Raw genomic sequence first — 56,101 nt, 5'->3', positions numbered from 1 at the left:
GACAAGCAGCAGCGGGAGTTCCTGCTGCGCCGCCAGCTCGAAGCCGTGCGCAAGGAACTGCGCGAGATCAACGGCGAACAGGAGGGTGAGGAGTCCGACGACTACCGCGCCCGGGTCGAGGCCGCCGACCTGCCGGAGAAGGTCCGCGAGGCCGCGCTCAAGGAGGTCGACAAGCTGGAGCGCTCCTCCGACCAGTCGCCCGAGGGCTCCTGGATCCGCACCTGGCTCGACACGGTCCTGGAGATGCCGTGGAGCGAGCGCACCGAGGACGCGTACGACATCCAGGGCGCCCAGGGCGTGCTCGACGCCGAGCACGCGGGCCTTCAGGACGTGAAGGAGCGCATCACGGAGTACCTGGCCGTGCGCAAGCGGCGCGGCGACCGGGGCCTCGGCGTCGTCGGCGGCCGGCGCGGCGGTGCCGTACTGGCCCTGGTCGGCCCGCCCGGCGTCGGCAAGACCTCGCTCGGCGAGTCCGTCGCCCACGCGATGGGCCGCAAGTTCGTCCGCGTCGCCCTCGGCGGCGTCCGCGACGAGGCCGAGATCCGCGGCCACCGCCGTACGTACGTCGGCGCGCTGCCCGGCCGGATCGTGCGGGCGATCAAGGAGGCGGGGTCGATGAACCCGGTCGTCCTGCTCGACGAGATCGACAAGGTGGGCTCGGACTTCCGGGGCGACCCGGCCGCCGCCCTCCTCGAAGTCCTCGACCCGGCGCAGAACCACACCTTCCGTGACCACTACCTGGAGGTCGAACTCGACCTGTCCGACGTGGTCTTCCTCGCCACCGCCAACGTCCTGGAGGCCATCCCCGAGGCCCTGCTCGACCGCATGGAGCTGGTCCGCCTCGACGGCTACACCGAGGACGAGAAGGTCGTCATCGCCCGTGACCACCTGCTCCCGCGCCAGCTGGAGCGGGCCGGACTGGACGCCGGCGAGGTCACCGTCGACGAGAGCGCGCTGCGCAAGCTGGCCGGCGAGTACACCCGTGAGGCGGGCGTGCGCACCCTGGAGCGGTCCATCGCGCGGCTGCTGCGCAAGGTGGCGGCCCAGCACGAGCTGGGCGAGCGGGAACTGCCGTTCACCGTCACCGACGCCGACCTGCGCGCTCTGATCGGCCGGCCGCACCACGTGCCCGAGTCCGCGCAGGACCCGGCCGAGCGGCGCACCTCGGTGCCGGGCGTGGCCACCGGCCTCGCGGTCACCGGCGCGGGCGGCGACGTCCTGTACGTCGAGGCGTCGCTGGCCGACCCGGAGACGGGCGCGGCGGGACTGACCCTCACCGGTCAGCTGGGCGACGTGATGAAGGAGTCGGCGCAGATCGCGCTGAGCTTCCTGCGCAGCCACGGGGCCGAGCTGGAACTGCCGGTCGGCGACCTCAAGGACCGGGGAGCCCACATCCACTTCCCGGCGGGCGCGGTCCCCAAGGACGGCCCGAGCGCCGGCGTCACCATGACCACGGCCCTCGCCTCGCTCCTGTCGGGCCGGCTGGTCCGCACCGACGTGGCGATGACCGGCGAGGTCTCGCTGACCGGGCGCGTGCTCCCGATCGGCGGCGTCAAGCAGAAGCTGCTCGCCGCGCACCGGGCGGGGATCACCACGGTGATCATCCCCAAGCGCAACGAGCCCGACCTGGACGACGTCCCGGCGGAGGTACTGGACCGGCTCGACGTCCACGCCGTGAACGACGTCCGCCAGGTCCTGGAACTGGCGCTGGCACCGGCGACGAACGGTGCTCAGCCGGAGGTTCCGGTCGCGGCGTGACGGACGCGGCCGGACGCATGAAGAGAGATGAAGGTGAGTAGGTGAAGGGGAAGGCCCGGACTCCGCGCGGAGTCCGGGCCTTCGCCGCGTCCGGATACGCCCGGGGGCCGTCAGCCGTTGGCCAGCGCGACCACCCGGTCGAGTGCACCGTTGAACCTGTCGTGGTCCCCCACGGTCGGCCCGGACGACGTGTACTGCCACATCGTGTGGAAGCCCCATCCGGCCGGCAGTGTGCCCACCGAGGACGCGTACCGGGCGATCCACAGCGGGTTGGCGGCGGCGAAGCCGGCGTAGTCGCCGGTGCACTGGGTCCACCAGTTGGTCGCCGTGTAGATCACCGCGTCGCGGCCGGTGCGGGCCTTGTACGTGTTCAGGAAGTCGCGGATCCAGGTGACCATCTGGCTCTGCGTCCTGCCGTAGCAGGTGGCTCCGTACGGGTTCCACTCGATGTCGAGCACGCCTGGCAGCGTCCTGCCGTCCCTGGACCAGCCGCCGCCGTGGTCGACGAAGTGGTCGGCCTGGGCGGCGCCGCTTGTCGTGTCCGGGGTGGCGAAGTGGTACGCGCCGCGGATCATGCCGACGTTGTACGAGCCGTTGTACTGCTGGGCGAAGTACGGGTTGGTGTAGTACGTCCCCTCGGTGGCCTTGGCGTAGGCCCACTTGACCCCGCTGCTCCACAGGGTCGGCCAGGGGACGTCGCCCTGGTGGCTGGAGACGTCCACCCCCTCCGTCTGGACCGCGCGGCTTTGGGCGGGGGTGCCGTGTACGCCGTCGTGGGCCGCGACGCCCATGCCCAGGTGGGCGGAGCCGCGCGGCGGCACGCTGGCGGCCGGCGACGCCTCGGCGGGAAGGGTGAACACGAGCGAGAACGCGGCGAGCAGGATCCCGGTGACGGCGAAGCGCCGTACGCGGGCCGATCCGGATCTGTGCACGAGCATGGCGTGCCCTCCGATGACTCGGTGGTGCCCGGTGGGGGATGCGCGAGCGGAGAGGACCCGTGGCCGGCGTGCGCCTGCCGGCAGGGGGTCCGGTGAAGACGCTACGCACGTAGAACGGAGGGTGGGAAGAGGGGCCGGAAGCCGCCGTTGGTCTAAGCCTGCGAAATACTTGCCGAGCTGCGGCGACGGCGGGCCGTGGCGGAAACTTTCAGGACCGGAAAATCGAGGCAGGGGCTGACGTGCACGAAGACGGGAACGGCGGCGGTCGCGGAGTCGAATCCCACCTGTCCGGCCATGGTGTGAACCAGCCGGGGTTCCTGGCGCTCGAACGGGAGTTGACGGTCCTGCTGCGCCGGGCCCGCGCCAACCAGGGCGAGATGGCCCGCGAGGTCCACCCCGACCTGGAGTCGTCCGCGTACGGCCTGCTGGTCCGGCTCGGCGAGTGCGGCGGGCAGCGCGCCACCGACCTCGCCGCCTTCATCGGCGTAGGCAAGGCGACGATGTCCCGCCAGCTGCGCGCCCTGGAGGAACTCGGCCTGGTCGCCCGCGAACCCGACCCCGCGGACGGCCGCGCCTGGCTGGTCACCCTCACGCCGGAGGGCCAGGAACGCGTCGGCCGGGTGCGCGAGGCCCGCCGCGCCCGCTACTCCCGCCGGCTCGCCGACTGGGACCCCCGCGAGGTCACGGAACTGGCCCGGCTCCTGCACGAGCTGAACCGGGGGATGGAGAAGTAAGGGGGCGGAGGCGCAGGGGGCGGGGAGCGGAGGACGGGGGAGTGGCGGACGGAGAGGCAGGGGCACGGAGGAGCAGGGAGCGCCGGGCGGTGTGCCCGGCTCACAGCTCCGCGTAGACCGCCGTCGCGTCGTCGTGCGTCTTGCTGCGGCCCAGGAACCTCCGGTCGCCCGCCGCGTCCGCGCGCTCCAACTCCCGTACGCGGTCCACCAGGGCCTGCGCACCCTGCTTGCGCACCAGCGCCAGGCAGTCCCCCCAGTCGCCCTCCCGGAACTTCTCCACCCACCGTGCGGCCCCGTCCGTCAGCGCCGCCAGCGTGCGCACCCCGTCGCGCGGCAGCACCCCGGTCACCGCGCGCTCCGCCACCGCCGGGTCCGCCGCGGCCGTGAAGAAGCCGCCCTCCTTGTTGCGGAGGTCGGCGTCGATCATCGCGTCCGTCGCGAGGGCCGAACGGGGCAGGCGGGCCAGCCGGTCGTCCAGGACGGCCGAGACCGTGCCGTCCACCGCCTCCACCAGCAGCGTCGAGTCGGACAGGACCAGGTACTCGACCGAGGCGGGGGACCAGCGGGCGAGGACGACGGTCGCCTGCGGCGTGCGCGGGTGAGAAAGGTCACAGGTTTCCGCGTGCACGGCCGAGGTACGCGCGATGGCGCGCGACAGGGCCTCGGAGAGGGGAACCTCGGGCAGGGAGACGGTCAGTTCGGCCAGTGCGCCGCCGAGGCGTGCCGTGTACCAGGGAACGGAATGCAGACAACCCGTCGCCGTCCGTGGCGGTGTCACGCCGTCGAGTACGACGAGCGACCCACCCTGTCCGGAGGCCGGTAGCCCGACGCTCGCGAAGTCCTCGTTGGGGTGCTCGGCGAGACCTGGTTCCGAGACGAGTTCCGTGCGCATCCGGCCAGTCTGCACGACCCGTTCAACGCGTCCGCGAACGGCTGCCGGCTTCTGCGTCAACAACCCGCCGACGCAGGTCAGAAGGCGGATACGGGGCAGAAGGCCATGCTCCGGCGGCACGTGGCGGCACATAGTGCCACCGCCCGTCGCGAACGTCCAACCGGCACGCCGCGCGACCACTTGGCACGAGCCAGGGGAACTTGCTCCCCAACTACCCTCCGGGGTTCACTCCTTCGGGTGGCGGGGTGGATTCATGCACGCTCACCACCCCCCGGCACTGCAAGGGTCGGGAACCGGTGGGGGCCTGCCCCGCTCACGCCGTCTCCCCGCCCGGCACGCCGCCGGCGCCCGGGAAACGGACCGGAGCTCGGCGGAGGGTGCGTGCGCCGACCGGCCAGTTGACGGAGCGCCACCCGGGCCCACGGGTATCACGAGTCAGGAATGCGAGCACCGGTGCAGAAGACGCGGCCTCGTCGCACAGGCAAGCAGACGGCCCCCACGGGGAGCGCGGAGCGGACCCCCGGCACCTCCACCCCTCCACCGCAGGAGGCTGCCGTGGGCAAGGGCCGTCCCACCCACGTACGCAACCGCCTGATCGTGGCCGTCGCGGTGGTGGCCGCCGCCGTCGCCGCGGCCGGCGCCCCGTCCGTGGTGACCGCCTCCGGGCAGCTGCACGACTCGCAGGACCTGGTCACGCTCGCCGAGCGCACCCAGGGCGCGCTGACCCTCGCCCACTCCCTCGCGGACGAGCGCGACGAGGTCACCCCCTACATCGCGGCCGGGCGCCCCGAGTCCAAGGCGCCCTCCGAGCAGCGCAGCGCCCGCGTCGACCGGCAGGTCGAGGAACTGCGGGCCGACACCGACACCCCCGCCGGGCTGCGCGAGGACCTGGACGCCGTGGCCGCCCTGCGCCGGGCCGCCCTCACCGGCAAGAGCACCGCCCTCGAAGCGCACGAGGCCTACTCCGAGGCGATCACCGAACTGCACGCCCTGGCCGAGGAGCTGGCCGAGCAGATGCCGCCCCGCGCGGGCGCCGGCGCGTACGCCCTCGCCGAACTGGACACCGCCGTCCAGCAGGCCGCCGCCACCCGGGGCCTGCTGCTCGCGGCGCTCGCGGTGCCGAGCAGCACCGGAAGCGTCATCGACCCGGTCACCGGCCTGCCCACCGAGACGACCACCTCCTCGGACGCCGACGCGGAACAGCGCGACGCGCTCTCCGCCGCCGCCCAGCAGGCCCGCGTACGCTCCGACGCGGGACTCGCCGACTTCCGCGAGGGCGCGCCCAAGGAGGCGCGGGACAGCTTCGACGCCACGGTCGCCGGACCGGACGTCAACTCCGCCGAGAAGTACCTCGCCGCCCTCACCGACGAACCCGCGCTCTCCGACGACGACCTCGCCACCAGCGCCAAGAAGCTGGACGCCGCGCTCTCCGCCCGCGTCGACGCGATGCGCGGCGCCGAGTCCGCCCTCTACGAGAAGCGCGTCACCTCCCTGGAGCAGCTGCGCGACAACGACGTCACCGCGCTGGAGATCCGGATCGCCGCCCTCGGCGCCCTGATCCTGCTCGCCCTGGGCATCGCCACCGCCCTGGCCCGCACCCTCACCCGCCCGCTGTCGGTACTGCGCCGCGGCTCGGCCCGGCTCGCGGAGGCCGAGGACCCGGCGAGCGAGGAGCCGGTGGCCTTCACCGGGCGCAACGACGAGTTCGCCCAGGTCGTCCGCTCCGTCAACGCCCTGCACACGCACGCCGCCACGCTCGCCGGGCGGGTCAACACCCTGGAGTCCGACCGCAAGCACCTCGTCGGCCAGCGGCAGAAGATGGCCGACGCCCGCGAAGAACTGCGCGCCGAACTCGCCGAGTCCGCAGCCCAGCTGGAGACGGTGCGCACGAGCATCGGTTCCACCTTCGTCAACCTCGCCCTGCGCACCCTCGGCCTGGTCGAACGGCAACTCGCCGTCATCGAGGGCCTGGAGGAGCGCGAGCAGGACCCGGACCGCCTCGCCACCCTGTTCAAGCTCGACCACTTCGCCACGGTCATGCGCCGGCACAGCGAGAACCTCCTGGTCCTCGCCGGCACCGAGCACATCCAGCACAGCACCTCACCGGTGCCGCTGGTCGACGTCGTGCGGGCCGCCGTCAGCGAGATCGAGCGGTACGAGCGGGTGCGCATCGCCGCGCTGCCGCCGCACGCGCACGTGGCCGGGTTCGCCGCCGACGACCTGTCCCACCTGCTCGCCGAGCTGATGGAGAACGCCACCTCCTTCTCGCCGCCGGACCTGCCCGTCGAGATCTCCGGCTGGCTCCTGGAGAACGGCGAGGTGATGCTCTCCGTCCAGGACGAGGGCATCGGCATGGCCACCGAACGCCTCCAGCGGCTCAACGCCCGCCTCACCGAGTTCGACCCGGACGCGCCGTACGACCAGGAGGGCGAGGACGGTCTCGGGCTCGGCCTCTACGTCGTCGCCCGGCTCGCCCACCGGCACGGGGCACGCGTGCGGCTGCGGGAGCAGAAGCAGGGCGGTGTCGCCGTCGTCGTCGTCCTCCCGAGCCCGCTGCTCGCCGAGGCCCCGCCGGCCGCGCTGGCCCCCACCGTGCCGCCCGCCGACGGCACCGGCGCCTTCTCCCTGCCGGGCGCGGACGCGGAAGCCAACTCCAACGTCCTCCAGGGGCGTGCGGAGAAGGCGGAAGAGGCGGGGAAGGCGGACGTCGCGGGGAAGACCGCGCAGCCGAGTGCCGACCCGCTGGTGGCCTCGGCCGAGGAGGCGGTACGGCAGGCAGAGGCAGAGGCAGAGGCAGAGGCAGAGGCAGGGGCAGAGGCAGGGGCAGGGGCGGAGCCGGCCGACGCGGACGGAGAGGCCGCCGGGCCCGCCGAGCCCGCTGCGGACGAGGAACCGCGCCCCGAACCGGAGGCAGCCCCGGCCCCCGACACCGCCCCGGACGAGGCGTCGCCCGACACGCCCGAGGCCGGGCAGGCGCAGCACACGGAGCCGGAGACGGATGCCGACGCGGCGGAGCCGGTCGCGGGCGCCCGTGACCTCCCTGACGACACCACGATGGCGCTCCTGCTGCCCCCGGCGGCGGACGAGGAGAGCACACAGGAACAGGAACAGGAACCGGAACCGGAACCGAAGCCCGCCGAGGCGCGGATCCCCGCCCCCCGCTCCGCCGATCCGTACGCCATCGGCCCCGACGCCCACGACCGCACCCCGGACGAAGGCGCGGACCATGGCGGGGACGTCGGTGACGCCGGGGACACCGAGACCACCGACGGCACCGAACCCGTCACCGACAAGGGGCTGCCCAAGCGGACCCCGAGGCTCACCACGCCCGAGCCGGACCAGCGGCCGCGCACGGCGGGCTCCGTCGACGCCGACGCGCTCCGCCGGCGTCTGGGCGGGTTCCGCCGCGGGGCCGAGGCCGGCCGCCGCGACGTCGAGGCGGAGATCGCCGACGGCGCCGGGCGGAAGGGGACGCCGGCGACCGCGGCGGACACCGAAGAATCCACGGGGGGCACTGTCGAGGAGGCAAGCAGTTGACCGCTCCCAGTACCGTCGGACTGAGTATGGAAGCCCGCAACCTGCACTGGCTGCTGACCAACCTCGTCGAGGAGGTGCCGGGCATCGAGTCGGTCGCGGTGGTCTCCTCCGACGGGCTCCTGCTCCTCTCCTCCGACCCCGGTCGCAACGAGGAGGCCCGGCAGGTCCGGGACACACCCCGCAAGAGTCCGCGCGGCTCCGCCGCCGACCTCGCCACCGTCGTCTCCGGCGTCGGCAGCCTGACCGTCGGTGCCGCCCGGCTGATGGACCACGGCGCCGTGAAGCACACGATGGTCACCATGGACGAGGGCAGCCTCTTCGTGATGTCGATCAGCGACGGTTCGCTGCTCGGCGTGCACGGCGCCGCGGACTGCGACATGAGCGTCGTCGCGTACCATATGGCGCTCTTCGTCGGTCGCGCCGGTCACGTCCTGACCCCCGAACTCCGCAGCGAGCTGCGGCAGTCGCTGGAGCCCGACCCGTCCGAGTCGCCCGAGCCGGCGGGGAGCGCCCGATGAGCAGCAGTCCCGGGAAGGCCGGGAGGAACGGCCGGGGCAACCTCCCCGTGCGCGGCGCCGACCGCAAACCCGCCCGCGTACGCCCCTACTCGCTCACCGGCGGCCGGACCCGCTTCGGCCACGTCCTGCTCGTCGAGACGTTCGTCGGCGCCACCGCGGGCACCGCGGCGCTCGAAGCCGCCGAAGAACGCAAGGAACTGACGAATGGTTCACTCACCTCCCGCGTGATGCCGGAGATGCGGGCCATCGTCGAACTGTGCCGCCGCATGCGTACGGTGGCCGAGATCGCCGCGCTGCTGAAGATGCCGCTCGGCGTGGTCCGGGTGCTCCTCAGCGACCTGGCGGACCAGGGAAAGATCCGTGTGTACGGCACCGGGACCGGCCATGGCACGGGCCGCCCGGACCGCGCTCTGCTCGAAAGGGTGCTCAGTGGGCTCCGTCGTCTCTGACGCCGCCGCGTTCGGCGTCCCCCCGCTCGTCGACACCGACGGGCCCGTGCAGCCCTGGCAGACGGATCCCACCCGCGCGCCGGTCGCCACGAAGATCGTCGTCGCGGGCGGATTCGGTGTCGGCAAGACCACGCTGGTCACCGCCGTCTCGGAGATCACGCCCCTGCAGACCGAGGCGCTGATGACCGAGGCGAGCGAGGAGACCGACGACCTCGCCGCCACCCCGGGCAAGCTCACCACCACCGTGGCCATGGACTTCGGCCGCCTCACGCTCGACGACGACCTGGTGCTGTACCTGTTCGGCACCCCGGGGCAGCAGCGGTTCTGGTTCATGTGGGACGACCTGGTGCGCGGCGCGATCGGCGCCGTCGTACTGGCCGACACCCGGCGCCTGAAGGACTGCTGGCCGGCGCTGGACTACTTCGAGAGCTGCGGGCTGCCGTACGTCGTCGCGGTCAACCACTTCGACGGCAGCGAGCTGTTCGAGGCGGAGGACGTGCGGGAGGCTCTGACGATCCCGGCGCACATACCTGTCATGATCATGGACGCGCGCCGCCGGATCTCGGCCATCGAGACCCTGTTGTCCCTCGTGGGCCACGCGCTCGACGAAACACCCGAGTAGAGGAACCCCGAGTACCCGAGTAGGAGACGGAAACCGCATGCGGAAGATACTCGTCGTCGGAGCCGGCCAGTCCGGTCTCCAGCTCGCCCTCGGCCTGCAGTCGCACGGCTACGAGGTCACCCTGATGTCCAACCGGACCGCCGACGAGATCCGCACCGGCCGGGTCATGTCGACGCAGTGCATGTTCCACACCGCACTCCAGCACGAGCGTGATCTCCAGCTGAACTTCTGGGAGTCCCAGGCCCCGAAGATCGAGGGGCTCGGTGTCTCGGTGGCGGCCCCCGGCTCCTTCGACCCGGGCCCCACGCAGCGCGCCATCGACTGGCTGGGCCGCTTCGACGGCTTCGCGCAGTCGGTCGACCAGCGGGTGAAGATGGCAGGCTGGATGGAGACCTTCGCACAGCGCGGCGGCCAGCTGGTCATCCACGGTGCGGCCGTCGGCGACCTGGACTACTTCTCCCGCGCCTACGACCTCGTCCTCGTCTCGGCGGGCAAGGGCGAGCTGGTCCGGATGTTCGGCCGCGACGCCTCGCGCTCTCCGTACAGCGAGCCGCAGCGCGCCCTCGCCGTCGCCTACGTCCACGGGATGGGACCGCGCCCGGAGCACCCCGACACGGAGGCCGTGCGCTGCAACCTGGTGCCCGGTGTCGGCGAGCTGTTCGTCATGCCGACGTTCACCACCTCGGGCCGCGCCGACATCCTGTTCCTGGAGGGCATACCCGGCGGCCCGCTCGACGTCTTCAAGGACGTCAAGGACCCGGCGGAACACCTCTCCCTGACCCTGGAACTCATGGAGAAGTTCGTCCCCTGGGAGTACGCGCGGGCCACCAAGGTCGAACTGACCGACGCCGGCGGCACCCTGGCCGGCCGCTACGCCCCCACCGTCCGCAACCCGGTCGGCCGCCTCCCCGGCGGCGGACTCGTCCTCGGCGTGGCCGACGTGGTCGTCGCCAACGACCCGATCACCGGCCAGGGCTCCAACTCCGCCTCCAAGTGCGCCGCCTCCTACCTCGCGTCCATCGTGGAGCGCGGGGAGCAGGAGTTCGACGAGGCCTGGATGCAGCAGACCTTCGACCGCTACTGGGAGACGGCACAGCACGTCACCAAGTGGACGAACACCATGCTCGCCCCGCCGCCGGAGCACATCCTCAACCTGTTCGGCGCGGCGACGGAGCTGCAGCCCGTCGCCGACCGCGTCGCCAACGGCTTCAACGACCCGTCCGACTTCGAGAACTTCTTCTACGACCCGGCGAAGACCGAGGGCTACCTGATGGAGGTCTCGGGCGCGGCAGGAGCGTAAGCGGCGGCGTACCCCGTGTCCGGCCCCTGCGCCGCCCCCTCCGGAAGCCTCGGCGGGGTGTACCGCCGTACCGGCTCCCCGCCGGGGTCGGGGCGTACGGCGCCCAGGACCGGGTTGGCCGCGATCGGCGACACCTTGACGTCGGCGCCGGGGCGCGGCGCCTGGACGACCAGTCCGTCGCCGAGGTACATCGCCACATGGGTGGCCTCGGGGAAGTACACGACCAGGTCGCCGGGGCGGAGTTCGCCGAGCGGCACGTGCTCCAGGCGCGCCCACTGCTCCTGGCTGGTCCGCGGGATCGGCGTCCCGGCCCGCTCCCAGGCCACGGAGGTCAGCCCCGAGCAGTCGTACGACGCCGGGCCCTCGGCGCCCCACTCGTACGGCTTGCCGAGCTGTTCCACCGCGAAGCGCACCGCCCCCTCGCCCTCCGCGGACGGCTTGCCGTCGTCGCCGAGTGCGCCGGAGTCGAGGAACCGGTCCTGTGCCTCGTCGATGCCGTCCTGCTCGAACTCCGCCAGCGCCGCCAGTTCCGCGGGGGTGAGGGCGGCGAGCAGTTCCTCGACGGCGCCGAGGCGTTCGCGCACGCCGTCCCGTTCCCGCTCGCGGCGCTCGGCGAGGGCGCGCTGCGACACCAGTGCCCTGCGGGCGCGCTCGGACAGCTCGGCGGCCTTCTTCGCGTCGCCGGCAAGGCGGCCGACCGTCTCGGCCCGTTCGCGGGACAGCCGGCCGATCACGTGCCCCTGGTCGAGCGCGTGCTGCGGGTCGCGGGCCAGGAGCAGGCGCAGGTAGGGGGAGAGGTTGCTGCTGTTCTGGTACTGCTGCCGGGCCAGCCGTCCCGCCGCGCCGCGGCTGTCGCGCAGGGTGCCGCGGCTGCGGGCCAGTTCGGCGTCCAGCCGCCGCACCTCGGCGCGCTGCGCCGCCAGCCGTTCCTCGGTGGCGTTGTAGGTCTCGGTGGCCTCCTCCGCCTCCCGGTACAGCCGCTGAAGGTCCGTCAGCAGCCCGGAAATGGACCGTTCACCGCCGCCGGCCTCCACCCCGGTCCCGGCCGTCCCTGTCCCGGCCTCGCCGGCCCCAGCCTCGCCGGGCTCGGCCGCCCCGGTCCCGGTCGCGGTCCCTGTTCCGGTCGCGCCGGGCTCGGGTTCGGCCGCGGCGGACACGGGCGCGAGGACGATCCCGGCCGCCACCGCCGCCGTGCACACCAGACGCAGAAGCCTTCCTGACATGCCGTCACCTCCGTCGCGGGGCGGCTCGTCCGCTCCGCACCGCGAGCATGTGGCGCTCTCTCCGGTCCCGCGCGCCGAGTGTGCGCGGTTCGGCGCAACGGGGTCACCCGTCGGCGTCGTCCGGTTTGCCACCCGGCGTGGCGTCTGGATCGGCGGGCCTCGCGGGGTCCGGCCTCGACCAGGGCCACTTCCGGCCGGCGCCCTTCCCGCCCGCCGGGTCCCAGGCGTACTTCCAGCGGGCGAACCCGATCCCGTGCCCGGCGTTCCGGGGCACGCGCCGGTACACCAGCACGGTGGGCGGTCCGCCGTCCGGGGCCGGTACGGGGATGCGGTACGTCTTCGGCGGGTGCCCGGTCATGCCGACCAGGACGGGCAGCACCCGCCCGTCCATGGGGCCGCCCTCGAAGGGGGTGTCTTCGCTCTTCACGGCACCAGTGTCCGCGATCGGCGCAGGGTGTCAGAGGTCCGCCGCCAGCTCCTCGACCAGCGCCGCGGTCTGCGGATCGCGCCGCGCGGTGACCGTCAGCACGGCGAGGAACTGCTCCACCAGCCAGTCCCGCAGCTCGTCGACGGGCGGCTGCTTGGCCTCGTCGAGCCAGATCAGCGAGGACGCCTCCACCGCCGTGATCCACATCCGGACGGTCATCCGCAGCCGGGGGCCCGCCTCGGCCACGTCCAGGTGGCGCATGATGTGGTCGGCGGCGGCCCGGCGCACCCCGTCCACGATGCCCGTGGTCTGCGAGGTCTCGACCACGCTGCCGCCGCGCAGCAGGGCGCTGAAGCCGGTGTCGTGCTGGTCGACGAAGGCGAGGTAGCGGTCCAGGGCACGGGCCAGCCTCGCCAGCAGCGGACCCTCGCGGGGCTCGTCGAAGCAGAGCCGCAGTTCGTCGGCGGCCGACCTGAGCGCGGCCTCGTACAGCTGCTGCTTGCCACCGGGGAAGTAGCGGTACACCAGGGGCCGCGAGACCCCGGCCCGCTCCGCCACGTCGTCGAGGGAGACCTCCTCCGGCTGCCGGTGCGCGAAGAGGGAGAGGGCCGCGTCGAGCAACTGGACGCGGCGCTCCTCGACGCTGAGGCGGCGGTAGGCGGGGGTGGAGGCCTGCGGGGTCATGAGTCGCAGCGTAACCCGCACCCCTGCGCGCCCACCCACGCCGGCGGGCCGGACCGGCCGGGCTACGCCAGCAGCCCCGACGACCTCCACAGCTGCCGTCCGACGCCGCGCAGCACACCGATGTCGTCGAGGAAGTCGGTGAGGCGCTTCGCGCCGGTCTGCATGATCTCCTTGCGGTGGCCGCTGGCCTTGACCTGCGCCAGGGCCTCGCGCTTGTCGAGGCCGATGTTCGTGTACACCTCCGGGTTGACGAAGGCGACGGAGAAGACACGGGCGAACTCGCCGGAGGTGATCCGGGTGAACTCCTGCGACCACTTCGGGGCCGTCACCATCTGGCGGCGCAGCTCCTCACGGGCGTAGCGCACGTGGCGGGCCTCCTCCACGACGTGGATGCGCGTGACGCCCCGGATCAGCGGCTGGACCCGCTCGTCGGGGAAGGTCAGCCGCTGCATCCAGTCCAGGACCTCCTCGCCGAGCAGGGTGGCGGTGAAGGAGCCGGGCGTGGTGGAGATGGTCTTGAACAGGCGGCCGAGGTGCTGGTGGACGGGGCTCACCGGGTACCACGGGGTCTCGCCGCGCGATATCAGCCGGGCGAACATCTTGGAGTGCCGGCACTCGTCCTCGATCTCGGTCAGCGCGTAGCGCACGTGCGCGCTCGTCGCCGACTTGTCGTAGATGTGCCGCACCAGCAGCTGCATGAGGATCAGCTCGAACCAGATGCCGAGCGAGGCGAGCGCGGCGGCCTCGTGCTGGGAGAGCACGATGCGCTGCTCCTCGCTCATCCGCTTCCACATCGGCGTGTCGTACAGCGACACCAGCTCCGGCGGCCAGAACCACTTGCCGTCCTCGAACGGCGCGTCCCAGTCCAGCTCCTTGTCCGGGTCGAAGGAGTGCTTGGCGGAGGACACGAGCAGCCGTTCGGCCACCTGCTCCCGGTCCTTGAGCAGGCCGAGCGCGTCGCGCAGGCCATCGAGCGCGTCGGCTTCCGTCAGGGTCGTCATGGCTGTACCCACCTCGTCGAACGGTTCGTGTTACCCGCGGTTACTCAAGCTGCTCCGTCTTATGAGACTGCCTGTCAGCAAGCTCGTCAATCCCCTGGACGGAACTTGTTGACCGCGAGTAAAGATGGACGAGGTCAACGCCCTGGCGGAGACGTCACCCGATGAGAGGGCGGCGCGCCGTACGCCCCGGAGGTGTGCAGGGTGTCGGCGAGACTCCGGCCCATGACAGCGACTTCCGAGCGTGACTACGGGTTGGACGACGACTACGAGTGGGCTCGTCCACCGGACGGCGGCTGGATCTCCGACGACCTCGACGAGCACCCCAACCTGCCTCGGCGCACCGAACTGCTGTACGCGAGTCTTGTCTTCGCGAGCGCGCAGACGGTGTACCACTCGCTCACCGCCGGCCTGTTGGAGCGGGCGTTGGCCGAGCAGGCACCGCACGCGTTCGACGTCCACCGCTCCTTCTCCCTGACGCTCGACAGGCGGAACCGGCTGGAGCCCGATGGTGGCCTGGGCCGGTGCCGACCTGGGGCCGAAAGGGACCCGCCTCCTGCCCGACGATGTGTGCCTGGTCGCCGAGGTGGTCGCCGAGGACTCGGCGGAACGGGACCGCGACGCCAAGCCCCGCAAGTACGCGGCCGCGGGCATCGTGCACCTCTGGCGGGTCGAGGAGGAGGACGCGCTTCCCGTCGTCCACACCTACGCACTCGACCCGGCGACCCGGACCTATGCGCCCACCGGCATCTTCCACGACCGCCTCAAGCTGACCGTGCCCTTCCCGGTCGACATCGACCTCTCGACCCTCGAACCCCGCCGCTGAGGCTCTCCCCGGCTCACCCTCCGAGCACCGCCTCCATCACCCCCCGGGCGATCGGTGCCGCCAGGCCGCCGCCGCTGATGCCCTCCCGGTCGGCCGCCGAGCCCTCGACGACCACCGCGACCGCGACCTTCGGCTCCAGGTCGCCGTCGCCCCGCGCCCAGGAGACGAACCAGGCGTACGGCGTGCCCGAGTTGCCGACGCCGTGCTGGGCGGTGCCGGTCTTGCCGCCGACGGTGGCGCCCGGGATCGCGGCCTCCGCGCCGGTGCCCTTCTCCACCACGCCGGTCATCAGCTCCTTCAGCAGCGCCGCCGTCGAGGGGCGCATCACCTCGTGGGAGGAGCGCGAACCGGCCGCCGCCACCAGGCTGCCGCCCGCCCGCAGCGTCCGCTCCACCAGGTACGGGGAGCGCGCCTGGCCGCCGTTCGCCACCGCCGCCGCCACGGTCGCCATCTGCAGCGGGGTCGCCCGCGTGTTGTACTGCCCGATCGACGCCAGCCCGAGCTGCGCCCGGTCCACCGCGGTGTCGAAGGTGCTCCGCGCGACGGGGAAGGGGACGCGCAGCCCGTCGTCGTTGAAGCCGAACGCCTCCGCCATGGCCGTCATGTCCGCCACGCCCACGTCCGCGCCGAGCTTGGCGAACACCGTGTTGCAGGACCACTCGAACGCCTCCCGCAGCGAGGCGTTCCGGCAGCCGTCGGCCTCGTTGGTGAGCTTCGTGCGCGTGCCGGGCAGGGTGTACGGGTCCGGGGACCGGGTGGGCGCGTCCAGGTCGCGGACCAGGCCCGCGTCCAGCGCCGCCGCCGCGGTGACGACCTTGAAGGTGGAGCCCGGCGGATAGGTCCGGCTCACCGCCCGGTTGAGCATCGGCCGGTCCGGGTCGTCGTTCAGCCGTTTCCAGGTGCGGGTCGAGGCGGCGCTGTTGCCGGACAGCAGCTGGGGGTCGTAGGAGGGGGTGGAGGCGAGGGCGAGGACACGGCCCGTGGCCGGCTCGATCGCGGCCACCGCGCCCTTGCGCCCGCCGAGCCCCTCGAACGCCGCCCGCTGCGCGGCACCGTCGATCGTCGTCACGACGTCGCCGCCCGGGTTGTGCGCCCCCGTCACGTCGTTCCACAGCGGCAGCGGCGCCAGCACCGGATCGGCGCCGGACAGCAGGCCGTCCTCGGCGTGCTCCAGGAGCGTCGTCCCGTACGCCTGCGAGGCGAAGCCCGTGACGGGGGCGTACATCGGCCCGTTCGCATAGGTCCGTTCGAAGCGCAGGTGCTCGCCGGTGTCCCGGGAGCCGGTCACCGCCTCGCCGCCGACCAGGATGTCGCCGCGCGGCTGCTGGTAGCGGGCGATGTCGGGGCGGCGGTTGGCCGGGTTGCCGTCGTACTCCGCTTTCTGGACGATCTGCACGCGGGCCGCGTTGACCACCAGGGCGACCAGGAGCAGGGCGCAGAAGACGGCCGCGTGCCGGATGTGCCGGGTCACGCGGGCGTCCCGCGCCGGGCCGCGTGGCTGACCCGGATCAGCAGCGCCACGATCGCCCAGTTGGTGACGACCGAGGAGCCGCCCTGGGCGAGGAAGGGCATCGCCATCCCGGTCAGCGGGATCAGCCCGGTCACCCCGCCCGCGATGACGAACACCTGGAGCGCCACGATCGAGGACAGGCCGACCGCGAGCAGCCGGCCGAACGGGTCGCGGGCGGCCAGGCCCGCCCGGTAGCCCCGCTCCACCAGCAGCCCGTACAGCAGGAAGACGGCCGTCAGCCCGAGGAAGCCCAGCTCCTCCCCGGCCGTCGCCAGGATGAAGTCCGACTTGACGGCGAAACCGACCAGCACGGAGTGCCCGAGGCCGAGGCCCGTGCCGGTGACCCCGCCCGCCGCGAAGGCGAACAGGGACTGGGCCAGCTGCCCCGGGCCGTCGCCCGCCTCGATGGACGCGAAGGGGTGCAGCCAGTCCTCCACCCGGCTGTGCACGTGCGGCTCAAGCCAGCCCACGGCCACCGCGCCCAGCGAGGCCAGCACCAGGCCGACGGCGATCCAGCCGGTGCGGCCGGTGGCGACGTAGAGCAGGACCACGAACAGGCCGAAGAAGAGGAGCGAGGTGCCGAGGTCCCGCTCCAGGACCAGCACGCCGACGCTCACCAGCCACACCGCCACGATCGGCCCGAGGACCCGGCCGGTGGGCAGCTGGAGCCGCCACACCCGGCGGCCCGCGTACGCCAGCGCGCTGCGGTTGGCGGCCAGGTACGCGGCGAAGAACACCGCGAGCAGCACCTTCGCGAACTCCCCGGGCTGGATGGAGAAGCCCTCGATCCGGATCCAGATGCGGGCGCCGTTCACCGCCGGGAAGAAGATCGGCACGGTCAGCAGGGCGAGCGCGGCGGCGACGCAGACGTAGGCGTAGCGCTGCAGGACCCGGTGGTCGCGCAGGAGCAGGACGACCACGATGAACAGACCCACGCCCAGCGTCGACCACACCAGCTGGGTCGGGGCCGCCCGGTCGCCCGGCGCCTCCAGGTCGAGCCGGTAGATCAGCACCAGGCCGAGGCCGTTGAGCAGCACGCCGATCGGCAGCAGCAGCGGATCGGCGTAGGGGGCGCGCAGCCGCACCGCCAGATGGGCGAGGAGCGCGAGCACGCCGAGCCCGGCGCCGTAACCGGCGGCGCCGGGCGGGAGGGCGTCGTGCTGGGCCAGGCCGACGTTGCAGTAGCCGAAGACCGACAGCAGGACGGCCATGAGGATGAGCGCGAGTTCGACGCCCCGGCGCCGGGGGAGCCGGGCGGCGGGAGCGGGCGTGTCCGCGTGTGCCACGGTGAGTCCCGGTCCGGGTCCGGTTCCGGCCTTGGTCATGTCCGGAACTTACCCACTTGGGATGAACTGTGCGTCGTCCGGATCAGCACCAGCGCGGCGCGGGGCCGACGTTGTCGATGTAGCGGGCCGCGCCCCAGGCCCAGGTGCCGTCCGTGAGGAGGTACCACAGCGGGTTGCCCTTCACCGTGTCACCGGGCGTCTTGCAGTAGATGGAGACGACCTCGCCCCGGCGGGCGTACCGGATGACGTCCGAGCCGCGGGCCGGCGAGGTGCGCAGGGCCAGCCGCTCCGCCGTGACGACACCCCGGTAACGGCCCTGCTCCTGGCGGCCGTCACCGCCGTGCGCGCCGTCGGTGCCGGTGCCGGTGCCGGTGATGGTGCCGGTGACGGCCGGTGCGGGGCCCGGGGCGCCGCCCCGGCCGTCGTGCGCGGCGGCCGGGGCGGCGGCGCCGGCGGTGGCGAGCGCGCCGGCCGCGAGGACGGCGGCGAGGCCGCGGACCAGGGACGAGCGCGAGACCGGTGCGGACAGCTGGGGCATGGGAGTACCTCCCGGGGAGCGAACGTGGGAAACCTGTGCCGAGGTGGCTGATCGCCGCATGAGGTGACCAAGCGCCACACTAGGAGCGCCCGGCGCGGACCGCCGCCCACGCTGGGCCATCGGAGAACGGGCCCGCCGACCAGAGCCCCGCCCCAGGGACTCAGGGCTGCCGGGGCAGCGTCAGCGTCGCCAGCGCCCCGCCGTCCGGCGGGTCGGCGAACTCCAGCCGCGCGCCGAGCACCTCCGCCTGCCCCAGCGCGATCGTCAGCCCGAGCCCATGCCCCTTGGCCCCGCTCTCGGTACGGAACCGCTGCGGCCCGTGCGCCAGCAGATAGCCCGGATAGCCGTCCCCGTGGTCCCGTACGGTGATCACCGGCCCGTCCACGGTCAGCACCACCGGCGCCCGTCCGTGCCGGTGGGCGTTCGCGACCAGGTTGCCCAGCACCCGCTCAAGGCGCCGCCGGTCGGTCTCCACCCGGGCGTCCCGCACGACGTCGACCCGCGTACCGGTGCCCGAGCCCCGGACCACCCGCCGGGCCAGCTCGCCCAGCGGCTCCGCGTCCAGCTCCAGCCGCTCCCGCCCGCTGTCGAGCCGGGAGATCTCCAGCAGGTCCTCGGTGAGCGTGCGCAGCGCCGCCACCCGGTCCCGCACCAGCTCCGTCGGGCGGCCCGGCGGCAGCAGCTCGGCCGCCGCGTGCAGGCCGGTGAGCGGGGTGCGCAGCTCGTGCGCCACGTCCGCGGTGAACCGCTGCTCCGCGAGCAGCTTGCCCTGCAGCGACGACGCCATCGAGTCCAGCGCCGAGGCGACCGACGCCACCTCGTCCTGCGGGCGCGTCGGATGCTGCGCGCGCGGATCACCGACCCGGGCGTCGAGGTCGCCCGCGCTGATCCGCCGCGCCACCCGCGCCGTCGCGTGCAGCCGCCGCGTCACCCGCGTCACGGCGAACGCGCCGACCAGCAGCGTCGCCCCGATCGCCAGCCCCGACGACCACACGATCGCGCCGTCCAGGCCCTCGATGGTGCGCTCGCCCTGGGTGCGGTCGACGCGCACCGCCAGCGCCCGTCCGCCGTCCGCGGGGCCCGCCGCCCACATCGTGGGGCGCCCCTCGTAGTCGGCGGCCATCGTGCCGCGCCGGCCCGACACGGCCAGCTCGCGCAGGCGCCCGGGCAGTCCCGGCGGATCGACGTCGGCGCCGCGCCGCAGCGGGTCCCCGGCCTCGTACGACGCCGTCGCCTCGGCCAGCCGGGCCAGTGCCGTGTCACGGGCCTCGCCCACGGTCTGGTCGGTCACCGACACGTGCACCAGGACGCCGAGCAGCGCGGCGAGCGCACAGCACATCACCGCGATGAACACGGCCGCCCGCACCGCGAGCGGACCGGCCCACCGGGGGAGGGCGAGCCTCACGGGGCATCCCCCGACGGCGAGGATGCCGACGGTGACGGTGACGGTGAGGCCGACGGCGACGGGCGCCCGGTGTGCCCGTCGCCATCGCCGTCCCCGTCCCCGCCGCCGTCGGCGCGCAGCATCTCGTCGCTGGTCAGCAGCATCGCCCGCTGGTCGGCGTCCCAGGTCCACTGGAGCCGGTACTCGTACCCCGCGACCTCCGAGGGCGAGCGGACGACCACCGCCCGCCCCGCCAGCTCCACCGCGCTCACGGCGTCGTCGTACGACATCACCCGCACGAGCCGGTCCTTCTCGACGGTGTAGACGCGCACCGCGGTCAGTCTGCCGGGCAGCAGCCGGAAGCCCAGCGTCATCTCGGGCCGCCCGTCACCGGTGAGGTCGCGGTAGTACGGCCGCAGCACCGGGCACCCGTCGCGCGCCGTGTCCTCGGTGTCCTCCGTGTCCTCGGTGTCCCCGGTGTCCTCCGGGTCGTCCGTTCCGCAGTCCGCCATCCGTGCGGACGTCTCGTGGTACCGGGCTCCCGTGCCCGCGTAGTCGTCCGGGTGCGCGGCGATCTCGGCCCGCACCGCGGCCACCGGGTCCACACCGCGGATGTCGCCGCCGGGCACGGCGACGCCCTCCACCCGGGCGTGCTCCACCTCGCCGATGTCGTACGCCGGGCTCGACGCCGGCGGCAGGCCGGGCCAGAGCCGGGCAGGGCTGCGCGCGGCCGCCGTGGCGCCCGCGTCACGCAGTCCGCCCGTGTCACCGCAGCCGGCCAGCGCACCGGCCGCCGCGGTCACCAGGAGCAGCGCGGCGAAGGCGGTAACGCGGGCGGGACGCCCACGGCGGCTCGGGAGCACTGCACTCCTGGGGCTCGGTGGTCCGGGCGGAACTACTTCTCCTCGTACGGAAGGCCATTTTGCGCGGGCCCCGGCGCGCAGGGCTACTCGGCCAGGTCCTCAAGGAGCCGCGCGGTGGGCAGACCGGCCCGCAGGTAGGCCACGAACAACTCGTTGTGCAGCGCCCACGGCGAGCGCCGGGCCCGGATCAGCCGGACCGCCTCGTCGGCGTCGGCGCCCCGGCGCATCAGCGTGTGCGCGACGACCAGGCCGGACCGGTTGTACCCGTGGTAGCAGCGGGCGAGTACCGTGCGGCCCGCGTCCAGTGCCTCGCCCGCGGCCTGCGCGAGCCGGATCACCCCGGCGAGCTGCGTACCGTCCAACGGGCCGTCGGGAACCGGCCACACATGGTGCTCGACCCCCTCGTCCGGCCCGTACCCGGGAAGCCGCAGCAGCGTCTGCACCAGATCGAACTCGTCGCCCACCACGGCGAACTCCGGCCGACCCCCCCCGGCCGCCGGAACTCGTGCCCGCCCATCCACAGCCCCGGCACGATCTCGTCCCACGGGCGGCTCGGGGCAGGCACTTCCGGAACTATTCCACGGCGCAACGGAGCCTCCCCAGTCCTGCCTGCCCAGGGTGTGTCCAACTCCTCCCAAAGGTAACCGCGTTCTTGCCCCCGCAGCACCCCGCCTGGTCCCATGGAAGGGGGGGGTGAGGGGCATGGACGGACTGCGCGTCGTGCCGAGCCGGCGCCACGGCCGGGAACGGATCTACGTCTGTCTCCCGGACGGCGGGAACGTCGCCTGGTACGACCGGGAGGCGGCCCGCGTCAACCTGCTGAGCGACGACCGCCGCGACGAGGTCCTGCAGGCCCTCGGCCCCTTCGTCACCGGCCCGGTCACCGTCGGCCCGCCCCCGGTCCCGACCCCGGCCGAGCTGGCCCGCCTCTCCCTCCACCCGGACGACGACCTGGCCCCCAACCGGCCCGGCGAGACGCTCCTCGTCGCCCTGGACCGCGAGCCCGGACCGGCACACCGGCTGCGCCCCGACCCGCGCCGGCGTGCGCTGGCCGCCGAACAGACGGTGGGGGACGCCCTCGACCGGTTCGACGGAGCCGGCTGGCACACCCTGCACTCCGTGCCGCTGCCCGGCGGCGACCGCGTCCACCACCTGCTGATCGGCCCCGGCGGCCTCTTCGCCCTCCACGTACTGCCCGCCCGCGGGCAGCGGGTGCGCGTCGCCGACCCCGGGGTCGCGCTGGGCCGCCGTACCCCGCGCCCCCTGCTGCGCCGGGTCCGCGCCGACGCCGACCGGGCCTCCTACGCCCTGACGGCCGAGGTCCGCGCCGTCCTCGTCCTGGTCCGACCGGCCCGCGTGTCCCTCGACGCCCCGCCCCGCTCCGTGCGCGTACTCACCGACCGGGAGCTGCCCGACCTGGCCCGGCTCGGCGGCACCCTCAAACCGGCCGACGTCGAGGCCCTGCACGCGACGGCCCGCGACCGCGCCACCTGGGCCCGCCTCTGACCCCGGCCCGGCGTCACGGCAGCGCCGCCGCCCGGCGCCGTTCGAGCAGCGGCGCCAGCAGGTCGCCGTAGTCCTGCACGCGGGGTCCGACGTCCCCGGCCCGGAACACGAACTGCTCCGCCCGCCGGCACCCGGCCACCTCGTCCCAGGTCACCGGGGTGGACACTGCCGGGACGGCGCGGGCCCGCACGGTGTAGGGGGCGGCCGTGGTCTTGCGGGCCGCGTTCTGGCTCCAGTCCACGAACACCTTCCCGGGCCGCAGACTGCGCGTCATCCGGTGCACGACCAGCTTCGGCAGCTCCCGCTCCGCCTCCACGGCCAGCGCCTTCGCGTAGTCGGACACCTGCTCCGAGGGCGCTCCCCGCACCCCCGCCAGGAGATGCAGGCCCTTGGCCCCGGACGTCTTGGCGTACGCCTCGACCCCGTCCGCCGCCAGCCGCTCCCGCAGCCACAGCGCGACCTCGCAGCACTGGACGACGGTCGCGGGCGGGCCGGGGTCCAGGTCGAACACCAGGCGGTCGGCCTCGCCGGGGTCGTCCGCGGTCCACTGGTGCGTGTGGAACTCGGTCACCAGGTTCGCCGCCCACATCAGGCTCGCCAGGTCCTGCACCAGCACCATCCGGGCCGGGCCCTCCGAGCGGGGCACCTCGGCCGTGGTGACCCAGTCGGGCGTACCCGGCGGCACGTTCTTGGCGAAGAAGACCTGGCCGTCGGGGCCGTCCGGATACCGCAGGAAGGAGACCGCACGGTCCCGCAGATGCGGCAGCAGCACCTGCGCGGTCGTCGCGTAGTAGTGCAGCAGCTCGGCCTTGGTGAAGCCGGTCGCCGGATACAGCACCTTCTCCAGATTGCTGAGGGCCACCCGCCGCCCCTCCACCTCAGTGATAGGCGCCATACCATGAGAGTCTCACGAAACACGGACAAAACGCCCAGGATCCCGGAAAGGTGCTGCACGTGCGATCCATCTGGAACGGCGCCATCTCCTTCGGCCTGGTAAGCATCCCGATCAAGCTGGTGAACGCCACCGAGAGCCACGCGGTCTCCTTCCGCCAGATCCACACGGAGGACGGCGGCCGGATCCGCTACCGCAAGGTGTGCGAGCTGGAGGACCGCGAGGTCACCCAGGCCGAGATCGGCAAGGCCTACGAGGACGCCGACGGCTCGATGGTCCCGATCACCGACGAGGACCTGTCCCACCTGCCGATCCCGACGGCACGGACGATCGAGATCGTGGCCTTCGTGCCCGAGGAGCGCATCGACCCGCTCCAGATGGGCGCCGCGTACTACCTCGCGGCCAGTGGCGCCCCCGCCGCCAAGCCGTACACGCTGCTGCGCGAGGCGCTCAAGCGCAGCAACCGGGTCGCCATCGCCAAGTTCGCGCTGCGCGGCCGGGAACGGCTCGGCATGCTCCGGGTGGTGGGCGACGCCATCGCGATGCACGGCCTGCTGTGGCCGGACGAGGTGCGCGCCCCTGAGGGCGTCGCCCCCGACGCCGGAGTCACCGTGCGCGACCAGGAGCTGGACCTCGCCGACGCCCTCATGGACACGCTCGGCGAGATCGACCTGGCCGACCTGCACGACGAGTACCGGGAGGCGCTCGAAGAGGTCATCGCCGCCAAGTCCGCCGGTGAGACGCCCCCGGAGGCCCGCGAGGAGGCCGCGCCCGGGAAGGTCCTCGACCTGATGGCCGCGCTGGAGAGCAGCGTACGGGCGGCCCGGGAGTCCCGGGGCGGTGAGGAGGACGCGCCCGCGGAGGAGGCCGAGGTGCGGTCCCTGCGGGAGCGCGGGACGCCGTCCCGGCAGACGCCCAAGGAGACCGGCGGCAAGAAGTCGACGTCGGCCGCGGCGAAGAAGACGGCGGCGAAGAAGACGGCAGGGCGGACGGCGGCAGGGAAGACGGCAGGGAAGAAGGCGGGGGAGAAAGCGGGGGAGAAAGCGGCGGCCAAGGAGCCCGCGAAGAAGACCGCGGGCAGGGGTACGGCGACGAAGAGCACGACGAAGAGCACGACGGCGAAGGGCGCGGCGACCACGAAGACGGCGACCAGGAGCGCCGCGGCCAGGAGCACGGCCAAGAAGGCGCCGTCCCGCAAGCGCAGCGCCTGACGTGGCGCCGTCCCGGCCCGGTGTGTGCTCAGTCCCCCGTCCAGGGGGAGGCGGACATGCGGGGTACGGCCGACGGCCCGGGTTCGAAGACGGCCGGGGTCGCCGTGCCGGGCTCCTCGGGCGCGAGCGAGGCCAGGGTCGGCACCGGCGGGCTCTCCTCCAGGCGCTGCCCGATCGTGGCGGCCGGTTCGCCGCCCGGGGCGACCTCCTCGGCGGACAGCTGCGACCACGCGGTCAGCGCGAGCGCGAGGGCGGCGGCCGCGCCGAGCACCCGGCCGGCCCGCCGGAGCCGGGCGCGGCCGTCCAACTCGCGCCAGGCCGGACCCGGCCAGGGGTCCTCCGCCCGCCACATCTCGCCGACGGCGCCCGCCGGTTCGGCCGGTGGCCGTGGCGGCCGCGGCGGCTGTGCGGGCTGCCAGCCCGGTCTCCGTTCCCGTGCGGACGGTTCCCTGGGCGCGGAGGCGCGGATGGCGCCTTCGCTGTCCTCCAGGAACATCCGCCAGACGTGGTCCGGCACCGGCGGCGTACCGCCCGGCCCACCCGGTTCGTCCGGTGTGCCGCCGCTGCCCGGTCCGGAAGCGGTCATGGTCCCGCTCTTCTCTCTCGTTCGGTCCCGGACGGTCCGGGTGGCGGGCCGGATCACGGCACGGTGTGAAAAAGCATCGCCGGGCCGCCCCTCACCCCTCGCTCCCGCCAACCCGTTAGACGCACAGGAGCGTCGGCGCGTTCCCTGAACCCGCGGGCCGGACCCCGCGACCTCAGGGCGCCGCCGGGGACGGAGTGGGCGTCGGGGCGGCGGTGTCGACGTTCAGGTCGGGGCGGCCCTTGAGCACCAGCACCTGCTCGCCGGGCTGCGGCGGGGGCGGGGTGACCTTCTCCTTCGGCAGTTTCGCCGGGCCGGTCTGCTTGAAGGTGACCTGGTCGTACTCGACCAACCCGGTCTTCTCCAGCACGGTGATGTGGTCCAGGACGGTGTCGTTGGCGAGGTCGGCCAGCTGCCGCACGAGGGTGTTCTTGGTGGAGGCCCGGATCTTGGCGATGGCCGGGAAGATCTGCCCGTGGGTCACCCGCATGATGTTGACGGCCGAGGAGTCGAACTCCTTGCCGCTCTTGGCGTTCACCGTCGTCACGAAGCCCTCCTGCTGCGGCGAGGCCCGGTTCGGCAGGGTGATGCCCAGCTCGGGGGAGATCTCGCGGCACATCGCGTCCAACCCGGCGTGCCCGACGATCAGATGCTCGCCGGCCGTCTTCATCTCCTTGGTGGTGCCGCGCTCCAGCACGCTCTCGCCCAGCGGGTACTCCCACAGCCCGGCGGCGCGGACCTTGACCACGAAGTCCCGGTCGGCCTCCGTGAGCGGCCCGTACTTGGTGCTCGCCACGATCCGGTTCTGGTTGCCGTCGGGCTTGTCCAGACCGAGCACGGCCGGGAAGGCCAGCGCGGTGAGGGTCAGGGTCATCGCACCGAACAGGACGACGACTCCGACCCTGCTGCGGGACAGGCGCATGGTGCCTCCAGGGGCGACGGCGAAAGGCTCGCGACTCGGCTTCGTACGCGCGCTCGTCACGCGTGCGCGTACGCGTTCGCCCGGAGGTACGGAAACGGCGGGCGGATCTATCACCGCCGGGGACGGGAACTTGCGAACGGGCCGGACCGGACCGCCGTCGGAGCGGGAACCTGCGCACGGGGACCGGACTTGACCGAACCCGAACCCGAACCCGAACCGAACCAGATCAGACCGGACCGGACCGGACCGCCCGCAGGTTCCGCGTTCAGCCGATGACGGCGCCGTACACGCGCTCGACCGTGATGGTGAGCAGCACCCGGCGGTCGGCGACCATCGTCGCGCGGTACTCGTCCCAGTCCGGGTGCTCACCGGCGGCGGCCCGGTAGTACTCCACCAGCGCCTCCACCTCCGGCCCGTGCGGGTCGGTGCCGGGACCGGTGAGGGTGGGCGGTGCCCTCGGCGGTGGCCCAGGACCTGCCGTCCGGGGCGGTCACCTCCAGCGCGGCCCGCGGATCCCGGCGCAGGTTGGCGGTCTTGGCCAGCCCCTCGCGGGTCGAGACGCGGAGGACGCCGGACTCCGGGTCGTAGGCCGGTGTCACCGGGGAGAGCTGCGGGCGGCCGTCCGCCTTGATCGTCGCCAGGACGCCGAGGCGGCTCTCCGCCAGCAGGACCCCGGGGTCGAAACTCGATGTGGTGGTCATGGTCCGATCATCACCCGCCGTGCCGGGGGCTGTCCCGCGAACCGTCCGCCGAACGCCGCCGCTGCCCGGCTCAGGGGACGGACGGCCCGCCCAGGTAGTCGCCGTCCGCGTCGTAGGGCCAGGCGTTGGCCACGCACCCCTTGAGCCCCTTGATCTGCTGCATCATCGCCGGAGCGGGCCGGCCGTCGCCGGGGCAGGTCTCGTGGCCGTGCCCGATGCGGTGGCCGATCTCGTGGTTGACGATCAGGGCGCGGTACTCGTGGATCGGCCCGTCGAACTCGGGCGAACCCAGCACCCAGCGCTTGAGGTTCACCACGACGTCCGTGCCGACGCTGCAGTTCACCTCGCCCCGGGTGAGCAGCCCCGCGGCACCGCATATCTCGTCGACGGTGCCCGGCGTGGCGATCTTCACCACGAAGTCGTACGAGCCGCCGCTCACCAGCCGGAAGGAGTTCGCCCCGTCCCGGGTCCAGCCGCGCCGGTCGGCGAGCACGTCGGCTATCTCGGCCGCGGCGGCGCTCGGCCGCACGTCGAGGCCCTCCTCGACCAGCACCTTGTACCGGCGCACGCGGCTGCCGCTGCCCACGGTCGTGCCGTCGGCCCGGGCGGTGACGAAGGTGCCGGGGCCGGTCGCCGGAATGGCGACGGCGGAGGCCGAGGGGGACGCGGACGGGGAAGAGGACGGAGAGGACCGCGCGGACGGCGACGCGGAAGGGGAGGGGGTGCCGCCCGCCGAGGGCCCGGCGGCGTCCAGGGCGTCGGCGACGTCGGCCACCTGGTCGTCCGTCGCCGGCGGCCGGGTCTCGTGCCAGTACGCGACCGCGGCGCCCGCGGTGAGCACGACGGCTCCGAGGGCGAGGCAGGCCAGGAGTGCGCGGGCGGGCCCGCGGCGGCGTCCGGGGCCGGGTCTGCGTCTGCTCCGGCTGCCGCGGTGGCTGCGCCCGGAACCGTCGGGCGCGCCGCTCCGGCCGGTCCGGCGGGCGGGGGATCGGCCCACGTGTCCGTCCTCTCTGCTGGTCTGCGGGGCGCGCACGGCGGGCTGCCGTGTGCTGGTGGCCCCACAGGATCCAAGAGGACGGACGTGCGAATTGGTTCACAGCGCCTCACGTGTCCCTTGTCACGCGCGTATTCGGTCCCCGCGTACAACCCTTCCGCCGTCCGGAACGTCTGCGTCGGGGCCGCCCGGCCGGAACCGGACGGCCCCGACGCGCGGTGGGGACGGCGTGCCGTCAGCCGGCGGAGGCCCGCTCCCAGCGGTAGAAGCAACGCGCCATCGCGTCCTTCGGACCGCGCCAGGTCGCCGGATCGTACGCCGACACGTACGGCTCCAGACGCTCGCTGACCCCGCGGAACTCCGGGTGCCCGGCCAGCTTCCCGATGGCGGGGGCCGGGTCCTCGTCGCTCTCGATGAGGTGCAGGTACACGCCGTCACCGAACTCGAAGAGGCTGCGCCGGTTGACGCCGACCAGGTGCGGCAGCTCGCCGCGGTCGGACTCCGCGAACACCTTCGCGATGTCCGGTGCCGCGCCGGGTGCCATCCGGGCGACGATCAGTGTGTGGTGCATGGGGTGATGCCCTTCGCCGGTGTCGGTCGGTGTCGGTCGGTGTGGGTCGGTGTCGGTCGGTCTCAGTCGGCGAGCACCGACGCGGTGCGCCGCTCGCCCGCCGCCTGCTCGATCCGGTCCCGGATCAGGGCCATCTGCGTGCGCGAGTTGCGGTTGATGTTGTCCGTCATCCAGGCGTCGTCCACGGGCGCGTCCGGCTTCATCGCGAAGTCCTGCGTCCAGCGCATGACGGTGCCCCCGGCGGCCTCCGAGTACTCCCAGACGATGTTCATGTACTGGAAGGGACCGGTCTCGACCCGCTGGGCGCGCACCGTGCGGGTCACCGGGTCGGCGACGCGCTCGGAGACCCAGCTCCACACCTTGCCGTCGGCGTCCGGGTGCATGGTGAGCCGGAAGGTGACCTTGTCGCCGTCACGCTCCATCACCTCGACGGAGGCGTACTCGCTGAACAGCCCCGGCCACTTCTCGATGTCGTTGGTCATGTCCCAGACCAGCTCCATCGGCGCGGCGATGGTGATCTCGTTGTCGGTGTGCCCTGCCATCTCACACTCCTGTCTTGAGGGCGCCGTTGACCAGCGCGAGGAAGTCCGCGGGTGTCGTGCAGCGCTCGGCCTGCTCCGGCAGACCCAGGCCGTACCGCTTCTCCAGCTCGGCCACGATGCCGAGCAGGCCGAGCGAGTCCAGGCCGAAGGTGTCGAAGCCGTCGCCGGACTGCTGCCTGAGGGTGACCGGGTCGACGTGGACGCCGGCCGTGCGCTTCATCAGCGCCGACAGGTCCTCGACGGTCACCTGGTGGTCCAGTTGGTCGGTCATGGGGTTGTCCTCCTTCACTTGACGGCGGGCGTCCGCGCACGGCGCCCGCCCGTTCCTCGGTTCACGACGGCGAGGTGCCGCCCTGCCGCAGGACGAGCGCCGAGTTCGAGCCCATGAGCCCGCGGCCCAGCACGAGCGCCGTACGCGGCTCGGCGGGACGGGCCCGCCCGGTCACCACGTCCAGGTCGTGGCACACCTCGGACACGTGCGGAGTGGGCGGTATCAGCCCGTGCTCCATGGCGAGCACGGCGGTCGCCACGTCCAGCACCGGCGCGGCGCAGTAGGCCCGCCCGGTACCGGTCTTGGGCGCGGTGACCGGCACCCGCCGGGCGTGCGCCCCGAGCGCGTCGGCCAGCGCCAGGGCCTCGGCCCGGTCGGCCTCCGGGACCCCCAGGGCGTCCGCGAAGACCACGTCGACCTCCTCGGGCCGGCAGCCCGCCTCGGCCAGCGCGCCCGCGATCGCGCGGGCCAGCCCCTCGCGGGACTCGGCCCAGCGGCCGGGCCCGGTGAAGGTCGCCGCGTGCCCGGCCACCGTCGCCCGCACGTCCGCACCGCGTTCCAGGGCCGCCCGCTCCTCCTCGACGACCAGCACGGCACCGCCCTCGGCCGGCGCGAACCCGCAGGCCGTTTCGGTGAACGGGCGGTAGGCGCGGTCGGGTTCACCGGCCCGGCTCAGCTCGGGGTAACCCAGCTGGCAGACGATCGAGTACGGGGCGAGCGGTGCCTCCGTCGCCCCGCAGACCACGGTGTCCGTGCCGCCCCGCACGGCCAGCGCGGCGTGCGCCAGGGCGTCCAGGCCGCCCGCCTCGTCGGCGGCCACCACCCCGCAGGGACCCTTGAAGTCGTTGCGGATGGAGACCTGGCCGGTGCTGGCCGCGTAGAACCAGGCGATCGACTGGTACGGGCCGACGTACCGCGACCCCTGGCCCCACAGGTTCTGCAGCTCCCGCTGCCCGAACTCGCCGCCGCCCGAACCGGCCGCCGTGACCACGCCGACCGAGTACGGCGACGTGACGTCCGCCCGCCCGAACCGGGCGTCGGCCAGCGCGAACTCGGCCGCGGACAGCGCGAAGTGGGTGAACCGGTCGGTCTGGACGAGATAGCGCTCCTCGACCGTCTCGGCCGCGTCGAAGCCGCGTACCTCGCCCGCCACCCTCAGCGGCATGCCCTCGCAGCCCTCCCGGGTCACGGGCCCGAGGCTGCTGGCGCCGTCGGCGGTCGCCTTCCAGTGCGCCTCGACCCCGACGCCGTGCGGGGAGACCACGCCGAGCCCGGTGACGACCGCGCGCCGGTCCGCGCCGGCCGTCCCCTGCCGTCCGCCGGTCCGCTGCCGTGCGCTCATCGTGCCGCTCCTTCCGAACCGGAACCGCTCAGCACGACCGCCGACTGGAAGCCGCCGAAGCCGCTGCCCACCGAAAGCACGTGCCGCAGCGTCCGCTCCCGTGCCTCCCGCGGCACGTAGTCGAGGTCGCACTCGGGGTCGGGGGTCGTGTAGTTGGCCGTCGGCGGCACCACCTGGTGGGCCATCGCCAGTACACAGGCGGCCAGTTCGATCGAGCCGATCGCGCCGAGCGAGTGGCCGACCATGGACTTGATGGAGCTCATCGGCGTCGCGTAGGCGTGCTCGCCCAGCGAGCGCTTGACGGCCGCGGTCTCGTGCCGGTCGTTCTGCTGGGTGCCGGAGCCGTGCGCGTTGACGTAGTCGATCGCGGAGCCGTCCAGCCGGGCCATGTCCAGCGCCGTGTCGATGGCCCGCGCCATCTCCAGGCCCTCCTTGGTGAGCCCGGTCATGTGGTACGCGTTGCCGAAGGTCGCGTAGCCGGAGATCTCGCAGTACACGTCCGCGCCGCGGGCCCGGGCGTGCTCCAGGTCCTCCAGGACCAGCACCGCCGCGCCCTCGCCCATGACGAAGCCGTTGCGGTCGGCGTCGAAGGGCCGGGAGGCGTGCGCCGGGTCGTCGTTGTTCGGCGAGGTCGCCTTGATGGCGTCGAAGCAGGCCATGGTGATCGGCGAGATCGGCGAGTCCGCCGCGCCCGCCAGGCACACGTCGACACGGCCCTCGGCGACCGCGTGGTAGGCGTACCCCACCGCGTCGAGACCGGACGTGCAGCCGGTGGAGACCGTCTGCACCGGCCCGCGCACCCCGAACTCCTCGGCCACGGCGGAGGAGAGGGTGGCGGGGGTGAACGCCCGCTCCAGGTGCGGCTGGGACCGCCGGGCGTCGACGTCCCAGCGCGAGCCGCCCTCGCTGACCAGGACGTAGTCGTGCTCGAGACGGGTGGTGCCGCCGACCGCCGTGCCCAGCGTGGCACCGGCCCGCCACGGGTCCTCGCGGCCCAGGTCGAGGTGCGCGTCCCGGACCGCCTCCGCGGCGGCGACGAGCGCGAACTGCACGTACCGGTCGCTGCGCTGGGCGGTGGCGAGGCCGAGACCGTGCTCGGACGCCTCGAAGTCGCACTCGGCGGCGATCTGCGAGCGCAGCCCCGCCGGGTCGAACAGGGATATGCGGCGCGTCGCCGTACGGCCGTCGGACAGCAGGCCCCAGAACTGGGGCACGCCGATCCCGCCCGGGGCGACGACGCCTATGCCCGTGACGGCGACCCGTCGCCGGGTCATGACACCACCTCGGGCGCGGCGGCGGGCCGCTCGTGCCCGGCACCCCGCCCGGCACGGCCCGCGTGCGCCCCGCCGGGTGCCCCCTCGTGCGGCAGTGCGTTGCCCTGCGCGTCCTCCGTGTCGACGTGGCCCAGCTCGGGGCGCGGAGCCAGCGGACCCAGGTGGAAGACGAGCCGCGCCTCGACGTCGCCCGCGTTGCGGAAGCGGTGGCGCATGTCCTGCGGGATCAGCAGCCCCTGCCCGACGCCGAGCGCGTGCGGCACGCCGTCGAGGTCCACCTCCAGGGCGCCCTCGGTGACGTACACGAACTCCTCGGAGTACGGGTGGTAGTGCTCGGCGATGCGGTCGCCGGGCTGCACGATGGCCACGCCCATGAAGCCGCTGGTGGACCCGGCGGTGGTGGGCGTGAGGAGGGCGCGGAGGTCTCCGCCGCGACGGCGGTTCGGCGCGGGGGGAGGGCGGTGGATGGCGGCGGGCGGTGGTGAGGAGGGGGGCGCGCGGACCGGCGGGCACGCCGTCGGGCCCGGCCGGTCGCGGGCCGGTGGTCCGTACGCGGGGCCGCCCGGTGGGCCGTACGGCGGGCCGCGGGGCTCAGGAACCGGCCGAACTCCGGTCGGTCAGGGGCGTCATGCGCGCCGCGCCGAGCAGCCGGGACAGGGCGCCGGCTCCGGTCGGCGGACCGTCGATCCCGACGGCCGCGGTGTCGAGGAGCCGCTCGGCCCGGACGGCGCCGTCGCCGTCCAGCCCCAGCACGAGGGCGGGCGCGTCCTCGGGGTCCCCGTCCACGTCGACGAGGCGTACGACGAGGTCGTCGCGGTGGAAGACGGTGGCGGCCCGCACCGGACCGTCCGGCGTCCGCAGGGCCGACGCGTCCTGGCGGGCCAGCAGCCGCGCCAGCTCGGGTCCGGCGCCGGAGCGGACCGGGTAGAACAGCCCCAGCCGCCGCACGGGCCGGTCGGCGCGCTGGGCGCCGGGCGTGCGGTCGGCGGCGACGTGGTGGACGGCCGGCATGGCGGCCCGGGTGAAGAAGCGCCGGGCCGAGCGCGGATCGCGGAGGTCCCGCTCCTGCTCCACGTACGGGTCCAGTGCCTCCTCGACGGCCCGCACCCCCGGCTGCCGGGCGACGTGGCGCAGCGCGGTCTGCAGGTCGCCCCGCACCTCCACGGCGCGCACGACCCGGTTGCCGTGCAGGAAGAGCGAGGTGCGCAGCAGCCGCGTGGCTCCGTCCACCCGGGCGTCGGGCGCCGCGTACTCCGACAGCAGCCGGGCGACCTCGGGCTCGCTGCCGGGCCGTACGGTGAAGGTCAGGGCGTGCCGTACGACGTTGCCGCCGACGCGGGGCGCGGAGCGCGGCTCACCGGGCGCGGGCTGCTCGCCGTCGGTCTCCCGCAGCACGCTGTAGCGCAGGGAGCGGGTGTCGCGGACGCAGTCCTGCAGCGGCTCGACGGTGTCCAGGTGCTCGTCGCTGTTGACCCAGGCCAGGAAGGGCGCCGCGCTCTCCCACTCGCTGGTCAGCAGCCACTGGGTGGGGTTCTCCAGGGACTGGCACAGCTGGTCGCTGACGTGTCCCGGCACGGCGGCGACCCGGTCGCGGATGCGCTCGTAGGCGTCCAGGAACTCCTGCTGCATGCCGTCGTGGACGTCCAGCATCAGCACGACCCGCACCCGGGATCCGTCGAACGCGGATATCGACACGCCGCCCGCGTCGGTCGCCACGCCGGCCGGCGCCGGCGCCGCACGGGTGCCGGTCGCGTCCGTGGTCAGGGCATCCGCCGTCACGACGGGAGAGACCGTCATCCGGCCCACCTCTTCTCAGGGGAACTTCCTCGTGGACTGGGGCGATCGCCGCGGCGCGCGCCGGGCCGGCGCGGGTGCGACGGTCGCATTACGACGATCGTGGGCCGTGTCGGCGAGGTCCGCGAACCAGGAGGGTTAAGCGGGTGAAGCCTCGGCCCCGGCGGGCCCGGCGGGGCCGTACGGGGCATGCATGAGGGCCCCGGCGCACACCCGCCGAGGGATGGGAAAGCCACGTACAGCCACGTACAGCCACGTATGTCTGTCGCAACGGAGGACGAACAGCCATGAACGAAAGAGCCGACCGGTCCGGCGGGACGGCCCCCGGCGTCCACCGCGTCCCGGTCCTCGTCGTCGGAGGGTCCCTGGTGGGCCTGTCGACCTCGGTGTTCCTGGGGCGGCTCGGCGTCCGGCACACCCTGGTGGAACGCCACGCCGGCACCTCCATCCACCCCCGCGGACGCGGCAACAACGTCCGCACGATGGAGATCTTCCGGGTGGCCGGCACCGAGCCGGACATCCGCCGGGCCGCCGCCACCCTGGCCGGCAACCACGGCATCCTGCAGACGCCGACCCTGGTCGGGGACGCGGGCGAGTGGCTGTTCAAGCAGATCGACCCCGGCGGCGGACTGGCCCGCTTCAGCCCCAGCTCCTGGTGCCTGTGCAGCCAGAACGACCTCGAACCCGAACTCCTCACCCACGCCACGGCCCTCGGCGGCGACCTGCGCTTCGGCACCGAACTGCTGTCGTTCGAGGCCGGTGCCGACGGCGTCACGGCGATCGTGAAGAGCCGGGAGACCGGCGAGCACACCACCATCCGTGCGGACTACCTGGTCGCCGCCGACGGCCCCCGCAGCCCCGTCCGCGAGCAGCTCGGCATCGGGCAGAGCGGCCCCGGCGACCTCTTCCACAACGTCAGCGTCACCTTCCGCAGCCGCCGCCTCGCCGACGTCGTGGGCGAGCGCCGCTTCATCGTCTGCTACCTGACCGACGAGAACGCCGACGGCGCCCTCCTGCCCGTCGACAACCGCGAGAACTGGGTCTTCCACGCCCCCTGGCACCCCGAACAGGGCGAAACGGTGGAGGACTTCACCGACGAGCGCTGCGCCGCCCACATCCGCCGCGCCGTCGGCGACCCGGACCTCGACGTCGAGATCACCGGCAAGGCGCCCTGGCACGCCGCCCAGCGCGTGGCCCGCAGCTACCGCTCCGGCCGCGTCCTGCTGGCCGGCGACTCGGCCCACGAGATGTCCCCGACCGGCGCCTTCGGCTCCAACACCGGCATCCAGGACGCCCACAACCTCGCCTGGAAACTGGCCGCGGTCCTGGAGGGCTGGGCGGGGGAGGCGCTCCTCGACACGTACGACGCGGAACGCCGCCCGGTCGCGGAGGCCACCAGCGCCCGCGCGGCCCACCGCTCGGTCGAACACAGCCACCCGGGCTTCGCCCCGCCGCCGGGCGCGGGAGGCGGCGCCCCGCGCGGAAAGCCGGCCGGCGCCCCCGGAGAGGCACCCGGCACGAACGGCCCCGGCGGCGGCCCGCAGCGCGGCATCCTCAACGTCGCCCTCGGCTACCGCTACCCCCAGGGCGCCGTGGTCGGCGCCGACCCGGCGACCCCGGTGGTCCCGGAGGGCCTCGACCTCACCGGAGCCCCCGGCAGCAGGTCCCCCCACCTCTGGCTGCGCCGGGGCGACACCCGGGTCTCCACCCTGGACCTCTACGAGGACTCCCTCGTCCTGCTCAGCGACGCGGGCCGGCCCACCGGCTGGCACGAGGCGGCGGCCCGCCTGGCGGCCGACCTGCGGGTGCCGCTGACGTCGTACCGCGTCGGCGCGACTCCGGAGGCCGACCTCGTCCCGGACGACGAGGAGACCGACTGGGCCAAGGCCCACGGCGTCTCCCGCGACGGCGCGGTCCTGGTCCGCCCCGACGGCTTCGTGGCCTGGCGCTCCCCGGGCCCGGCCCCCGACCCCGAGGCGATGCTGCGCCAGGTCGTGGGGACGGTACTGGCACGCACCTGACGGGAGCACCGGCACGCACCTGACGGACACGGGCCCGCCCGCATCATCGTGGACGCGGGCCCAAGTCATGTCGTCCCACGGCTACTTCGGCGGCTCCGGGGTAGAGGCGCCTGTGTCCGGACCGGAAGGGGAGGCTACGCTCACCATGATCGGCAGATCCAGTGCCGACAGGTGGCGCGACGGCCCGGCGCCGAGGCGCCGACGGCATGTCGAGCGCCGCCGTCCCCTCACAATCCCAGATACGGAGTTGCCTATATGGCTGTCGCAACTCAGCCCAGAAGAGCCGCCGTTGTCGCCGTCGTCGGCGGAGCCCTGCTGGCCGCGAGCCCGGTTGCCGCCTCGGCCGCCCCCGCCGCGGCCCCCGCGCCCGAAGTGGCCGCCAAGAGCGCGGTGCTGCTGGACGGGAACGGCGAGACGCTGTTCGGCAAGAGCGAGGACTCGGACGCCTTCACGGCCAGCACCGCGAAGATCATGACCGCGACCGTCGTGCTCGACCAGCCCGACCTCGACCTGGACCGCCAGATCACCGTCGACCAGGCCTACCGCGACTACGTCACCGACAACGGCGCCAGCACCGCCGATCTCCAGACCGGCGACAAGCTGACGGTGGAGCAGCTCCTCCACGCGGCCCTCCTGCCCTCGGGCGCCGACGCCGCCTACGCCCTCGTCGACACCTTCGGAGAGGGCGCGACCAGGGCGGAGCGCGTGCAGGACTTCGTCGGCGACATGAACGCCGAGGCGAAGGAACTCGGCCTCGACAACTCGACGTTCGAGACGTTCGACGGCATCGGGGACGACACCAGCTCGGCCCGCGACCTGGCGACTCTGGCCCTGCACTCGATGAAGAACCAGACCTTCGCCAACGTTGTCAAGACGCAGACGTACGAGGCCGAGGCCCCGGCGGCCAACGGCAACACCCGCTACTACACCTGGTACAACACCAACCAGCTCCTCGGCTCCTACGACGGCGCCATCGGCGTCAAGACCGGCACGACGACTCAGGCCGGCCCGTGCCTGGTCTTCGCGGCCGAGCGGGACGGCAAGACCGTCACCGGCGCCGTGATGAACAGCGCGGAACGCTACGAGGACGCGGCGAAGCTCCTCGACTACGGCTTCGGCGCCGACGACGCCTCGACCATGAAGCTCCGCAAGCTCCCGTCGGGCGCCGAGCGCGACTGACCTCACGGAAACACCAGTGGGTCCCCACACGCACCGAGGTGGGGACCCACATCCGTGCCGGTCGACCTCCGCGGTGCCGGCGCAGTACGACGCGACGGGTGCCGTCAGCGCGGAGCCGAGGAGCACGCCTCGGCGAACTGCCGCGCGGTCGGGGAGTGGTCACCGCCCTTGCCCAGCCCCAGCACCGCCGACTCCACCTGTGCCGTCACCGCGTCGTCGGCGTCCGCGCACGCGGCCATGTTCTCCCGGAACTTGGCGACGACGTCGGCGTTGGTGAGCGGCCGGGTGTCGTGGCCGCGGTTGACCTGCTCGCGGTGGGTGAGGACCCGGCCGTCGTCCAACTCCACGGTCAGCACACCGGAGTAGGCGCCCGGGAAGGCGCTCTCCGGATCGTCGGTGACCTCGACCAGGCGGGCCAGCGCGAGGATGTCCGCGTCCTGCCGGGCCTCCGTGCTCAGCTCGGCGAGCCCGAAGCGGTCCCGCACGAACGCCGCCGCCACCGTGAACGGCAGGCTGAACTTCGCGTCGTACTCGCTGACCGGCGTGCGCTTGGCGTCGAGCGGCTCGGCGATCACCTTGCCCGGCACCGGGTGGATGCCCGCCGTCACGCGGGTGATCCGGGCCGGGTCGGCGCCCTCGCGCCGCAGGAGCAGCGCGGCGTCGACGAACGGGTGGGTGAAGTGGCAGGAGGCGTACGGCTTCACCGCCGTGCGGGCCAGCTCCCACACCTCGCCCAGTCCTTCGGCCACCGCCTCGGGCCGCGCCCGGCGTTCGGCGGTCTGCAGGTGGGTGCTGTACAGGCCGAAGCGGCCCTCGTACACCGCGGGCGGCCCGGACCAGCCGGCGCGCGCGAAGGAGGCCGCCGTCAGCCCGGACATCGCCGCCCACCCCGGGTGCAGGCGCTTCGTCCACGACCCGTCCTCCAGGAACTCCAGCAGCCCCGCCGCCATCGAGCCGACGATGCCCTGCGCGGTGGCGATGCCGTCCGCGTCGAGCCCGCCCAGCTTGGCGGCGACGGTGGCCGCGCCGAACGCGCCCGCCACCGCCGTGGGGTGGTAGCCGCTGTCGTGGAAGTGCCCGGCACCGCCCAGACCGACCCGCGCGGCCACCTCGACGCCGAGCACGTACGCGGCGAGCAGCTCGTCGCCGCCCCGGCCGGCCCGCACGGCGGCGGCCAGCGCGGCGGGCAGGGCGCTCGCGGTGACGTGGGTGACGGCGGCGATGTGGGTGTCGTCGAAGTCGAGGCCGTGCACGAGGACGCCGTTGAGCACGGCGGCGTCCCGCGCCTCCAGCCGCTCCGGCCGGCCCAGTACGGGGGAGTCCCCGGCGCCCGCCGAGCCCGTCGGCGAGTCCGGGCCGAGGGCCGCCGCCGCCGCTTCGGCGAAGTCCCGGTCGGCCGAGACGAACGCCAGCCCCACCGCGTCGAGGATCAGATGCCGGGCCCGCTCCGCCACCTCCTCCGGGATGTCCGCCAGGGTCAGCCCCGCGGCGAACCGGCCCACGCGCTGAGCCAGCCCGATCTGCTGCTCCCGGGCCGTCACGCGACCACCGCCTTTCCCGCCAGCAGCGACTTGGCCACCACGGTACGCAGGACGTCGTTGGTGCCCTCGCCGATCGCCATCAACGGCGCGTCCCGGTACAGGCGTTCGATCTCGAACTCCGTGGAGTAGCCGTACCCGCCGTGGATGCGCATCGAGTCGGTGGCACAGCGGATCGCCGTCTCGGACGCGAAGATCTTCGCCATCCCCGACTCGGTGTCCATCCGCCGCCCCGCGTCCATCTGCGAGGCCGCCCAGTACGTCAGCAGCCGCGCCGCCTGCAACTGGGTGGCGATCTCCGCGAGCCGCAGCTGCACCGCCTGGAAGTCGCCGATCGGCTGCTTGAACGCCTCCCGCTCCCGGGCGTACGACAGCGCCTCGTCGTACGCCCGCTGCGCCACGCCCACCGAGCGCGACGCGATGTTGATGCGGCCGGTCTCCAGCGACGACAGCGCCTGCTGGAGCCCCCGCCCCTCCACGCCGCCCAGCAGCGCGGAGACCGGGACGCGTACGTCGGTCAGCACGACCTCGCAGGACTCCGTGCCCTTGTAGCCGAGCTTGCCGATGTCCTTGGTCACCTCGAAGCCGGGCGAGTCGGTGTCCACGAGCAGCACCGACATGCCCTTGTGCGCCGGGGTGGTGGTGGGGTCGGTCTTGACCAGGACGGGCAGCGGGTTGGCGTACCGCGCGTTGGTGATCCACATCTTGGCGCCGTTGACGACGTAGTGGTCGCCGTCGCGCCGGGCGGTGGTGCGGATGCCCTGGAGGTCGGTGCCGGCGCCGGGCTCGGTCAGCGCGACGCCGGTCCGCAGCTCACCCGTGGCCAGCTTCGGCAGCAGGGCGCGCTTCTGCTCCTCCGTGCCGTGCCGGTTGATCATCCAGCAGGAGACCGAGTGGCTGCCGAGGATGCCGGCCACGCCCATCCAGCCCCGCGAGATCTCCTCGAAGGTCAGCGCGAACGACACGGTGTCGGCGCCGAGCCCGCCGTACTCCTCGGGGATGACCAGGCCGAAGAGGCCCAGGTCCTTCATCGTCCTGACGATCTCGGTGGGGTACCGGCCGGCGTGCTCGTACTCCCGGGCGACCGGGACGATCTCCCGCTCGACGAAGTCGCGCAGGGTCTGGCGGTACATCTGCTGTTCGGGGCTGAGCTGGAAGTCCACGGCGCTCTCCGGGGGTGCGTGCGGGTGGGAAGGCTGGAGGTGGAGGGAGTGGGGGGGAGACGGAGCTGCGACCACAGGGGACTGCGGCCACAGGGGGCCTAGTCCCCGAACGCGCCGCGCCCGCGGGCGTCGGCGATGCGGGCGTCGTCGTAACCGAGGGAGCGCAGGACGGACTCGGTGTGCTCGCCGTAGAGCGGGGCCCTGCGGTGCTCGTCGGGGGCCAGCGGCGTACCGACCCGGACCGGCGAGGCGACCGATGCCATCCGCCCGTAGCGCGGGTGGTCGGTGTGCACCACCATGCCGCGGGCCAGGGTGTGCGGGTCGGTGAGCGCCTCGTGCACCTCGTTGATCGGGGCGCAGGGGACGGACGCGGCCTGCATCGGCTCCAGCCACTCGGCCACCGTCCGAGTCAGCAGCACCTCCTCCAGGAGCGGGATCAGCTCGTCCTTGTGCACGCCGCGGTCGGTGAAGGTGGCGAAGCGCGGGTCGGCGGCCAGTTCGGGGCGGCCGATGACCTCGGTCAGCCGCTGCCAGAACTTCTCCTTGGCGCAGCCGATCACCAGCCAGCCGTCCTTCGCCTCGAACGCCTGGAACGGCACCAGCGAGGGGTGCGCCGAGTGCGAGGTGCGCTGCGGTTCCCAGCCCTCGTTCATCTGCCAGGTGCCGACGTAGGTGAGCATGCCGATCGCGGTGTCGTACAGGCTCACGTCGCAGTCCATGCCCACGCCGTCGCGGCGGGCCGCGTGCACGCCGGCGGTCAGGGCGAGGGCCGCGACCATGCCGCCGCTGTAGTCGACGAGGGAGAGGCCGGACTTCTGCGGCGGCCCGCCGGGCTCGCCGGTGACCGACATCCAGCCCGCCAGCGCCTGGAGCACGTAGTCGTAGCCGGGCTGCCTGCTGCGCGGTCCGTCCATGCCGAAGCCGGTCAGGGAGCAGCAGACGATCGCCGGGTTGATGCCGGCCAGGTCCTCGTAGCGGATGCCCAGCTTGGCGGGGACGTCGCCGCGCAGGTTGGAGTAGACGGCGTCGGCGGAGCGCACCAGGTCCTCGAAGACCTCGCGCCCGGCGGGGCTGCGGATGTCGAGCACGACGGAGGACTTGTTGCGGTTGAAGGACTCGAAGAAGAGCGAGTCCCGGCCCTCGTTGAAGGGCGGTACGTAGCGGCCGACGTCGCCGTCCGAACGCGGGTCCTCGATCTTGATGATCTCGGCGCCCAGCGCCGCCAGGTGCAGCGAGCCGAAGGGACCGGCGCCGTACTGCTCCAGCGAGACGATCCGGACGTCCTCCAGCGGCTTCACGCCCCGCTCCCCTCGCCGGCGGCCGCCTCCGCCGCCTGAGCCGGTACGGGCAGCGGCTTCTTGCCCACGGGGAAGCGCGACTCGGCACCGGCCGCGCCGTGCTTGTGGACGAAGAAGGAGCGCTTGAAGCTCAGCACCTCCTCGCCGTGCTGGTTCAGCGTCCGCGAGTGCACGGTGACGATGCCGGCCGTCGGCCGGGAGCCGGACTCGCGCTTGGCGAGCACCACCGACTCCGTCCAGAGCGTGTCCCCGGCGAAGACGGGGTGGGTGAACTTCACGTCGTCCAGGCCGAGGTTGGCGAAGGCGTTCTGGGTGACGTCGATGACGCTCTGGCCGACCGCGATGGCCAGCGTGAGCGTGGAGACGACCAGCGGCTTGCCGAACTCGGAGCCGGCACCGACCTGTTCGTTGAAGTGCGCCTGGTTGGTGTTCATCGTCAGCAGCGTGAACCAGGTGTTGTCGGTCTCGTTCACGGTGCGCCCCAGGGGGTGCTGGTAGACGTCCCCGACGGTGAAGTCCTCGTAGTACCGGCCCTGCCATCCGGGCTTGATGCTCATGTCCCAGCTCCTTGTCGACCTCCGCCGCGAACGGGCGGCGCCACCGCCGCGAGAGGTGCGGCGCCTCCGCCGCGAACGGGCGGCGCCTCCGGCTTGTGAGCGGAGGCGGTTATGCCGGGGACGCTAAATGTCAAACATTTAGCGCGTCAAGAGGCCCACCCCACTTCCGCCACCCGTCCGCGGGGTCCGGCGCGCCCGCCGCCCGGTAGCGTGCAGGGCATGCAGCCAAGTGGACGCCCCCAGCTCGGTTACGAACGGGTCGCCGAGATCCTGCGCGACATGATCCTCAGCGGTGAGCTGCTGCCCGGCGAACGGTTGCCGTCCGAGGGCGAGCTGACCGCCCGGATGGAGATCAGCCGCGGCACCCTCCGCGAGGCCCTGCGGGTGCTCGCCTCCCAGAAACTGCTGACCACCACCCGTGGCGTGAAGGGCGGCACCTTCGTCGCCGAACCCTCCCCGGAGGACGTCTCCGAGTACCTGAGCGCCTCGCTCGGCCTGCTCAGCCGGGGCAGGGTCTCGGTCTCGCAGCTCCTGGAGGTGCGCGCCATGCTGGAGGTCCCGGCCGCCGGCCTCGCCGCCCGTCGCCGCAGCGAGGCCGACCTGGAGCGCCTGGCCTCCTCGATCGTGCTGGTGGGTGGCGAGGACACCCCCGAGGGCGCCCGGTGGAGCGCCAACAGCAACTTCCACGTGCTCCTGCTGCGGGCCGCCGACAACCCGCTCCTCGACATGATCACCAAGCCGGTCTTCACGGTGCTGCGCGAGCGCTTCCTGCGGGAACGCGCCGACGCGTCCTTCTGGCGCACCGTCGCCGACGAGCACGCCGAGATCCTCGAACACGTACGGGCCGGCCGCGCCGACGCCGCGAGCCGCGCGATGCGCCTGCACCTGGCCGCCCTGCGCGACACGTACACGCGCATCGACGTCACCCAGGTCGACGCGGGCCGGGGCGAGGACGGCTAGCACCGACGGGCGGCGTCGGCGAACAGCACCGACGGACGGCACCGGCGTAGGCCCTCTTCCCAACTGTCTGCTGCACGGGTATTGCCCACGGAAATGTTCGACCTTTAGTGTTCCGGCAGTCGTGACCCGCGGCACACCGCCCGCGGGATGCAAGCCGTACGCCGCCGACGCCAGGGCGCTTGCCACGCCCTCCCGCCGGCCCTGCGACGCGCCGCGCGGAGACGAGCCGTTCCGGCTCCAGCCGCCACGAGCCGCCAACGACCGTGCGAGGCAGACACCATGACAACGACAACCAACGGCGAGCCACGATCCGGGGCCGCACCCACCGCGTCGGCGACCGCCCGGCTGGACCGCATCCCCGTGGCGACCCGGTCCCACCGCAGGTGGGCCGTACTGCTCGGCTTCCTCTTCAGCTTCGACCTGATCGACCTGAACACCTTCGCCTACGTCGCCCCCCGGCTGCGGGAGCAGTGGGGCCTCTCGCTCGACGCGGTCGGCGTCGTCACGTCCATCGGCTTCGCCGGCATGTTCCTCGGCGCCATCCTGGGCGGCCGCCTCTCCGACCGCTTCGGCCGCCGCAAGGTCCTGCTCGGCGCGGTCGTCTTCTACTCGACCTTCTCCCTCCTCTCCGCCCTCTCCTTCAACGCCTGGCAGATGGGCGTCACCCGCTTCCTCACCGGCGTCGGCCTCCAGGCGATGACCGGCGTGCTCCTGGTCTGGGTCAGCGAGATGTATCCGCGTGCGCTGCGCGGCCGCTACCAGTCCTGGATCCTGGTCCTCGGCTTCGTCGGCGTACCCGTCGCCGCATGGGTGTCCCGCCTGGTCATCCCGCTCAGCACGGAGAGCTGGCGCTGGGTCTTCGTCGTCGGCGCCCTCGGCATCCTCGGCGTCTTCGTCGCCGCCCGCATCCTCCCGGAGTCCGTCCGCTGGCACGTCGCCCACGGGCGCGAGGACGAGGCGCTCGCCCTCGTCGAACGCCTGGAGAAGGAGGCCGTGGCCCGCACCGGCACGGAGCTGCCCCCGCCCCTGGAGACCGCGCCCGTCCCGCGCGCCCGCCTCGCCGACCTCCTCACCGGCCGCAACCGCCGCAGGCTGATCGCCACGTCCCTCGTCTCGATCTTCCTCATCCTGTGCTTCTACGGCTTCAACTCCTGGCTCCCCACCCTCCTCGTGGAGAACGGCTACACCCAGTCCGAGAGCCTCAACGTCACCTCGTGGCTCGCGGCGGCCGCCGTCCCCGGCGCCCTCCTCGCGATGCCCTTCATCGACCGCTTCGACCGCCGCATGCTGCTCCTGGCCATCGAGTCCCTGGTCGCCGTCCTCCTGCTGGCCTTCGGCGTGGTGGACGGGGGAGCGGCGCTGGTCCTCACCGGCTTCCTCGCCACGATGCTGCTCCAGTGCGGCGTGGCCGTGCAGTACACCTACATCCCCGAGGTCTTCCCCACCCCGCTGCGCGGCCTCGGCGCCGGTATCGCCACCGGCTTCGGCCGCCTCGCGGGCGTGATCGGCGGCGTCACCGTCAGCTGGATCTACACCGCGTTCGGCTTCACGACCGTCTTCGTCTACCTGGCGGTGATGGCGCTCCTGATGGGCCTGGTCCTGGTCGTCCTCGGCGAACGCACGACGAACAGGGCCCTGGACGACATCGGCGCGGACGACCCACCGGCCGCCCCCGGCGCGGCCACACCCAAGAGGAGCACCCAGTGACGGACCCGACCTCCCCCGTGACCACGGCCCCCGTGACCACGGCGCGCAGCATCCTCTTCGTCCCGGGCTCCCGCCCCGACCGCTACGAGAAGGCCGCCGCCAGCGCCGCCGACCTGGTCGTCGTCGACCTGGAGGACGCGGTCGGCCCCGACGACAAGGCGACGGCCCGCGCGTCCGCCTTCGCCTGGCCGGGCCTGCCGGCCGCCGCCCTGCGCATCAACGCCCCCGGCACCGACTGGTACGAGGCGGACCTGGCAGCCCTGACCGCCGCCCACGCGTCGAACCGCGCCCCCACCGCCGTACTCCTCCCCAAGGCCGACGCGAACACGACCGAGGTCACGGCCGCGTCCCTGCCACCCGGGACGGCCCTGCTCCCCCTGATCGAATCCGCACGCGGCATCCGCGACGCGGACGCCACCGCCGACTGCGAAGGCGTGGTCCGGCTCGTCTTCGGCAGCGTGGACTACGCCCACGACATCGCGGCCACCCCGCGCCCACCCGCCGAGGACGAGCTGCTCTACGCCCGCAGCACGCTCGTCAACGCCTCCCGGGCCGCCGGACTCGCCGCCCCCGTCGACGGCGTCACCCTCGCCCTGGACGACGAGGAACTCACCGAGCGCGAGGCCCGCCGCAGCCGCGACCTGGGCTTCGGCGGCAAACTCGCCCTCCACCCCCGCCAGCTCCCCGGCATCCACCGCGCCTTCCTCCCCACGGAGGCCGAGCTGGCCTGGGCCCGCCGGGCACTGGAGGCGGCCCGCACCTCGAACGGCGGCGCGATCCGCCTGGACGGCGAGATCATGGACCTGCCCCGCCTCCACCAGGCCCGGCGCATCCTGGCGCAGGCCGACCCCCCTTCGTAGAACGCGGCCCACTCTCCGCTCAGTACGGCGCCGACGCGGCCAGTACCTGCTCGTAGCGCTCGGCCGCCGGGGGGGGGGCGGGGGAGGCCCGCTATGCAAACCGCAAAGCCTCCTCCTCGGCGGTCAGGCCCACGAGTTGCCGGGAGTCGTCCCACAGCTTCGCGGCGCGCTGTTCGTCGTAGGAGACGCGCGCCGACCGCACCGCGGAGAGGGTTCCGTCCTGCGCCTGGAAGTACGTTCCCGAGTGCCCCGCGTGCTCGGGACCGGCCGCGAGCGCCGCCAAGGACGCACCGGAGAACCCGGCGTCGGACGTGACGATGCCCACCCGCTTGAACACCCACTTCACGACGGCGCTGGTCGACAACCACCGGACGGGCCCCGGCATACCGCGGAGGAAGCCGGTCTCGGGCACGGAGCCCGGGTCGAAGGCGATCGAGGCGACCGAGCTGCCGGCCCGGCGGAGCCGGCGGTCCAACTCGTAGGCGTACATCACGACGCACAGCTTCGACGTGGAGTAGCGCCGGCCGGCGGACAGCGCCTTGCCTCCGCGCCTGCCGTCGTTGGCCAGCGCGACGGCATCCGGCTCGACGGCGGCGCCGACCGCCCTTCCGTCCATCGTGTCCGGGTCGTGGGTACCGCTGGCGGTGTACACCACCCGTCCCCGCTCGGCCAGGCACGGAAGCAGGAGTTCGACGAGCAGGAAGTGCCCGAGGCAGTTGGTGGCGAAGGTCGTCTCGTACCCGTCGGGGCTGTAGGAGACCTCGCCCTCGAACCGGCCGCCCGCGTTGCAGAGGATCGCGTTCAGCGAGCCGACCCCGCCGTTCTCCGCCGCCCTCCGGAACTCCTCCGCTCCGGCCCGGACCGAGGCGAGGGAGGAGATGTCGAGCGGCAACGTGGTCACGGTCACTCCGTAGGTCGCGCCCAACTCGTCCGCGACCTCCCGCATCCGTTCCGGACTGCGCCCCGCCAGCACGAGGTCGATGTGCTGTGCGGCGAGCGTGCGCGCCGCGGCGAGACCGATCCCCGAGTGGCCGCCGGTGATCAAGATCGTGGTCATGTCCCCTACTTCCTCGTGTGGCGCAGCACGGGGGTGTGGGCGTCGTCCGGCAAGGCCGAGGGGGCGCAGGACCCACTGGCAGCCTCGGGAGCTCCGCCCGTCTCCCTCATGCCGCCACGATGAACCGGTGGCGGAGCGCGATCCAGGTACGCCCGTGGGTAGTAGTGCCCGTACCAGGATCCCCGGCGCCGACGGCGCGACAATGACCGTATGGATCGCCTCGAACTCGGCCGCGTGCTCAAGGCGGCCCGGGCCCGCCTCGCACCCGGAGAAGTCGGCCTGACAGCCGGTCCCAGACGGCGGGTCACCGGACTCCGCCGCGAGGAGGTCGCCCTGCTCGCCGGGGTGAGCGTCGAGTACGTCGTCCGCCTGGAACAGGCCCGCGGACCGCGCCCCTCGCCCCAAGTACTCACCGCCCTGACCCGGGCCCTGCGCCTGGAGCCCGACGAACGCGACCAGGTCTTCCGCCTCGCGGGCAGCGCACCACCGCTCCGCACGGAGATCGAGATGTCGATACGGCCGAGCGTGCTGCGACTGCTCCAGCGGCTCGCCGACCTCCCCGCGGTGGTGCTGTCGGCCAAAGGCGACGTCCTGGCACAGAACCCGATGGCCCGCGCACTCCTCGGCGACCTGAGCCGGTGGCCCGCAGGCCGGCGCAACATCGTCTGGCAGCGGCTCCTCGGCACCGGCTGCGCCCGCGTGGCCTTCACCCCGGAGGAAGAGACGACGTGGACGCAGCAGGCGGTCGGCCTGCTCCGCACCGCGCTCTCGCGCTACCCGGACGACCCGGAACTCGGCCTGCTGATCCACGAGCTGACCACGGGCAGCGACCGTTTCCGGACGGCGTGGGAGGAAGGACGCTCGACCGTGCGCCAGTCGATGCGCAAGACGATCGACCACCCCGAGGTGGGGCGCCTCGCACTGGACTGCGACACGCTGGTGCTCCCCGACACCGACCAGTCGATGATCGTCTACTCCGCCGCCCCCGGCACGCGGGAGGCCTCCGCCCTGGACGCCCTCCGCGTCATCGGCACCGAACACGTACCGGCGCTGTCCTGACCTGCGCGGCGAGCAAGGAGGTGCTACAGCAGGTGGTCGGCTTTACCGGCCTTGATATCGGTAATGAGGGTCCGCAGGGCTTCGAGCGAGTCGGTGAGGTACCGATCCTCCTCCCCACTCACGGCTATGTACCCGTTGCCGTCGGCGTCGGTGCCGAGGCGGAAGCAGTTGCTCGCGTCCTGGCAGAAGGGGGCTTCCCAGCTGATTCCAGACATGGTCAGGTCTCCTAGAGGCTCTGAGAAATGCTGTGCATGAGATCGACGGTCTCTTTGGGCCGGAGTGCGATCCGCTGCATCTCGTCGAGTTGCAGGCGGTACTTGCACAAGTGGGCGCCCGAGTAGAGGAATTCTCCCGCCGTGCTGCGATCAAGCTGAACGGTGTCAAGAGCGGGCACCCGGCCGGAGGCGTACAGGATCGACTGGCCGGAACCGGGAAACGCTCCCGCCGAGAAGGGGATGGCCTGGACTGTCACGTTGTCGCGGTCCGCCGCCGCCATGAGGTGACCGAGCTGGCTCCGCAGCACCGAGCGCCCGCCGACTTCGATCCGCAGAGCGGCTTCGTGGATGATCAGCGCGTACGCCGGGGCCCCTGGCCGATCGATCACCTGGTGTCTCTGTACACGGTGGGCGACTCTGGCCTCGAACTCCTCGGCGGGCAGTGCCGGGATGGCGGCTTGGAAGAGGGCGCGTGCGTAGGCGTCGGTCTGGAACTGCCCCGGCATGTGCGTCATCGTGCTCACGCGCAGGCCCTCGGCGTGCCACTCCAGTTCGGCGATGTCCAGGAACGTCGCGGGCAGGACGTCGCGGTACTCCTCCCACCAACCGGTTGTGCGGTCCCCGCACATGGAGACCAACGCGTCCACCAAAGCCTGGTCCGTGCACTCGTACCGGAAGGCGATCCGCCGGACACGCTCGGGGCTGACACCGTGGCGCCCCGCTTCGGTGCTGGTGATCACCGTCCGCTTCGTTTCCAGCAGGGCGGCAGCCTGTTCGGTGGACAACCCTGCCTCTTCACGCAGCTTGCGAAGCTCTGCCCCCAGACGTTGCTGACGTGCGGTCGGATGGCTCCTCGGCGGCATGTGTCCCCTCCTGTTGTGCGCGGGCCCAGTCTGCCGCGAAGCAAGGTTCGTTCCAACGATTCTCAGAGCTTGGTAGCACATGTACCCCCGTTGCTCTACCGTGAGTATCGCGCACGCTACACACCGCAACGCCGGAAGCGCACCGCGCGAGCATGCCCGCCTGCCCTGGGCCGGGCGCGCCCGCGACCAGGGCGGCAGGCCACCGGCGACCCCGAACCCCTCACCACGACAACGGAGTTCGCCATGCCCGAAATCCCCCACGTACCCCTCCACTGGCACTTGCCGGCCCACCCAGCCTCGGTGAGCCGGGCCCGGCACATCGTCGCCGAATCCCTGCCAGGCGCCCTCCGCCCCCACCTCGGCGACGACCTCCGCCTACTCACGTCCGAACTGGTCACCAACGCCATCCGCCACGGCACCTGTCCGACGGACGACAGCCTCATCGAACTCGTCCTCTGGCCGGCCGACGGCCACTACTGGCTAGCCGTCTCCGACTCCGGCACAGGCAAACCCGCACTGGCACACCCGGGAGCGGACGCAGAGGGCGGCCGAGGCCTGCTCCTCGTCGACAACCTCGCCGCCGCCTGGACGGTCCGCGCCCGCCCCAGCCGCGGAACCTCCGTGATCGCGGGCCTCCCTCTCCGGCAGAGAGCCTGAACCTGGCGGTACTGCAGGAGCCTCGTCGGCGCACCGCAGAGCCGTCAGCATCGCATCGGCCTCTTCAGAGCGTGCCCTCTTCCATGGCACGCTCCAGGTCGACGTCGGCGCAGAACAGCCGCACCCTCGCCGTCGCCGTCACCCGCTCCACGGCAGCCTCGACCCGCGCTTGAAAAGCCGGCTCCCAACGCGAGACGCCCGAGATGATGACCGGGAAACGGCCCGTCCGCCCCAACACCATGAACGTGCCGTCGCGTTCCCACGTCGACACCGTCACTTCGTGCTGAAGCCCCTCGACGTCGACCACGTCCTGCACCGCTTGCCGCACCTTGCCGGCCTGCTCGCGAGAGGAAAGACCGCTGACGTCCAATTCGATGCGTATGTTCACAGACATGGCACCCACCCTAAGGTTGATCCTTTTAGGGGCCGATCGACGCGTCGGAGCTGTGCCGCGAACACCTGGAGGCGGCGAGAAAGGGCGGGAGCGTCGGACTGGCTGAGGGGCGGTGGCCTCCGCGTGCCGAGAGCGCGGGACGAGGAAACGGCTTTGCGTGCCCGTTGATCGGCGTGGATGCTGGCTCGCTGGAGGTTCTGAGATGGTCGACGTTGTGTTGAAGCTGTCAGTCCGTGACCTGGTCCATGCGGACCTGGCGTCGTGCGGATGGGCAGGATCGGACCATCACCTGGTCGGCGTCGCCGAGCAGTTGGTACGTGCCCGGATCGGTGAGATCGACTACCTTGCGGTCTGCGCCACAACGAACATCCCTGTGGCGAAGGGCGGCGTCGACTACCAGGTCAAGGAGGGAGTCGGCACCTTGTGGCAGCTGGCGGTCCACCCCGCATTGCAATCGTGTGGGATCGGCACGTTCCTTGTCGAAGCCGCAGAACTGCGGATCAGGAGACGCGGTCTGCGGCAGGCCGAGCTGGGTGTGGAGGAAAGCAATCCCCGGGCACGTGCACTCTACGAACGACTGGGATACGTCGCGTACGGCCGTCAGCCGGACGCGTGGGATGAGCAAGCGCCTGACGGATCACTACGCCGCTACGAAACCATGTGCACATTGATGCGTAAGGAACTCGCGTAGCCCCAGCCACCTTCGCGGGACCTGCCGCTGGCGCCAAGATCATCATGCTTTCCCGACGGTCAGTCGGTTGTTCCTGGGGGCTGTTCCCGTGGGAGTTGTTCCAGCCAGTTCCAGAGGGCGTGTTCGCGGTCGGGGTTGTAGGACTCGGTGGAAGACGGCATGGCTTTGGTTCGGTGGATGTAGGCACCGGTCGGGGCGGGGGTGGCGCCGAGGATGGTGTCGGCGAGTTTCCTGCCCGCGGGGGCGGGGGTGTCCACCAGAGGTGTGGCCGCCAGTACCGGGACAATTCTCCGCATGAGGAAGGGGAACGCGCCGCCGGTTTCTCGGGCGAGTCCGGTTCCGATGACGAGGCTGGGGTTGTAGGCGAGGATGTCGACGCCTTCGGGCAGGCGGCGGGACCACTCGTGGACCAGGTATATACCGCCGAGTTTGCTGGTGACGTAGGCACGGCGGCCGGCTCGGACGTTACCGGAGCGGTTGTACGCTCCGGGGCGGGAGATGTCCGGGATGGCCCATCGGGGCGAGGGCATGGTTCCGCCGGTGTGTCGGAGGTCGCCGAAGTGGGCGTCGCTGACCGTGACGACGATGCGGGCCGGTGGGCGAAGGTGGGGGTGGAGCTGCCGCAGGAGCTGGTGGGTGGACATGACATTCACGGCGAAGGTCCGCTCGTAGCCGTCGACCGTGGCCTCCAAGGCGTTGGACAGGTGGACACCCGCGTTGAAGACGAGGCCCCACAGCGGAGGCAGGGCGCCGGAGTCGAGAAGGTCTTCCAGGCGTGCGCCGGCGGCGGCGACGCTGGCCTTGCTCGCCAGATCGATGTCGACGTGTGAGACGTGCGGGGAGATCTCCCGCAGGCCTGTCAGTATTCCGGAGGCGGAGGAGGCCCGTCCGAGAACGACCAGGTGGGTGTCGGGGCGGCGTCTGAGAACGTCCCGCGCAGCCTCCCATCCGATCCCTCGGGTGGCGCCGGTCATGATCAGCGATCGGTTGGCTGTGGTCATGGGGAGTCTCCTGGGCTGCGGTCAGGTGGTGCCGGCGGTGTCGTCGACCCGCGTCGACGTCCGCGTTCTGCGTCACCACCGACCCTGACGCGGCCTCCGACAGTCAGGGAGATCGCCGCGAGCCTGGTACCCGCAGGGCTACACTCCGACCGGGAGTTCGCCCCACGGGGAGGGGACAATGAATCCATGCAGGGAGATGAGCGGTCAGGTCTGGGCGAGTACCTGCGTCACCACCGCTCCCAGATGGCGCCCCGGGACCGGCCCGGAGCCTCCCCTCTGTCCCACCGGCGTGTCCCGGGTCTGCGGCGCCAGGAACTCGCCGACATCGCGAACATCTCGGTCGAGTACTACACCCGTCTGGAACAGGGCCGCGCCGTCCGCCCGTCGCGGGAGGTCCTCACCGCACTGGCCCGAGCGTTCCGGCTCTCGAACGCCGAACGAGAACACCTCTTTCGCCTCGCCGGCGAGCGTCCCCCGCCATCGCGAGCATCCGCCACCGAGATCCGCCCCGGCCTCCAGCAGCTACTCGACGGCCTGAACGACGTCATGCCGGTCACCATCCACGACGGCCGGCTCGACATGCTCGCCTTCAACACCGCCGCCGCGGGCCTGTTCGGTCCCCTCTTCGACGACGGACCCTACGGCCGCAACATCGCCCACCAGGCCTTCACCGCGACGGGACTCGACAACGTACTCGGGAACGAAGGAGCCGAACAACTGGCCCGGGTGGCCACCGCCGAACTCCGCAAAGCACTCAGCCACTACCCGGAGGACGAGTATCTCCGCTCCCTGTTCCGCGAACTCTCGACACAAAACCCCGAGTTCGAACGCCACTGGCGGAAGGGGGAGATCGGGACCTGGAGTTCCGCGATGAAACACGTCAACCACCCGACAGAGGGTCCGCTCACCTTCGACAGCGAAATGCTCCACGACCCCGAGAACGACCACTGGGTCATGCTCTTCGCCCCCCACCAGACCTGACCCACCCCCGTCACACACCACGTCCCGGCGCCGGTGCCTCGGAGCGAAACAGCCAGCCGGCCTCGACGCCATCCCCACAACCGTCGCCGACTTCCTGCCCGAACACACCGAAAACCAGCGCCGGTACGACCACGCCGCCGATCGGCAGGGCGGCCCGCTTGGGATCTCGCAGGTCGCCGTGGACGAGCTCTTGCTTTGAGGGGCCTGGCAGCCGTCGCGTATGCGCCGCTAGTGCGCTGCGAGGGCTACGCTGTCGCGGCGGGCCTGCTCGCGGAACTGCCGTGGCGAGTAGCCGACGACTCGACCGTGGCGGTCGTCATTGGTTGTTGTCGGCCACTGTTGAGCGCCCTCGGACGGCGCAGGGACGGCCCAGCCAACCTGCTGGGTAGACGTCATCCCTCAGGACTCCGCCGGCCTTGGCCGCTGCCGCGCAACCACTCGAACCAGCTCACGAGGAACCACCACAGCCGCCACAACCAACTTCTTCGCCGCGGCCGTCGTGCAGAACTGGGCTGCGGATGTGAGTGTGCGCGGCGTGGAGACGGGGCGCGAAGCCTGGGTGTTCGGCCACGGTGCCCGCCCCCATGCATATGGCAGAAACCGTTCCGCCCTGCCCTGTTCCGGCATGCCTGCCCTCGTCGTGTCACTCCAGCACAGCGCCCCATGCGCGGAGTGTGGCAGAGGTGAGTGAGACCTCTCCCCGAGTGACGGCGTTCGCCTTGCATGCAGTCCGTGTGAACCTCAGCCACCGACAGCCAGCCGCGACGGTGGGTGGGCCGATCGACCAGGCGCGTGTGTGCTTCGCTGTACCCACCTTGGCCCTCAGCCACCCTGTTGGGTTGTGCTCGTCGACCAGAGCAAGCCGCGACGGCGTGCCCCGTGACGACAGCGCGTGAGCCCTCAGCATGAGAAGCTGCGATCACTTGCGACTCGTCCCCGCGCTGACCTGCGCGAATAGCTGCTTCTGTTTTCCGAGAACTTGACTGGTTTCACCTGACTCCCCGCTGTGTCTGGCCCTTGATCGAGGGCTCCTTACGAGGCTGGGATCGGTTATCGGCCATGGTCAAAACAGTCGTCTCCAGAGACTGAGGGAACTTGCTTCGCCTGGGGGGCATCGGGCGTACACTTGCGTTTCGCGAGACGAGTACTAAGTCAATGGGGGAACCGTTGGATCCAATCTCAACCGCATTGAGCAGAGCAGTGGGTTCAGTAGTTGGAAGTCTTGCTGGTAGTGCTGTTAAACACGGAGCGCGTGGCGTAAAGAACCGCATTGCTTCTCGCAAATCGGTGAGAGCGGCGGCCGGTACTTGTCGAGTCGAAGCTATCGACAGAGTAGAAGACCTGTCACCCGCAATCCGTGAGAAGATTGCACATTTTGTGTGTTCGAACGAGTTTGAGCAGGTTGCACTGCAGCTTTCCGTTGCTATTGCTGCGAACAGGAAAGCTATGGTGCCACCCCTTCGTACTGCTTTGCGTGAATCTCTTCGGCTATATAGGACGGTGCCAGACGAGACCCTTGACCTGGTATCAATAGCTCTCTTCGAGGACCTTCAGGGTGCGATTTTTGCCACGCTGAATGAGGTAGGTCATGCCAAGGGTTTCTCCCTGGTGTCTGCTAAATTGGCTGCTGCCCAAGCGTCAGCGGCCGTCAGAAATTCAGATATTCTGTCCCGGGTTGAAGACCTATACGAGTATGACGAATTCTGTAAGGATTTCAGTCGGCAAGTCTCGCTCATTGATAGCAAGGTGCGTCCACCGCAGATGGACGCAGGACGGCGAATCCCAATCGACAGAATCTATGTACAATCTACCCTCGAAGTAGAAGGTGAGGAAGATCGCTTAGACGGCTCAAACCTTGCGCCTAAAGATATTCTCCCCAACTATCCGAGAGTTGCTGTTCTTGGTGATCCGGGCGGCGGGAAGTCCACTCTTGCGTCCAAGCTCTGTGTCGATTTGGCTCGAGGGCGGTGGCCAGGTTCTGCATCTAAGGTGCCTTTTAAAGTCATCGTCCGAGATTTTGGTGTGCACTTCAAGCGTGACAAGATTTCCGTAGTCGAATATATCGAAAGAATCTGCTCAGCCGTCTACTCCACGCCTCCGCCTAAAGATTGCGTTGATTACCTGCTCCTCAATGGTCGAGCCGCAGTCATTTTCGACGGTCTCGATGAACTGACAGAAACCTCGTTACGGCAGGACATGGTAAGCGCCGTGGAGGCTTTCTGTACCGCCTACCCGAGCGCTCCTATCATGGTCACTTCGCGCAAGGTAGGCTACGATCAAGCACCCTTGGACGAGGAGATTTTCGAAACCCTTAGACTCGGGGGTTTTTCGTATGAGCAAAAAATTTCCTACGTTAACAAGTGGTTCCAGGCAATGCGGTCAGGGAGTCAACAAGAAAAGTCCAGGCTCGCTACTGACTTCTTGGACGAACTCACTCATGCGCATGAACTCAGCGAAAATCCACTCATGCTGGGATTGATGTGTGCCCTTTACAGGGGTGCTGGATTCATACCTCGCAACCGTCCTGAACTCTATCGACGCTGCTCTGAGTTCCTATTCGAGCGCTGGGACTCATCTAGAGGGATCTCTGTCGAGAAGCCGTTTGAGCGCGGAATCCAATTCGCCATGTTCGCGCTGGCATTGCAAATGCTGAAGAGCTCGGACAGTGCATCTGGCGTGACGGAAAAACGACTAGTTCAATTCACCACACAGCATCTGCACGGCCGGCACTATGAGGATTTTGATGCGGCTCAAGACGCGGCTCGTAGTTTCGTCAAATATTGCCGTGGTCGTGCTTGGGTTTTGACGGACGTTGGCGCCGATGCTGCCGGAAACGAGCTGTACGCCTTCACGCACCGCACATTCTTGGAATATTTTGCAGCTCGGCAATTGGTTCGGGAGTGCGGTGATGTTGATTTGTTGACATCCACTTTGTATCCGAAGCTGCAGAATCAAGAATGGGACGTTGTTTCACAGCTTGCCATTCAAACACTCGACGAACGACTGCTTGATGGATCTAATGAGGCCATACTAAGTCTGATTGAAATGGCCGAGGGTAACGCTGATGCCGCTGCTCGGCGAGCAATCGCGAGCTTTTGTGCCCGTTCCGTCGAATTCATGGACCTGCCTCCTACTACATTGCGGGCAATCATCTCATTCTATATGCGGTGCGTAGAGGTGGAGACGGCAGAAGGCGTACACTTCTCTTTCATTGAATCCGCTAAGGGGCTTTTGTCCTGTGCTGCCGAGATGCGACACTTAGTGGTCGATCAAGTTAGGAAGATTGCGGCCTCTTCCCAAAGCGAGTCGGCCCTTGCGTTCGCTGTTACCTTGGGGCAGCACCCCAGTAGGGCTATCACAGAATATTGGGTTCATGAAGATCAAAAAACCGTAGAAATGTTCCTTGAACGACTCGAAACTGCGAGTCGAAAAAGCCCCTGGTTTGCCGCTTTTCTGTACAAGCATGGAAAGCTTGACATTGATTCGGGCCTGTCATGGCATGGCATTCGTTTCCTCTTTGATAGCATTGACAGGCCGCCAGGGATTCCGGGTGATCAGAACCTCTTCACCTACTTTGCGTACCGGGATTTTCGTACGTGGGTGAATCTTGCCGGGCTATCTATTGATACCTCGGACAAGGTAATCCCTACCGTTCTCAGCGCGCCCAGGCCATGGCGAAACCGTCTGGGCTCCCATCGCTGGGTCCATGACGAGGAGGAATATATCTCTGATGATGGCGACGAACTGTTCCTGCGGATTGTCAACTTGATTCTGGCTGATGACTTCATGTGGGAAATCATCGGAGCGAGGAAGAAGTTTCCGCAAAGAAAGCGAGGATTCTTTTATCGGAACATCTTGCGGGCGAAAGAGGGGCGGTATCCTGTTGATCGATTGCGTGAAGACTTGAGTATTCTATCTACTGCACAGGTTGATTTCCTCGTGGAATGGGTGAGGGGCGAGATTAAGTTGCTTGAACAACCCTGAGTCGAGGGCCCTCTGGTCTTGCTCGACGCGGGCCCCGGCCGGGCTGGAGCGGGGCGGAGGCAGGAGCGCAGGCTCGGCCGGGAGCCGGGCCGCGCGCGGGGAGCGGAGTGAGCCGCCTTGATGACGTAGAGAAAGTCTGAGCCACCCAGCTCGTGCTACAGCCGGAACGACAGCTCCAACTCCCGGAAGGTGGAACTCCTCCAGGGTGAGGGGCTTGGCCGCCTCGGTGAGGGTCACGTGGATGACGTGGAGCACCGGGACCCCGTCGGCCGGTCGTGGCGCCTGAGCCTGGTCGGGTAGAGGCAGGCGGGTGCGGATGTACGCGGATGTACTCCGTGAAGTGGAGCTCGTGGCCCTGGCCTGAGAGCGGGGTGTAGAGCTCCGGCGCTGGCGGTGGGGTCTCCTCCCCGTACTGGTTCGCAGTGGGTCGTACGTGAGTATCGACTCGTCCGGCGGGGTGCGAAGTAGGTCCGGTAGGGCCAGGGGAGTGTCGGTGCGGGTGGCTACCGGCGGTTCGGCGTCTGTTCAGCGGACGCCGTCTGCCTTGATGTGGCTGCCGTCCGAAGGCCGGCGTACGCCGCGGGCGCGTGTGGCTGGGGCGACTGTGTGTGGGGAGTGGGCGAAGGTGCCGCGGCCCTTGATGGCCTCGACGGGACCCGATGCTCGGACTTCGCTCAGGCAGGCGTTGGTGAACCGTGGGGCGTGTCACGCCGAACTGCTTCGCCAACGCCCCCTCGAAGGTAAGGGTTGGCTGGCGGGGAAGGTGCCGTTCAGGGTGCCTTCGCGCAGAGGCAGGATCGACGGACGGAAGCCCCGGATCACTCCG

Annotated in this window: 51 protein-coding genes and 2 pseudogenes (1 of these 53 running past the window's edge); 20 read left to right on the top strand and 33 right to left on the bottom strand. The window is 71.6% G+C overall.

Going from position 1 to position 56,101, the window contains the following annotated elements; translation table 11 throughout:
- Positions 1-1,758: the 3' portion of an endopeptidase La gene (gene lon / locus IG94_RS0121990; RefSeq protein ID WP_031039647.1), read on the top strand. The gene continues 666 nt to the left of window position 1, outside the view; only the last 1,758 of its 2,424 coding nucleotides appear in the window; its start codon lies beyond the left edge, outside the window; its stop codon occupies positions 1,756-1,758.
- 110 nt (positions 1,759-1,868) lie between these two features.
- Here the strand turns inward: lon and IG94_RS0121985 are convergent, their stop codons facing one another.
- Positions 1,869-2,696, bottom strand: a complete 828-nt coding sequence (locus IG94_RS0121985) for a lysozyme (protein WP_031039644.1) — start codon at positions 2,694-2,696, stop codon at positions 1,869-1,871.
- Positions 2,697-2,935: 239 nt separating this feature from the next.
- Here IG94_RS0121985 and IG94_RS0121980 point away from each other — a divergent pair, with 239 nt between their 5' ends.
- Positions 2,936-3,430 (top strand): MarR family winged helix-turn-helix transcriptional regulator, encoded by a 495-nt coding sequence (locus IG94_RS0121980; RefSeq protein WP_031039641.1) that lies wholly within the window; start codon positions 2,936-2,938, stop codon positions 3,428-3,430.
- Between the two features lie 100 nt (positions 3,431-3,530).
- On the opposite strand, the gene IG94_RS0121975 is transcribed toward IG94_RS0121980, so the two are convergent.
- Positions 3,531-4,322, bottom strand: a complete 792-nt coding sequence (locus IG94_RS0121975; RefSeq protein WP_031039637.1) for a protein phosphatase 2C domain-containing protein — start codon at positions 4,320-4,322, stop codon at positions 3,531-3,533.
- Positions 4,323-4,763: 441 nt separating this feature from the next.
- Here IG94_RS0121975 and IG94_RS0121970 point away from each other — a divergent pair, with 441 nt between their 5' ends.
- From IG94_RS0121970 to IG94_RS0121950, 5 genes are read left to right on the top strand one after another with little or no spacing between them, the layout of a single operon-like run.
- Positions 4,764-7,859: a sensor histidine kinase gene (locus IG94_RS0121970; protein ID WP_078892384.1), complete on the top strand. Its 3,096-nt coding sequence runs from the start codon at positions 4,764-4,766 to the stop codon at positions 7,857-7,859.
- A complete protein-coding gene (locus tag IG94_RS0121965; protein ID WP_031039629.1) occupies positions 7,856-8,377 on the top strand; it encodes a roadblock/LC7 domain-containing protein in 522 nt (173 codons plus the stop codon). Before IG94_RS0121970 ends, IG94_RS0121965 begins: the two co-directional genes overlap by 4 nt.
- A complete protein-coding gene (locus IG94_RS0121960; RefSeq protein WP_031039625.1) occupies positions 8,374-8,826 on the top strand; it encodes a DUF742 domain-containing protein in 453 nt (150 codons plus the stop codon). The genes IG94_RS0121965 and IG94_RS0121960 overlap by 4 nt, the downstream gene beginning before the upstream one ends.
- Positions 8,807-9,448: a GTP-binding protein gene (locus IG94_RS0121955; RefSeq protein WP_031039620.1), complete on the top strand. Its 642-nt coding sequence runs from the start codon at positions 8,807-8,809 to the stop codon at positions 9,446-9,448. Before IG94_RS0121960 ends, IG94_RS0121955 begins: the two co-directional genes overlap by 20 nt.
- A 37-nt stretch (positions 9,449-9,485) precedes the next feature.
- Positions 9,486-10,748: a styrene monooxygenase/indole monooxygenase family protein gene (locus IG94_RS0121950; RefSeq protein WP_031039615.1), complete on the top strand. Its 1,263-nt coding sequence runs from the start codon at positions 9,486-9,488 to the stop codon at positions 10,746-10,748.
- Here the strand turns inward: IG94_RS0121950 and IG94_RS0121945 are convergent.
- The 4 genes from IG94_RS0121945 to IG94_RS0121930 form a co-directional block, all read right to left on the bottom strand.
- A complete protein-coding gene (locus IG94_RS0121945; RefSeq protein WP_031039610.1) occupies positions 10,712-11,971 on the bottom strand; it encodes a C40 family peptidase in 1,260 nt (419 codons plus the stop codon). The genes IG94_RS0121950 and IG94_RS0121945 overlap by 37 nt on opposite strands.
- A 103-nt stretch (positions 11,972-12,074) precedes the next feature.
- Positions 12,075-12,398 carry a hypothetical protein gene (locus tag IG94_RS0121940; RefSeq protein ID WP_031039608.1) on the bottom strand — a complete coding sequence of 108 codons (324 nt, stop codon included), beginning with the start codon at positions 12,396-12,398 and terminating at the stop codon, positions 12,075-12,077.
- Between the two features lie 30 nt (positions 12,399-12,428).
- Entirely contained in the window at positions 12,429-13,082 is a 654-nt protein-coding gene (locus tag IG94_RS0121935; protein WP_031039606.1) for a TetR/AcrR family transcriptional regulator, read from the bottom strand.
- A 62-nt stretch (positions 13,083-13,144) separates the two neighbouring features.
- Positions 13,145-14,083, bottom strand: coding sequence for an AurF N-oxygenase family protein (locus IG94_RS0121930; RefSeq protein WP_031039604.1), 939 nt, complete (start codon positions 14,081-14,083; stop codon positions 13,145-13,147).
- Positions 14,084-14,588: 505 nt separating this feature from the next.
- Here IG94_RS0121930 and IG94_RS44225 point away from each other — a divergent pair.
- Positions 14,589-14,906 (top strand): Uma2 family endonuclease, encoded by a 318-nt coding sequence (locus IG94_RS44225; protein WP_308017076.1) that lies wholly within the window; start codon positions 14,589-14,591, stop codon positions 14,904-14,906.
- Between the two features lie 13 nt (positions 14,907-14,919).
- On the opposite strand, the gene IG94_RS0121920 is transcribed toward IG94_RS44225, so the two are convergent.
- The 6 genes and pseudogenes from IG94_RS0121920 to IG94_RS38785 all read right to left on the bottom strand — a co-directional run bounded on the left by IG94_RS0121920 (position 14,920) and on the right by IG94_RS38785 (position 21,052).
- Positions 14,920-16,377 (bottom strand): peptidoglycan D,D-transpeptidase FtsI family protein, encoded by a 1,458-nt coding sequence (locus IG94_RS0121920; protein WP_031039600.1) that lies wholly within the window; start codon positions 16,375-16,377, stop codon positions 14,920-14,922.
- The gene (locus tag IG94_RS0121915) at positions 16,374-17,741 is read right to left on the bottom strand and encodes an FtsW/RodA/SpoVE family cell cycle protein (protein WP_031039584.1); all 1,368 of its coding nucleotides are present in this window, start codon (positions 17,739-17,741) and stop codon (positions 16,374-16,376) included. Before IG94_RS0121915 ends, IG94_RS0121920 begins: the two co-directional genes overlap by 4 nt.
- A 43-nt stretch (positions 17,742-17,784) precedes the next feature.
- The gene (locus IG94_RS0121910; protein WP_031039580.1) at positions 17,785-18,240 is read right to left on the bottom strand and encodes an SH3 domain-containing protein; all 456 of its coding nucleotides are present in this window, start codon (positions 18,238-18,240) and stop codon (positions 17,785-17,787) included.
- 160 nt (positions 18,241-18,400) lie between these two features.
- On the bottom strand, positions 18,401-19,645 hold the full coding sequence (locus IG94_RS0121905) for an ATP-binding protein (RefSeq protein WP_031039577.1): 1,245 nt from the start codon (positions 19,643-19,645) through the stop codon (positions 18,401-18,403).
- A complete protein-coding gene (locus tag IG94_RS0121900) occupies positions 19,642-20,487 on the bottom strand; it encodes a hypothetical protein (protein WP_031039574.1) in 846 nt (281 codons plus the stop codon). The genes IG94_RS0121905 and IG94_RS0121900 overlap by 4 nt, the downstream gene beginning before the upstream one ends.
- Before the next feature lie 83 nt (positions 20,488-20,570).
- A pseudogene (locus IG94_RS38785) lies at positions 20,571-21,052 on the bottom strand (protein-tyrosine phosphatase family protein).
- 137 nt (positions 21,053-21,189) lie between these two features.
- On the opposite strand from IG94_RS38785, the gene IG94_RS0121890 reads away from it, so the two are divergent.
- On the top strand, positions 21,190-21,993 hold the full coding sequence (locus IG94_RS0121890; protein WP_031039569.1) for a nuclease-related domain-containing protein: 804 nt from the start codon (positions 21,190-21,192) through the stop codon (positions 21,991-21,993).
- Positions 21,994-22,006: 13 nt separating this feature from the next.
- Here IG94_RS0121890 and ligD read toward each other — a convergent pair whose 3' ends face one another.
- A complete protein-coding gene (ligD, locus tag IG94_RS0121885; RefSeq protein WP_031039567.1) occupies positions 22,007-22,888 on the bottom strand; it encodes a non-homologous end-joining DNA ligase in 882 nt (293 codons plus the stop codon).
- Positions 22,889-22,947: 59 nt separating this feature from the next.
- On the opposite strand from ligD, the gene ku reads away from it, so the two are divergent.
- On the top strand, positions 22,948-24,096 hold the full coding sequence (gene ku / locus IG94_RS0121880; protein WP_031039562.1) for a non-homologous end joining protein Ku: 1,149 nt from the start codon (positions 22,948-22,950) through the stop codon (positions 24,094-24,096).
- A gap of 28 nt (positions 24,097-24,124) precedes the next feature.
- Here the strand turns inward: ku and IG94_RS0121875 are convergent, their stop codons facing one another.
- The 11 genes and pseudogenes from IG94_RS0121875 to IG94_RS0121825 all read right to left on the bottom strand — a co-directional run bounded on the left by IG94_RS0121875 (position 24,125) and on the right by IG94_RS0121825 (position 33,093).
- Positions 24,125-24,682, bottom strand: a complete 558-nt coding sequence (locus IG94_RS0121875) for a hypothetical protein (protein WP_031039559.1) — start codon at positions 24,680-24,682, stop codon at positions 24,125-24,127.
- Between the two features lie 172 nt (positions 24,683-24,854).
- Positions 24,855-25,601 (bottom strand): DUF4142 domain-containing protein, encoded by a 747-nt coding sequence (locus IG94_RS0121870; protein ID WP_031039556.1) that lies wholly within the window; start codon positions 25,599-25,601, stop codon positions 24,855-24,857.
- A gap of 265 nt (positions 25,602-25,866) precedes the next feature.
- Positions 25,867-26,302 (bottom strand): annotated as a pseudogene (locus IG94_RS38780) (PPOX class F420-dependent oxidoreductase).
- 70 nt (positions 26,303-26,372) lie between these two features.
- Positions 26,373-27,299, bottom strand: coding sequence for a DUF3152 domain-containing protein (locus tag IG94_RS0121860; RefSeq protein ID WP_031039555.1), 927 nt, complete (start codon positions 27,297-27,299; stop codon positions 26,373-26,375).
- 232 nt (positions 27,300-27,531) lie between these two features.
- Positions 27,532-27,867: a TcmI family type II polyketide cyclase gene (locus IG94_RS0121855; RefSeq protein WP_031039552.1), complete on the bottom strand. Its 336-nt coding sequence runs from the start codon at positions 27,865-27,867 to the stop codon at positions 27,532-27,534.
- A 62-nt stretch (positions 27,868-27,929) separates the two neighbouring features.
- Complete coding sequence (locus tag IG94_RS0121850; protein ID WP_031039549.1) at positions 27,930-28,409, bottom strand: SRPBCC family protein; 480 nt, start codon at positions 28,407-28,409, stop codon at positions 27,930-27,932.
- A 1-nt stretch (position 28,410) separates the two neighbouring features.
- Positions 28,411-28,680 carry an acyl carrier protein gene (locus IG94_RS0121845; RefSeq protein WP_031039544.1) on the bottom strand — a complete coding sequence of 90 codons (270 nt, stop codon included), beginning with the start codon at positions 28,678-28,680 and terminating at the stop codon, positions 28,411-28,413.
- A gap of 61 nt (positions 28,681-28,741) precedes the next feature.
- Positions 28,742-30,022 (bottom strand): ketosynthase chain-length factor, encoded by a 1,281-nt coding sequence (locus IG94_RS0121840; RefSeq protein ID WP_031039542.1) that lies wholly within the window; start codon positions 30,020-30,022, stop codon positions 28,742-28,744.
- The gene (locus tag IG94_RS0121835; protein WP_031039540.1) at positions 30,019-31,296 is read right to left on the bottom strand and encodes a beta-ketoacyl-[acyl-carrier-protein] synthase family protein; all 1,278 of its coding nucleotides are present in this window, start codon (positions 31,294-31,296) and stop codon (positions 30,019-30,021) included. Before IG94_RS0121835 ends, IG94_RS0121840 begins: the two co-directional genes overlap by 4 nt.
- A complete protein-coding gene (locus IG94_RS0121830) occupies positions 31,293-31,763 on the bottom strand; it encodes a cupin domain-containing protein (RefSeq protein WP_031039539.1) in 471 nt (156 codons plus the stop codon). Before IG94_RS0121830 ends, IG94_RS0121835 begins: the two co-directional genes overlap by 4 nt.
- A 124-nt stretch (positions 31,764-31,887) precedes the next feature.
- Complete coding sequence (locus IG94_RS0121825; RefSeq protein ID WP_031039536.1) at positions 31,888-33,093, bottom strand: SchA/CurD-like domain-containing protein; 1,206 nt, start codon at positions 33,091-33,093, stop codon at positions 31,888-31,890.
- 284 nt (positions 33,094-33,377) lie between these two features.
- Here IG94_RS0121825 and IG94_RS0121820 point away from each other — a divergent pair, with 284 nt between their 5' ends.
- Together IG94_RS0121820 and IG94_RS0121815 are read left to right on the top strand one after the other, a co-directional pair.
- The gene (locus IG94_RS0121820) at positions 33,378-35,111 is read left to right on the top strand and encodes an FAD-dependent oxidoreductase (RefSeq protein WP_031039533.1); all 1,734 of its coding nucleotides are present in this window, start codon (positions 33,378-33,380) and stop codon (positions 35,109-35,111) included.
- A gap of 255 nt (positions 35,112-35,366) precedes the next feature.
- On the top strand, positions 35,367-36,290 hold the full coding sequence (locus IG94_RS0121815; protein ID WP_031039530.1) for a D-alanyl-D-alanine carboxypeptidase family protein: 924 nt from the start codon (positions 35,367-35,369) through the stop codon (positions 36,288-36,290).
- Positions 36,291-36,394: 104 nt separating this feature from the next.
- Here the strand turns inward: IG94_RS0121815 and IG94_RS0121810 are convergent, their stop codons facing one another.
- From IG94_RS0121810 to IG94_RS0121795, 4 genes are all read right to left on the bottom strand, one after another.
- Positions 36,395-37,831 (bottom strand): MmgE/PrpD family protein, encoded by a 1,437-nt coding sequence (locus tag IG94_RS0121810; RefSeq protein ID WP_031039528.1) that lies wholly within the window; start codon positions 37,829-37,831, stop codon positions 36,395-36,397.
- Positions 37,828-38,991, bottom strand: coding sequence for an acyl-CoA dehydrogenase family protein (locus tag IG94_RS0121805; protein WP_031039526.1), 1,164 nt, complete (start codon positions 38,989-38,991; stop codon positions 37,828-37,830). The genes IG94_RS0121810 and IG94_RS0121805 overlap by 4 nt, the downstream gene beginning before the upstream one ends.
- Before the next feature lie 98 nt (positions 38,992-39,089).
- The gene (locus IG94_RS0121800; protein WP_031039523.1) at positions 39,090-40,289 is read right to left on the bottom strand and encodes a CaiB/BaiF CoA transferase family protein; all 1,200 of its coding nucleotides are present in this window, start codon (positions 40,287-40,289) and stop codon (positions 39,090-39,092) included.
- Positions 40,286-40,846: a MaoC family dehydratase gene (locus tag IG94_RS0121795; RefSeq protein ID WP_031039519.1), complete on the bottom strand. Its 561-nt coding sequence runs from the start codon at positions 40,844-40,846 to the stop codon at positions 40,286-40,288. The genes IG94_RS0121800 and IG94_RS0121795 overlap by 4 nt, the downstream gene beginning before the upstream one ends.
- A 219-nt stretch (positions 40,847-41,065) precedes the next feature.
- Here IG94_RS0121795 and IG94_RS0121790 point away from each other — a divergent pair, with 219 nt between their 5' ends.
- The 3 genes from IG94_RS0121790 to IG94_RS0121780 all read left to right on the top strand — a co-directional run bounded on the left by IG94_RS0121790 (position 41,066) and on the right by IG94_RS0121780 (position 44,373).
- Positions 41,066-41,806, top strand: coding sequence for a FadR/GntR family transcriptional regulator (locus tag IG94_RS0121790; protein WP_031039515.1), 741 nt, complete (start codon positions 41,066-41,068; stop codon positions 41,804-41,806).
- A gap of 279 nt (positions 41,807-42,085) precedes the next feature.
- Positions 42,086-43,513 (top strand): MFS transporter, encoded by a 1,428-nt coding sequence (locus tag IG94_RS0121785; RefSeq protein WP_052410791.1) that lies wholly within the window; start codon positions 42,086-42,088, stop codon positions 43,511-43,513.
- Positions 43,510-44,373 (top strand): HpcH/HpaI aldolase/citrate lyase family protein, encoded by an 864-nt coding sequence (locus IG94_RS0121780; protein ID WP_051159380.1) that lies wholly within the window; start codon positions 43,510-43,512, stop codon positions 44,371-44,373. Before IG94_RS0121785 ends, IG94_RS0121780 begins: the two co-directional genes overlap by 4 nt.
- A gap of 91 nt (positions 44,374-44,464) precedes the next feature.
- Here IG94_RS0121780 and IG94_RS39710 read toward each other — a convergent pair whose 3' ends face one another.
- The gene (locus IG94_RS39710) at positions 44,465-45,430 is read right to left on the bottom strand and encodes an SDR family NAD(P)-dependent oxidoreductase (RefSeq protein WP_052410790.1); all 966 of its coding nucleotides are present in this window, start codon (positions 45,428-45,430) and stop codon (positions 44,465-44,467) included.
- A gap of 210 nt (positions 45,431-45,640) precedes the next feature.
- On the opposite strand from IG94_RS39710, the gene IG94_RS0121770 reads away from it, so the two are divergent.
- Positions 45,641-46,489: a helix-turn-helix transcriptional regulator gene (locus tag IG94_RS0121770; RefSeq protein ID WP_031039499.1), complete on the top strand. Its 849-nt coding sequence runs from the start codon at positions 45,641-45,643 to the stop codon at positions 46,487-46,489.
- A 23-nt stretch (positions 46,490-46,512) separates the two neighbouring features.
- Here the strand turns inward: IG94_RS0121770 and IG94_RS0121765 are convergent, their stop codons facing one another.
- The gene (locus IG94_RS0121765; RefSeq protein ID WP_031039496.1) at positions 46,513-46,704 is read right to left on the bottom strand and encodes a hypothetical protein; all 192 of its coding nucleotides are present in this window, start codon (positions 46,702-46,704) and stop codon (positions 46,513-46,515) included.
- Between the two features lie 11 nt (positions 46,705-46,715).
- On the bottom strand, positions 46,716-47,567 hold the full coding sequence (locus IG94_RS0121760) for a helix-turn-helix domain-containing protein (RefSeq protein ID WP_031039493.1): 852 nt from the start codon (positions 47,565-47,567) through the stop codon (positions 46,716-46,718).
- Between the two features lie 243 nt (positions 47,568-47,810).
- Between IG94_RS0121760 and IG94_RS0121755 the strand changes: the two genes are divergently transcribed.
- The gene (locus IG94_RS0121755; RefSeq protein WP_031039491.1) at positions 47,811-48,224 is read left to right on the top strand and encodes an ATP-binding protein; all 414 of its coding nucleotides are present in this window, start codon (positions 47,811-47,813) and stop codon (positions 48,222-48,224) included.
- A gap of 64 nt (positions 48,225-48,288) precedes the next feature.
- On the opposite strand, the gene IG94_RS0121750 is transcribed toward IG94_RS0121755, so the two are convergent.
- Positions 48,289-48,618 (bottom strand): hypothetical protein, encoded by a 330-nt coding sequence (locus IG94_RS0121750; protein ID WP_031039488.1) that lies wholly within the window; start codon positions 48,616-48,618, stop codon positions 48,289-48,291.
- 202 nt (positions 48,619-48,820) lie between these two features.
- Here IG94_RS0121750 and IG94_RS0121745 point away from each other — a divergent pair, with 202 nt between their 5' ends.
- Positions 48,821-49,309, top strand: coding sequence for a GNAT family N-acetyltransferase (locus IG94_RS0121745; protein WP_031039486.1), 489 nt, complete (start codon positions 48,821-48,823; stop codon positions 49,307-49,309).
- 59 nt (positions 49,310-49,368) lie between these two features.
- On the opposite strand, the gene IG94_RS0121740 is transcribed toward IG94_RS0121745, so the two are convergent.
- Positions 49,369-50,310 carry an SDR family NAD(P)-dependent oxidoreductase gene (locus tag IG94_RS0121740; protein ID WP_031039484.1) on the bottom strand — a complete coding sequence of 314 codons (942 nt, stop codon included), beginning with the start codon at positions 50,308-50,310 and terminating at the stop codon, positions 49,369-49,371.
- 186 nt (positions 50,311-50,496) lie between these two features.
- Here IG94_RS0121740 and IG94_RS0121735 point away from each other — a divergent pair, with 186 nt between their 5' ends.
- On the top strand, positions 50,497-51,291 hold the full coding sequence (locus IG94_RS0121735; protein WP_031039483.1) for a helix-turn-helix transcriptional regulator: 795 nt from the start codon (positions 50,497-50,499) through the stop codon (positions 51,289-51,291).
- Between the two features lie 1,200 nt (positions 51,292-52,491).
- Complete coding sequence (locus IG94_RS40680) at positions 52,492-55,275, top strand: NACHT domain-containing protein (RefSeq protein WP_157852293.1); 2,784 nt, start codon at positions 52,492-52,494, stop codon at positions 55,273-55,275.
- The last annotated feature ends 826 nt before the right edge of the window (positions 55,276-56,101 follow it).

The sequence above is a fragment of the Streptomyces olivaceus genome (genome assembly GCF_000721235.1).
Taxonomy (GTDB): Bacteria; Actinomycetota; Actinomycetes; order Streptomycetales; family Streptomycetaceae; genus Streptomyces; species Streptomyces olivaceus.
This window is presented reverse-complemented; position numbering and strand designations above follow the sequence as displayed.

What these genes read in the sequence shown, in the direction of transcription:
- IG94_RS0121935 (WP_031039606.1), bottom strand. Translation starts at nt 13,082, where the DNA reads ATGACCCCGCAGGCCTCCACCCCCGCCTACCGCCGCCTCAGCGTCGAG.
- IG94_RS0121840 (WP_031039542.1), bottom strand. Translation starts at nt 30,022, where the DNA reads ATGAGCGCACGGCAGCGGACCGGCGGACGGCAGGGGACGGCCGGCGCG.
- IG94_RS0121950 (WP_031039615.1), top strand. Translation starts at nt 9,486, where the DNA reads ATGCGGAAGATACTCGTCGTCGGAGCCGGCCAGTCCGGTCTCCAGCTC.
- IG94_RS0121890 (WP_031039569.1), top strand. Translation starts at nt 21,190, where the DNA reads ATGGACGGACTGCGCGTCGTGCCGAGCCGGCGCCACGGCCGGGAACGG.
- IG94_RS0121790 (WP_031039515.1), top strand. Translation starts at nt 41,066, where the DNA reads ATGCAGCCAAGTGGACGCCCCCAGCTCGGTTACGAACGGGTCGCCGAG.
- IG94_RS0121755 (WP_031039491.1), top strand. Translation starts at nt 47,811, where the DNA reads ATGCCCGAAATCCCCCACGTACCCCTCCACTGGCACTTGCCGGCCCAC.
- IG94_RS0121910 (WP_031039580.1), bottom strand. Translation starts at nt 18,240, where the DNA reads ATGCCCCAGCTGTCCGCACCGGTCTCGCGCTCGTCCCTGGTCCGCGGC.
- IG94_RS0121760 (WP_031039493.1), bottom strand. Translation starts at nt 47,567, where the DNA reads ATGCCGCCGAGGAGCCATCCGACCGCACGTCAGCAACGTCTGGGGGCA.
- IG94_RS0121745 (WP_031039486.1), top strand. Translation starts at nt 48,821, where the DNA reads ATGGTCGACGTTGTGTTGAAGCTGTCAGTCCGTGACCTGGTCCATGCG.
- IG94_RS0121945 (WP_031039610.1), bottom strand. Translation starts at nt 11,971, where the DNA reads ATGTCAGGAAGGCTTCTGCGTCTGGTGTGCACGGCGGCGGTGGCGGCC.
- IG94_RS0121765 (WP_031039496.1), bottom strand. Translation starts at nt 46,704, where the DNA reads ATGTCTGGAATCAGCTGGGAAGCCCCCTTCTGCCAGGACGCGAGCAAC.
- IG94_RS0121870 (WP_031039556.1), bottom strand. Translation starts at nt 25,601, where the DNA reads ATGCGCCTGTCCCGCAGCAGGGTCGGAGTCGTCGTCCTGTTCGGTGCG.
- IG94_RS0121825 (WP_031039536.1), bottom strand. Translation starts at nt 33,093, where the DNA reads ATGACGGTCTCTCCCGTCGTGACGGCGGATGCCCTGACCACGGACGCG.
- IG94_RS0121975 (WP_031039637.1), bottom strand. Translation starts at nt 4,322, where the DNA reads ATGCGCACGGAACTCGTCTCGGAACCAGGTCTCGCCGAGCACCCCAAC.
- IG94_RS0121785 (WP_052410791.1), top strand. Translation starts at nt 42,086, where the DNA reads ATGACAACGACAACCAACGGCGAGCCACGATCCGGGGCCGCACCCACC.
- IG94_RS0121820 (WP_031039533.1), top strand. Translation starts at nt 33,378, where the DNA reads ATGAACGAAAGAGCCGACCGGTCCGGCGGGACGGCCCCCGGCGTCCAC.
- IG94_RS0121915 (WP_031039584.1), bottom strand. Translation starts at nt 17,741, where the DNA reads ATGACCAAGGCCGGAACCGGACCCGGACCGGGACTCACCGTGGCACAC.
- IG94_RS0121850 (WP_031039549.1), bottom strand. Translation starts at nt 28,409, where the DNA reads ATGGCAGGGCACACCGACAACGAGATCACCATCGCCGCGCCGATGGAG.
- IG94_RS0121985 (WP_031039644.1), bottom strand. Translation starts at nt 2,696, where the DNA reads ATGCTCGTGCACAGATCCGGATCGGCCCGCGTACGGCGCTTCGCCGTC.
- IG94_RS0121960 (WP_031039625.1), top strand. Translation starts at nt 8,374, where the DNA reads ATGAGCAGCAGTCCCGGGAAGGCCGGGAGGAACGGCCGGGGCAACCTC.
- IG94_RS0121855 (WP_031039552.1), bottom strand. Translation starts at nt 27,867, where the DNA reads ATGCACCACACACTGATCGTCGCCCGGATGGCACCCGGCGCGGCACCG.
- IG94_RS0121735 (WP_031039483.1), top strand. Translation starts at nt 50,497, where the DNA reads ATGCAGGGAGATGAGCGGTCAGGTCTGGGCGAGTACCTGCGTCACCAC.
- IG94_RS0121770 (WP_031039499.1), top strand. Translation starts at nt 45,641, where the DNA reads ATGGATCGCCTCGAACTCGGCCGCGTGCTCAAGGCGGCCCGGGCCCGC.
- IG94_RS39710 (WP_052410790.1), bottom strand. Translation starts at nt 45,430, where the DNA reads ATGACCACGATCTTGATCACCGGCGGCCACTCGGGGATCGGTCTCGCC.
- IG94_RS0121930 (WP_031039604.1), bottom strand. Translation starts at nt 14,083, where the DNA reads ATGACGACCCTGACGGAAGCCGACGCGCTCGATGGCCTGCGCGACGCG.
- IG94_RS0121795 (WP_031039519.1), bottom strand. Translation starts at nt 40,846, where the DNA reads ATGAGCATCAAGCCCGGATGGCAGGGCCGGTACTACGAGGACTTCACC.
- ligD (WP_031039567.1), bottom strand. Translation starts at nt 22,888, where the DNA reads ATGGCGCCTATCACTGAGGTGGAGGGGCGGCGGGTGGCCCTCAGCAAT.
- IG94_RS0121845 (WP_031039544.1), bottom strand. Translation starts at nt 28,680, where the DNA reads ATGACCGACCAACTGGACCACCAGGTGACCGTCGAGGACCTGTCGGCG.
- IG94_RS0121815 (WP_031039530.1), top strand. Translation starts at nt 35,367, where the DNA reads ATGGCTGTCGCAACTCAGCCCAGAAGAGCCGCCGTTGTCGCCGTCGTC.
- IG94_RS44225 (WP_308017076.1), top strand. Translation starts at nt 14,589, where the DNA reads ATGGTGGCCTGGGCCGGTGCCGACCTGGGGCCGAAAGGGACCCGCCTC.
- IG94_RS0121750 (WP_031039488.1), bottom strand. Translation starts at nt 48,618, where the DNA reads ATGTCTGTGAACATACGCATCGAATTGGACGTCAGCGGTCTTTCCTCT.
- IG94_RS0121740 (WP_031039484.1), bottom strand. Translation starts at nt 50,310, where the DNA reads ATGACCACAGCCAACCGATCGCTGATCATGACCGGCGCCACCCGAGGG.
- IG94_RS0121970 (WP_078892384.1), top strand. Translation starts at nt 4,764, where the DNA reads ATGCGAGCACCGGTGCAGAAGACGCGGCCTCGTCGCACAGGCAAGCAG.
- IG94_RS0121875 (WP_031039559.1), bottom strand. Translation starts at nt 24,682, where the DNA reads ATGACCGCTTCCGGACCGGGCAGCGGCGGCACACCGGACGAACCGGGT.
- IG94_RS0121835 (WP_031039540.1), bottom strand. Translation starts at nt 31,296, where the DNA reads ATGACCCGGCGACGGGTCGCCGTCACGGGCATAGGCGTCGTCGCCCCG.